Source organism: Nostoc sp., from assembly GCF_035638895.1.
Lineage (GTDB): Bacteria > Cyanobacteriota > Cyanobacteriia > Cyanobacteriales > Nostocaceae > Nostoc.
Genome location: NZ_DASQZC010000299.1, coordinates 1 through 44595, shown reverse-complemented (window position 1 = coordinate 44595; position 44595 = coordinate 1). Strand labels below are relative to the sequence as shown.

The window sequence follows — 44595 nt, the reverse complement described above, 5'->3', positions numbered from 1 at the left end:
ATATTAAATAAAAAAGATTATTAATTATCTTGTGTCTTGCATCACTTCATAATATGATTCAACTAGCTTAAACCTAAATGACAATTCTTTTCAAAGATTGTCATTGTGTCTTCGGGTACGACTAAGTAGTGTGATTGAGTGTAAGCGGATCAATGAAGCTAGATAAATTTTTTCAGACCCTCCTGCTAACAGGTGCGGTTGTTGTTGTGATTAACGCTCCCGCTAAAGGTGAGGAAGTACGAGAGGATATTCAAGGCAAATCTTCTACCCAGAGGGTAGGAAAATCTGCATTAGATCAGAAGCTTGCAGTTACAGATAAAGAATTTGCGAATCGGAAATCTTCAGTATTAGCTCCCAGTACCAGGAAATCCCGACTCTTTAAGTCTCAAATTGCCAGTTCACAGCAAAGAGCATCGGATAAAACAAGTAAAAATATTCGTCAACTCAGCGAAATTGAACTTCCCGTTACTAGCGCCCAAATGCTGGTACAGTCACCAACACCAACTAATCCCCCTAACCCAGAACAAAGAAGTGGGGATAAACAAGTAATACCAATCACGGGAGTCAAGGCAAATCCCACAAACACAGGTATAGAGGTAATTTTAGAGACATCTCTTGGGGAACAACTGCAAGTTACAAATCGCAGCCAGGATAATAACTTTATTGCTGATATTCCCAATGCCCAACTGCGTTTACCCAGCGGTGAGGCTTTCGTATTTCGTTCAGAAAAACCCCTTACGGGAGTTACTGAAATAACGGTTATAAATATTGATGCAAATACTGTTCGAGTGACAGTTGTAGGTGATGCAAAGTCGCCGACAGTTGAGTTATTTGATGATAATGCAGGGCTGGTTTTTGGGATAAATTCTGCTGTAACAGCGACGCAGCCATCACAGCAGCCCCAAACACCACAAGCACAACAGCCAGCAAGTGAGACACCACAAGAGGAATCAGCAGCGCAGCCGGATGAGCCGATTGAGTTGGTGGTGACAGGCGAGCAAGATGGGTATCGCGTAACGAATACTACGACTGGGACAAAGACCGATACACCTTTGCGTGACATTCCCCAATCGATTCAGGTAGTGCCTCAAGAAGTGTTGCGCGACCAACAGGTGACTCGCATAGAAGATGCGGTTAGAAACGTCCCTGGTGTTAATCAGAGCTTTAACTTTGGCCCACTTGCCGTTTTTACCATTCGCGGATTCACTGCAACACAAACAAATCTTCTTAGAGATGGGCTACTTGACCCTGTAGCTGGAGAATCGACTGAACTTTCCAGTATTGATCGAGTCGAAGTTCTCAAAGGGCCTGCATCAGTGCTATTTGGTTTAGGTAATCCAGGGGGAAGTATCAACCTAATATCTAAACGTCCCTTAAGCGAACCTTTTTATGGTATTGACGCAACCGTTGGAACTTATAGTTATTATCGAGGTGCGATTGATTTATCAGGGCCATTAGATGACTCGAAGACGGCTTTATATCGTCTCAACGTAGCCTACAGAAATTCAGATAGTTTTGTTGATTTCTTTAATGGTGAAAGCATAAACATATCGCCTGTTATTAGTGTGGCTATTAGCGAGAAAACTAACCTCACGTTAGAGGGAGAATACATCAAGACAAAAGATTCCTACGCATCTGGCGTACCTGTCATTGGTAGTATATTATCTAACCCCAACGGGGAAGTGTCTCGTAACCGCAACTTTAGTGAACCTTCTGATGAAATTGAACAGACAATTACAAGGCTTGGATACCAACTAGAACACAAGTTTAATGATAACTGGTCATTACGCAATGCGTTTCGGTTGGTGTCTCGTGATTACACTGACAAACTCACGCTTCCCGGTAGATTGGATGCAGACAATCGAACTTTTAATCGTATAGATCGAGAATACGAACTTGAAAATACAATTTATGCTCTGACCACAAATGTGGTTGGCAAGTTTTCTACTGGTTCAATTCAGCATCAGCTACTATTTGGAGTTGATTTTAATAGTTTAGAAAACTCGTCACCAATATATGCTGAACGGGAAGCAAACCCGATTGATATCTTTGATCCTGTTTATGGTCAAGCAAAAATACCGGGAGCAGCCGTCATTTCTGAAAGTAGCGATCGCGCGCTCACCAACTCATGGGGAATTTATCTTCAAGACCAAGTTACACTCTCAGAAGGCTTAAAGTTATTGTTAGGTGTGCGCTTTGATACTTTTGATCGTAAATATACAGATTTCATCAATAACACAGAAAGCAGTACATCAGATAGTGCATTCAGTCCTCGTTTTGGGATTGTCTATCAACCCATACCTGCGATCTCACTCTATGCAAGTTACACAAGTTCATTTACCCCACCAGACGGCACATTCTTTTTTGGTGTTGACTCTTCCTTGCAGCCAGAACGTGGCAATCAGTATGAGGTTGGGGTAAAGGCAGATTTGAGCGATCGCCTTTCAGCAACACTCGCATTCTATGATTTAACCCGTACTAATGTTTCAGTAGATAATCCCGATCCTGATGTAAACTCTCAAATCCAATTAGGTGAACAGAATAGCCAAGGTATTGAACTGAATATTGCAGGTGAAATTTTGCCGGGCTGGAATATTTATGCAGGCTATGCTTATATCGATGCACGTACTACGGAAGATACTAATCTTGAATTGGTTGGAAATCGCTTACCAGATACCGCGAACCATTCTTTCAACTTATGGACAAGGTACGAAATTCAACAAGGGGAATTACAAGGTTTAGGGGCGGGACTAGGCTTGTTTTTTGTAGGCGATCGCGCTGGAGATTTGACCAATACTTATGATGTGCCTAGTTATGTTCGCACTGATGCAGCAATTTTCTATAACCGAGATAAATTCCGAGTTGCACTCAACTTCAAAAATCTATTTGACGTAAACTATTTTGAAAGTGCGCTTAATTCTAATCGTGTTTATTACGGACAACCATTTACGGTACAAGGAACAGTTTCCTGGCAATTTTAATAATTGAGACAATGCGTAATTTTTTCTGTTGGCTAATATTGGGGATCTTAGGATTGACTCTAGTTACAGCTTGCCATGATCAGGCATCTCAAAATATATCCTATTCACCTAAACTAGCAACCGCAGAATGTCGCATAATTAAACACACAATGGGGGAAACCTGTGTTCCCGTTAACCCCCAGCGTGTTGTTACCTTATCTTTATCTACTTTAGGGAATGTGCTTGCACTTGGTGTTAAACCTATCGGAACAACCAACGAAATGTACCAAGAGGAAAGCTCTCTAATATCTTTTAAAGTTAAAACAGAGGGGATAAAACTAGTCGGATTTATGTCATGGGCTGCAACAAATATGCTTGGAACTGATGTAGTAATTGATGATCTTTTTAAATACCTCGTCAAAACTCCCTAACTCCATATCCAGAGACACGCTATTCGTCTGCAAATCCTGCCACTATTCCTCTGATGAAGAAAATAAGTCGTGCAATAATCATATTTATACTTGCTAGCCTAACAAGTTTTATGTTTTCTGCTTGCAACCAAAAATTAACTAAAAATGTAGGTAATCTAAGTGAATTATCTCGCCCCGTGAAATGTCGGATAATTCAGCATCTAGCGGGAGAAACTTGTGTACCTCAAAATCCTCAACGTATTATCAGCTTACATATAGCTACCTTGGGTAACTTACTTGCTCTCGATGTTAAACCAGTTGGAAGTGCAACTGGTTATCAGAAAAATGAGTTTCCTAAATATTTTGAAGACAAGATAGATGGGATCGAATCGGTGGGAGATGTAATGCAACCAAATCTAGAAAAAATATTGCAACTAAAACCCGATTTGATTATAAATTTGAGCGACGACAAAAGTATTTATCCTTTACTATCAGAAATTGCCCCAACTGTACAAACTGGTTGGGAAGGCCCCCGTCAATGGAAGGAACATTTTAATTTTGTCATCAAAGTTTTAGGAAGGGAAAATGCTTCTCAACAGGCTTGGAATCATTATTATCAGCGAATTCAAGAACTGAAAGCGGCACTAGGCGATCGCTATCAAAATAAAAAATTTTCTTATGTTTATGTAGAAGATAGCAGCCGCCCTATATTTATTAGCGAACTAAAAAATGTATTCGCTGGTTCAATCCTGAATGATGTCGGTCTACAACGCACAGAATTACAAGATGTGGTTACTCCATACGGATACATTTTTATTCCTGAAGAAGAATTATCGAAAATTGATGGTGATGTTATATTTCTAGGCTTTGATGGGGACGACGAAGGAAAAACCTTTAATAAACTCAAAGAAAAACCACTATGGAAGACCCTTAAAGCTGTTCAACAAAATCATGTATACATTGTAAATCTGTCAAATTGGAGGGAGTCAAATTTACTTGCAGCTGATGCAGTAATCGATGACCTCTATAAATACCTCGTAAAAACTCCCTAAGTCCATGCCCAAACACACGCTATTCGTCTGCAAATCCTGCCACTGTTCATCTGAAGAACGACCAGAAACTTCGCCTCTTGATGGCACTATTTTATCCGACAAACTAAATAGTTTATGCGTCGAAGAATTTCCTGCTGATAAATTTGAAATTCAGCCAGTTAAATGTTTATGGGCTTGTAGTCAAGGCTGTGTTGTAGCTGTATCCAGCCAAGACAAACCCACCTATCTGTTTGTGAATCTTCTCCCAGAAGAAAGCCCAACAGCATTACTAGAATTTATGCAACTGTATATTAAAAAGCGTAAAGGGGCTATAGCTTGGGAACAGCTTCCGAAAGTTTTGCAGTCTGCGATTTTCGCCCAAATTCCGCCTGTAATATTATAGTTTTGTGACTCGATTATTGGAGCAATCGCGATCGCCACTAATCTAATTTATTTAGCTACTAGTCAAGCTGGTAAAATCTAAACTTTTTATTTCACCCCTGATTGCACGTTCCATAAGTTAGCATAAATCCCATTCTTCTCCAACAATACTTCATGTGTTCCCGACTCAACTAATTCCCCATATTCCATCACATAAATACAATCAGCATTACGGATAGTGGAAAGACGATGAGCTATGGCTATGGTCGTTCGATCAACTGTAATTCGTTCTAAAGAACGTTGAATAGCAGCCTCAGTTTCATTATCTACTGCTGAGGTGGCTTCATCTAAAATCAAAATAGGTGGATTCTTCAAAACAGCCCTAGCGATCGCAATTCTTTGGCGTTGTCCACCAGATAATTTTTGACCCCGTTCTCCGACTATTGTCTCATAACCTTGGGGTAGCCGCATAATAAAATCATCAGCTTCGGCAATTTTTGCAGCTTCAATGATTTGTTTATCAGTAGCATTAAAAGTACCATAGGCGATATTTTCAGCAATAGTACCATGAAATAAGAATACATCTTGGCTGACCAAGCCAATACTACGACGCAAATCACCTAGATTTAATTTTTGGATATTAATATTATCAATAGTGATTGTGCCAGAAGAAATATCATATAATCGCAACAATAATTTAACTAAAGTGCTTTTACCAGAACCCGTAGAACCAACAATAGCGATAGTTTTACCGGCGGGTATATGTAAGGATAATTTTTTAATTACTGGCTCTCTATCATGATAAGCAAAAGTAACTTGTTTGAAGCCAATTTCACCACGTACTTGAGTAATAGGTAAACATTTGTCTCCCGTAACAATATTTATGGGAGTATCTAATAAATCCATGACCCTTTTTGTAGAAGCCATTGACCTTTGATATTTGTCAAATATTTCTCCTAATGTTACTAAAGGCCATAGTAATCTTTGTACTAAAACAAGTAAAACACTATAGCTACCAATAGATATTTGACCACCATACGCTGCCATACCTCCCCAAAATAATAAAGCTGTGAACCCTACTAAAACTAACATTCTGATTAAGGGCACAAATGCAGCCGAAAGTTTAATTGCTTTGGTGTTACTTTTTCTATATGCTTCGCTATCTCCTGCCAATCTAGCGCTTTCATAAGCTTCAGCAGTGAAACTTTTAATTGTGGTAATACCACTAATATTATTTGCTAGCCGTGAGTTCAGAAAGCTTACTCTTTCGCGCACCTCAGCGTAACGAGCTTCTAGACGTTTTTGATAACTAAATGAACCCCAAACAATAAATGGCATTGGTAACATTGCTGCAAAAGTAATGTAGGGAGGTAAAATGAATAATGCACCACCAATTAAAATGAGCAGTGAGGTGATAATATTAATAATTTCATTGGCTCCAAAATTTAAAAAATCTTCTAACTCGTTGATATCATCGTTCAAAATTGACATCAAACCGCCAGTACTGCTTTCTTCAAAGTAAGCTGAATCTAATTTTTGTACATGATTGTAAGCATCCAAGCGTAAATTATGCTGGATATTTTGGGCTAAATTACGCCAAATTCTATTATATGCGTACTCAGAACTTGATTCTAGTATCCAGACAATGATAGTGAGGAATGAAAGTAATAAAAATTGCCAAACTATTTCTTTTACACCCAACTTGCCAAATACAGAATTTTGCTGTTCTACAAGAATATCTACCGCAATACCAATTAACCACGGTGGTGCTAAATCTAAAATCGTATTGATGATAGAACATAATGTTGCCTGCCAAATTTGTTGGCGATATTGGCTGCCATAGTTGAGCAAGCGTTGTAAAGGGTGGGCTGAATTTCTAAGCTTATTGGATACTTTAAAAGATTTTGATATGATTGTCACGACTGTTTTTTATTTGTAGTTAGATGATTTATGAGAGCGATATTTATAATAAAAATAGAATCAGGAATTTAAATAAATTTGTTGGTTATTTATTACTTTTCCCTTGCGTCCTATCGGTACACACATCGGTGTCCCCATCACTGGGTCAGAAATAATCTGAGACTCTAACCCAAAAACCTCTTGAACCATTTCTTGAGTCATTACTAGTTTTGGTTCCCCAGCAGCAAAAATTCGACCATCTTTAACTGCAACTAAATAATCAGCATAACGACATGCCTGATTTAAATCATGCAGCACCATTACGATTGTCCGTCCCTGATTTTGATTCAACTCATACAACAAATCTAAAATCTCTATTTGGTGCGCCAAATCTAAAAAAGTAGTCGGTTCATCTAAAAGTAAAATATCTGTGTCTTGTGCCAACGCCATTGCAATCCAAGCTCTTTGTCGTTGTCCACCAGATAAAGTATCTAATGCTCTCTCTGCCAATTCCAACAAGTCTGTAATTAAGAGTGCCTGTTGCACGATTTTTTCATCTTTTGCCGACCACTGCTGCGACCAATTTTGATAAGGGTAACGTCCTTGTGCTACCAAATCTTGTACTGTTAACCCTTCCGGTGCTACTGGGCCTTGAGGCAAAATGCCTAACTGCTGTGCTACTTCTTTGGTGGAAAGATTAAAAATAGATGTTCCATCAAGATAGACTGTACCACTACGGGGTTTAAGTAATCTTGCTAAACCTCTTAATAACGTTGATTTACCACAACCATTAGCACCAACTAAAACACTAATTTGCCCGGTGGGGATTGCCAAATTTAGATCACGGATAATTAGCGTACCATCGTAAGCTAAAGACAGGCTTTTGGTTGAGAGTCCTTTCATAAGTGATATTTCCCAGCTTTATTTTTTGCGGTTACGAATTAATAAATAAAGAAAATAAGGAGCGCCAATTGCAGCAGTTACCACCCCACAAGGAAGTTCGATAGGTGCAAACAACGTTCTTCCTAACAAGTCTGCCATCACAACAATCACTCCCCCCAAGAGTGCGGAAGTAGGAATCAAGCCTTCATGGGTTGCACCTACCAACTGTCGTCCTAAATGGGGTGCGATTAAACCAATAAAACCAATATTTCCGGCAGTGGCGACTCCTGCACCTGCTAAGGCTACACCCACCAGCACGAGTAAACCACGTTCCCATTCCACCCGACTACCTAAACTTTTGGCGACATCATCTCCTAAATTTAGAGCGTTCAAATGTCTGGCCAATGTCAAAGCCATTGGGACAAAAACAATTAACCAGGGTAAGAACGAAAAGACTTGCTCCCAAGTCCGTCCGTAGACACTCCCAGCTAACCAAACCAAAGCATTACTAACGTCATAAATTTCCCCAAAAGTAATCATCAAGCTGGTTATGGCACTAGCGATCGCAGATAAGCCAATACCCATTAAAATTAATAGAATCGGGGAACTACCGTTATTCCAAGCCAGTGAGTAAATTAAAATCGCCATCAGCAAAGCACCAGCAAAGGCTGATACAGGTAAAGTATAAATTGGTGCTGATGGAAACAGTACAATTACTCCAACTGCCGCCAGATTTGCCCCAGCGTTGATGCCGATAATACCAGGATCAGCTAATGGATTGCGTGTCAGTCCTTGAAATATAGTACCTGAAATTGCCAGCGCCATTCCCACCATAAAAGCCACAAGGGTGCGGGGTAAACGCAGATTTTGAATCACGAATTGATGGTCTGGGTTTCCTGTATCTAAACCCAATATAGTTTTCACGATGTCCAAAGGCGATATTGGATATTCACCTTTGGCCACATTCATCACCATCGCCAGTGCGATCGCTACCCCCAAACATAATAATACGACTGGTACACGTCGGTCGATGCGAAAAGATATCGCCTGGGAACGAATAACTAGCCAATCAAAACTCATTTTTTCACCTTTGATTTAACTAGGTAGACAAAAAAAGGAGCGCCAACTATTGCTGTCATTACACCTACAGGTAACTCCTGTGGTTTGAGCAATACACGGGCGGCAATATCTGCAACTAAAAGTAAAATTGCTCCCAAAACTGCACAATAAGGTAATATCCAACGATAATCGGCTTTAATATAAAATCTCACTATATGGGGAACTACTAAACCAATGAAGCCGATTGGCCCGGCAAGAGCAACGGAACTTCCTGCTAGTAAAACTACGCTGATAGCGGTAAATATTTTGATCCAAGCTGTCTGTTGCCCCAAACCTTTAGCGATATCTTCACCTAAACTCATAGTGGTAATTTGTCTGCCGAGGGCAAAAGCTATAACTAATCCCATGCCGACAAAAGGCAGTAGTTGCAAAAATAAATTAAAATCTCGACCAGATAATGAACCAGCTAACCAAAATCTCACTTGTTCGAGTGTTTGTTGACTAACAATGAGGATACCGGTGGTGAAGGAAGAAATTAGAGCAGTTAAGGCGGCTCCCGCTACCGTCAAATTCAGTGGGGTGGCTCCTCCTCGTCCCAGCGAACCAAGGATGTAAACTAACACTGCTGTTACTCCCGCACCCAAAAAGGCCACAAAGGTGTAAATACTTAGGGATGAACTGCCAAAAACAAAAGTTGCCACAACCACAAAGAGGGCGGCTCCTGACTCAATACCTAAAATACCTGGATCTGCTAAGGGGTTTCGCGTCAAACCCTGCATCAATGCTCCCGATACAGCAAGGGCTGAACCTACAAAAATAGCAATTAGCGATCGCGGTAATCTCACTGTCTGAATGACTAAGTGATCGTAGGAACCATCGAAGGCTATAAAAGATGTAAAAATCTTGTCTAAAGGTATTTCTGCTGCACCTAGCGTCACACTATAAACCAAGCAAATAAGGAGCATACACACTGCCAAAGCCAGACCAAAGAAAGCCGATATTTGTGGCTTTTTCAATCGTTTCGGTGACACTATCGCCGCTTTGATCATTTGTGCTATCCTACCCAGAATTGTGGTTCAAATAAATAAAATAAATGAAAAAGATTGTACATTGCTACTCATAATATTTAACAGCTTTGTAATCATTAAAGTTGATAATCTTTCTTGATAAATATATAGATTATATCATCGTGTAGCCGTTTAACTATTTTTTACACGGAATAAAGGATACTCTTTAGACTTTGATATATTTTCTCAATAGAGTGATATCATGTCATGGCTCACTTACATCAGATACTCAATTTCACCTTTATGGTCAATCCTGAGCAAGTATTAAACCTGAGCAAAGAAAAGTTGCAAGCAGGATCTAATGGTTGTGCGATCGCACCAAGTCATTGTGTCAATAGGAATGCCATGTTGTTAGCAAACCCACACGTACCTTAGTCAGATTTATTTTTGTGGTACGAAGCTCAAATCACCGCACCAGGGATTGATGCTTATGGAGCAACGCTTGTAGGTATTCCCGTATTAGCGATCGCATTCAACAACAACTTAAGTTGGACTCACAACCTAGATCGCCCCACACCCACATTGGCGATCAGTTAAAAGCCCTCTGCCGAATGTCACGCTTGTAAACGTGAAGGTCTTGCTATGACTGGGTGTGAGGCTGTACGGGTGTGGGGTTGCATGGTGGAGTTAACTTATTAAGTCGTCTTATTTGCTTCTTAATTCTGACCGTGCAACGCCTACCCCCTCACACCCTCTCATCCAGCCATATTAAGGATTTGCGCTTAACAAGGGTGCCATTCGACTCTTGACCTTGAATAACCTTTACGAAAAATCAAATTCGTTATTATTTACCCTCAGCAGTTTCTTCCATTTTCTTGCGAAGACTAAGTGGTCTCATATCAGTCCAAACTTCTTTGATATAACCTAAACATTCTTGTTTCAAACCACTTTTGCCAGCATCCTTCCAGCCGAGTGCGTTTTCTCGGTCAGCAGGCCAAATGGAATACTGTTCTTCATGATTAATTACAACTTTGTAAATTGTTGTATCCTCTTTATCGTCTTGGTACATAATTTGTCTCCTGCTACTTAATTGGCTATGCTTTCTAAGATTTGATAATCCATGCGATCGCACAAAGCACCCACAATTTGCGATCGCTCTTGAGTCAATCCATAACAAGGTTAAGCCAAAAGGTAGATTATAAGCTGCTTTAGAGAATTGTATTCCCGATCTCAAGTAAAGGGCTGGTAAGACCTTTGGAAAACTTTTTGATCTACTGAATTTACTTAACAATAAAGATTATCATTAATTTGGTAACAGTTCAAGCTACCCACTTCACATTTTTTTCGTCCTTCTATGTCAGAACTTATACATTGACAAATTGAACAACAAGTGGGGTGCTGGAGACAGGAAAGTAATAAGCGATTGCTATAATCGACTACGGGGCGATCGCAGACGAAAATACAATGCTTCTCAATGTGTGAAGCAGTTGCAGGGATAAATCCCAGAGATTCCAACAGATTGAATAAAGGTAAATAACCGGATCTTTATTTCGGCTTGTGAGAAATCCGGGTTCAAGTCTCAATTTGTTGACTGTACCCAAAGATATGGAAATTGGAGAGCATTGCTCAATGTCAGGAATCTATTCGGGGTAGACTATTTTGAAAGTTCTTTCAATCGAAATCGGCTTTTTGTTGGAGAAGGCCTTACCATTCAAGGTACAATTTATTGGCAATTATAACAACCAAGGAAAGATACGAAGATACATAAGCCGCTTCGTCAGTTGGCTGTTTTTATGCATGATAGGACTTTTACTTGTCACAGCCTGTACTCCTAAAGATCGCCACAACATTCAAATACCTATTGAATCGGGCATTGCAGAATGCCAAAAGTTTCAGCACGTTATGGGTGAAACTTGTATTCCTACTGCCCCGAAACGTATCATTACATTATCTGCCTTAACTCTCAATAATGCCCTTCTTCTGGGAGTAAAGCCCCTTGGCAGCACTTATTTTCCAGACGATCATAAGTTACTTATCAGCAATGGCATAGAATTTCTGGGGCCTTCTCAACCTAATCTAGAGAAGATATCTTTGCTCAAGCCAGATTTGATTTTGGGCTGGGAAAACATTGACAAGAGTGTTTACCCGTTACTTTCAAAAATTGCTCCTACCGTGTTGGGAAAATGGGAAGAACCTCTGGATTGGTCAAAGCACTTTGATTTTGTTGCCCAGGTTTTAGGTAAGGAAAAAGAAGCTAAAGAAGCGTGGCAGAATTACTACAAAAAAATTGAAACCTTGAAAATAGCTTTGGGCATTGATGCAGCCTCTCCAAAGGAGAATCGCTACCAGAGACAAAAAATTTCATTTATCAACATACTTTCTGGTAATCGTGGTGTTGAGAGTGATGTGAAAAACTCCTTTGCTGGTTCTATTCTAGATGCGGTTGGCTTACAGCGTCCAACAGCACAGAATATTAATGCTTTCTATGGAAGCCTCAGTATTTCTGAAGAGGAACTAGAGAAGGCTGATGGAGACGTGCTATTTGTTTCTATCTTTAGCAATAACGCCAAAGAAACTTTTGAAAAAATTCAGAAAAGCCCCCTTTGGAAACAGCTTAATGCTGTTCAGAAAAATCATGTTTATTTGGTTGATTCCTCGACCTGGACTGGTTCAAGTTTAGCTGCTGCAAATGCTGTCCTTGATGATCTCTACAAATACCTCGTCAACGCACCTTAAACTAACGTGAGTTCGATGGTTGTAAAAAGGCAAAAAGCTTGCTAAATAGAAATTTGATAAACTGGGCAGGGATCAGAAGTTACTATCCAACCCATAAGTTTTTTACCTGCCTTAGTGACTACAACTTCATCTCCTGCAAGCAAATATACCTCATTTGCACGAAACAAATGCTTGCGAAAAAATAGCCAAAACAACGTAGCCCAAGGTATTACTGTATGAAATCCCCTTCTCTGTCACCCTTGCCTCAGTAAAATTACTCATATATCAAGCATTCAGGACTTTTCTGCACCACTAAGCGTTGATATCTATCAAAAGTCATAGAATATTTTGGAAATAGTCTAAAATGACACATATTCACTTATTGATAATTATTCCTTATTAATTACAGTATTGCTAAATGCCACAATCACTAGTAATGTAAGAAAGTCTAAATGAAAATTACTAGCAATATAAAACCTTAAATGACTTACTAATTTCGCCCTGTCTTCCCTAGTGCAACATTGAGGTCTGCTCTTTGGGTTTTACCAATTCAATTAAATAATCCTCTAAAGGCAGCACTTTGAGCCAGAAAGAGGTATGTCAGTTTAAGGTTAGCTGTATTTAAGTGGATTTTTAAATTAAGATACCCACAAAAACTGCTCAAAGCCTTGTTCAGCCAGGAGTAAGTGTGAGATTAATTTTGCCACTATTGTTTGTGTGCATCTGATTACCTGAAGCATAATAATGACTCAATTTAGCAATAACTTCCAAGAAATTCCCTCTCAGTGTGCGACTATGGTTGATATCCTGCGCGATCGCAGTTTCCAGATGCCGCACACACAAGCTTTTACTTTCCTTGAAGATGGAGAGACTCAGGAATTAACGCTGACTTACCATGAATTGGATCGGCGCAGTCGGGCTGTAGCAGCTCAACTCCAAGCTCTTGGTTTGAGTGGGAAACGTGCCATATTGCTCTATCCTCCTGGACTGGATTACCTAACAGCATTTTTCGGTTGTCTATATGCTGGGGTAGTAGCGATTCCAGCTTATCCGCCTTCCAATCAACGTAAAACGCCCAGAATACAGGCTATTAGCATAGATGCACAGGTAAGCGTTGCTCTCACCACAACAGCAATGCTCCCCACATTACAATCAATACTCACACTCCTAACAAAACAGGGAAATTTTCACTGGCTGACAACTGACAACATAGCACAGGGTATAGAAGATTCTTGGCAACAACCCGCAATCAATGAGGATACCCTAGCCTTTTTGCAATACACATCAGGTTCTACAGGTACACCAAAAGGAGTCATGCTCAGTCATGGCAATCTGCTGCACAACGCCGCCGTAACCTACCAAATGATGGGACATTCGCCTAGCAGTAAGTTTGTATCTTGGCTACCTATTTACCATGATATGGGTTTGATTGGTGGGATTTTGCAACCTCTGTATGGTGGTTTTCCTTGCGTCTTAATGTCCCCAGCATCTTTTCTGCAAAGACCTTATCGTTGGTTGCAAGCAATTTCTCGCTACAAAGGTACAACGAGTGGTGGCCCTAACTTTGCCTATGAACAATGTGTTCAAAGGATTACTCAAGAACAAAAAGAAACTCTCGACTTAAGTAGTTGGAGTGTTGCGTTTAACGGTGCTGAACCAGTCCGACAAGATACTCTTGAACTATTTGCGACTACCTTTGCAGAGTGTGGCTTTCGTCAGGAAGCATTCTACCCCTGTTACGGCATGGCCGAAGCAACTTTGATAGTTTCTGGTGGGATCAAAACAGCCTTAGCTCAAGTAAAAACTGTAGATAAATCTGCACTTTCACAGAACCAGATAGTCGAAGCAACTACCGACAATCAAGATATCCAAAGCTTTGTCAGTTGTGGTGAAATTATTCCTCAACAGCAGATTGTCATTGTTAATCCTGAAACATTAACTCGCTGTTCATCAGATGAAGTTGGCGAAATCTGGGTATCTGGACTGAGCGTAGGTCAGGGTTACTGGAATCGAACAGAAGAAACAGAGCAAACATTTCACGCCTATCTGAAAGACACAAAAGAAGGGCCGTTTTTACGGACTGGTGACTTAGGCTTTTTGGACAATGGTGAGCTTTTCATTACAGGTAGAGCAAAAGATTTAATTATTATTCGCGGTCGCAATCTTTACCCGCAAGATATCGAATTAACCGCAGAACGCAGCCATTCATCCTTACGTTCCGGTGCTAATGCAGCATTTACAGTAGAGGTTAACAACGAACAAAGGCTCTTCGTTGTACAAGAATTAGAGTTTCGCGCCAAGCCAAATTTAGCAGAAGTAGCTAGTGCAATTCGACAATCAATTACTGAAGAACATGAAGTACAAGTTTATGGTGTGGTTTTAATTAAACCAGGTAGTATACCTAAAACTTCTAGCGGTAAGATTCAACGTCGTGCAACTCGCGCTCAGTTTGAGAATGGTGAACTGAATGTAGTTGAAAGTGACATTCTCAAGATTAGTGATATTGCCAGAAAAGAAACTCAATTACAACGTTCTGAACTTTTGGCGCTTTCCCCAAGGGAGTGTCAACCGATTTTAGAGTCATATCTGATTGAACTTTTGGCGGGAGTACTTTCCATCGCACCGGATGATATTAATCCACAAGAACCATTAAGCACGCTTGGACTTGATTCTTTAAAAGTATTTGAGTTGAAAAACCGGATTGAGATTGATTTGGAGGTAGAAGTATCCGTAGCAGACTTTTTTGAAGGAATGAGTACGCGATCGCTTGTCACGAAGCTTCTGACTCAACTCACAGCAGACGCAATACCATCAATATCCCTCACCCAAGTCCAGAAAGCCGAAGTTTATCCCCTATCTTTTGCCCAACGACGACTATGGTTCCTCGATCGTTTAGAACCAGGCAACCCAGCTTACAATATTTCTTTAGCTGTTAATCTTAAAGGTCAGCTTGAAGTTACTCTACTAGAACAAAGTCTGAATGAAGTTATTCAGCGACATGAAACTCTAAGAACCACTTTTTCTACAGTCAACGGACAATCGGTTCAAATTATTGCTTCTTCTTTAAAATTATCTTTATCAGTAATAGATTATCAAAATGGCGCAGTCCAGCAATTGTTGACTCAACAAAGCCAACAACCTTTTGACCTAGTACAGGGGCCATTGTTACGTGCTAAACTTTTGCGCCTAGCACAGCAAGAGCATGTTCTTTTGCTTGAGATGCACCACATAATCTCTGATGGCTGGTCTGTTGAGGTATTTTTACAAGAGATAGCATTATTGTACAAAGCATTCTTAACTAGAAATTTTTCACCTCTACCCGAAGTCTCTGCCCAATACAAAGATTTTGCACACTGGCAGCGACAATGGTTACAAGGGGAAATTCTGCAAACGCAACTCTCTTACTGGAAGCAACAACTTGAAGGTATCCCAGCCGCATTACAACTACCGACTGATCGACCACGACCGATAGTGCAAACTTCACACGGCGCTCAAGAATCTATCGAATTGCCTGAAAAAGTCATTGAGCAATTAAAGGCGATCGCTCGTCAAGAAGGTGCAACTTTATTCATGTTGCTATTGGCAGCATTTCAGACTTTTCTTTATCGTTATACTGGTCAAGATGATATTGCTGTAGGAACAGCGATCGCTAACCGTAACCGTGATGAAATCAAACAGTTAATTGGCTTTTTTGTCAATACATTGGTGCTACGTACAGATATGGGCGGTAACCCGACTTTTGACGAGTTGCTGACGCGGGTAAAAAAAGTAGCTTTAGGAGCCTATACACACCAAGATTTGCCCTTCGACCAAATTGTAGAAGCAGTACAGCCAGAACGGCATACCAGTCAAACGCCGCTTTTCCAAGTTATGTTCAATGTCCAAGATTACTCGCAGTTACCAGAAATGCCTGGTTTGGCATTGAGCTTATTAAAAATAGAAACCAAAACAGCGCAGTTTGATTTGAGCCTGTCTATTGAGATTACTAAAGAACGAGTGATGGCATCATTTGAGTATAATACTGACCTATTTGATGCTGTTACCATCACTAAAATGCTGAGACACTTTCAGAATTTGCTTTCAGGCATTGCTGTTAATCCTCAAGCTCGGCTATCCAACTTACCACTTTTGAGCGCCGCAGATCATCATGAGTTACTAGAAATTAGTACAAATAAATCTCAAATTCCCAATTCTCAAGAATGCATTCATCAACAATTTGAAGCGCAGGTAGAACGGACACCAAATGCAGTTGCAGTGGTATTTCAAAATCAGCATTTAACCTACAGAGAATTAAATCAGCGAGCAAATCAACTAGCGCACTACCTCAAAAACTTCGGAGTCAAACCAGAAGTTTTAGTGGGAATATGCATAGAACGCTCTTTAGAGATGATTATCGGACTTTTGGCAATACTCAAAGCCGGAGGGGCATATCTGCCTCTAGATCCGGCCTATCCAAAAGAACGACTCACTTTGATGTTAAAGGATGCCCAAGTATCAGTTTTACTAACCTCTTCAGTAAAATTGAACACACTTGCTGAACAGCAATCACAGGTAATTTGCGTAGATACAGACTGGCAAGCCATTTCTCAGGAAAGCCAGGAAAACCCAATTCATCAGACACAACTTGACAACCTCGCCTATCTAATTTATACATCTGGTTCAACGGGAACACCCAAAGGGGTAATGATTCAGCATCGCTCTTTGGCTTGCTATATCAATACTGCATCTATAAAATTTGAGATCAAAACAAGCGATGCTGACGGCGGGCAAAGCCAACGCATACTGCAATTCGCTTCCATCAGCTTTGATACAGCTGCCGAAGAAATCTTTCCCTGTCTAATCTGTGGTGCTGCTCTCATATTGCGTACAGATGAGACATTAAGTTCGACACCTCAATTTTTACAGCAGTGTCATGATTGGGGGATAACCGTCCTTGATTTGCCTACCGCCTTTTGGCATCAAATCACTGCTGAATTAGCAACAGCAAATTTGGCACTTCCCGATTCCCTACGATTAGTGATTATTGGAGGCGAAAGAGCCGACAGAAAACACCTGATAATGTGGCAGCAACAGGTTAATCAACGGGTACGCCTTGTCAACAGCTACGGCCCAACAGAAACAACAATCGTAGCAACCCTCTGTGACTTATCAGTATCGACATCTGGCGAAGTAACGATTGGTAGAGCCATTCCCCAAGTCCAAACTTACGTCCTCGACCCCTATCTACAACTCCTGCCTGTAGGAACTCCTGGCGAATTGTACATTGGAGGTGTGGGTGTAGCAAGAGGTTACTGCAACCGACCGGAATTAACAGCAGAAAAGTTTATCCCTAATCCTTACACTACAGAACCAGGAGCGCGTCTTTATAAGACAGGCGACTTAGTTTGTTATCTACCTGATGGCAACTTGGAATTTATCGGACGCATCGACCATCAAGTTAAAATTCGGGGTTTTCGCATTGAATTAGGTGAAGTAGAAGTCTTACTCAATCAACACTTAGCTGTTCGAGAAACTGTAGTTGTCGTAAGTCAAGATTCCGTAAATTCTAAACGTTTAGTCGCTTATGTAGTTCCTCAAAAAGGACAAACACTGACAATTACTGAACTGCGCGGCTTCTTGGAGGCAAAGTTGCCAAGCTATATGATACCAGCAGCTTTTGTGATCTTGGAGGCACTACCGCTCACGCCGAATGGTAAAGTTGACCGTAAAGCACTACCTATTCCTAATACGGTACGTCCAGAACTTGAAGAAACCTTTGTTGCACCACAAACCACTATTGAAAAACAATTAGCTGCTATTTGGGCAGAGGTATTAGGCTTAGAAAAAATAGGTAGAAACGACAACTTTTTTAGATTAGGTGGCGATTCTATTCTTAGTCTTCAAGTAATATTTAAAGCCAACCAAATAGGGCTAAGTCTGACTCCTAAGCAATTGTTTCAACATCAAACCATCGCTCAATTAGCAGTTATAGCTGGAATAACTAAAAAAATTGAAGCCGAGCAGATGGCAGTGACTGGTTTTCTAGAGCTAACACCCATTCAGCACTGGTTTTTTGAGCAACATCAACCAGAACCACACCACTGGAATCAGTCGGTATTATTAGAAAGCAAGCAAAAAATTGACCTTGTAATCTTAGAGAAAATCATAGAGTCTCTACAAAATCATCATGATGTCCTACGTTTACGATTTCTACAGGAGAAATTTAGTACTCAAGCACTGTTTGCTAGTCCTGATGATGTGATGCCACTGGCATACTTCGATTTTTCCGGGCTGTCAAAAGATAAACAAGCAGCAGCAATCGAAGCAGCAGCCACTAAACTGCAAGCCAGCTTAAATCTGTCACAAGGGCCGTTATTCCAAGTTGCTCTTTTTAATTTAGGTGAAAATCAACCTAACCGCTTGCTTTGGATTATTCACCATTTAGTTGTTGATGGTGTCTCTTGGAGAATTTTAATTGAAGATTTTCAAACAGCTTACCAACAAATTAGTCAGGGCAAAACTATAAAGTTGCCACCCAAAACTACTTCTTATAAACAATGGTCTAGCTGTTTACAAAAATATGCTCAATCTTCAGCACTGCTTTCAGAGCTAGAATTCTGGCTGACAACACAGCATCAAACTGTTTCGTCGATACCAATAGATTTTCCGGGTGGAAACAATATAGAAGAAACGGCTTCTATTGTATCAGTATCATTATCCATAGAAGAAACTCAAAGTTTGCTGCAACAAGTGCCAGCAGCTTATCGAACACAAATTAATGATGTATTGTTAACAGCACTGATCCAAACATTTCACCAGTGGACGGGAGAAACTTCGCTACTAATTGACTTAGAAGGACATGGGCGAGAAGAAATATTCGAGAATGTGGATTTATCGAGGACTGTAGGTTGGTTTACAAGTATTTTTCCCGTACACCTCAATCTGGAAAATACTAACGATCTAGGAAAAGCTTTGAAGTCGATTAAAGAGCAGATTCGAGCAATTCCAAATCAAGGCATTGGCTATGGATTACTGCGGTATATTAATGAAAATAAGGAAATAAGTGAACAATTTTCTTTGTCAAAGCCTGAAGTAATTTTTAACTATTTAGGACAGTTTGATCAAGTTTTACCAGAATCATCTTTATTTAGCTTAGTACAGGGTTTAAGTGGTTCAAGTCACAGTTTGCGAAATAAACGAACTCACTTATTAGAAATTAACAGTGGTATTTATCAGGGACATCTGCAAATGAGTTGGACTTACAGCAAGGAGTTGCATCGGCAAAGCACGATTGAGGGACTTGCTCAAAGGTTTATTGAGGCATTGCGATCGCTGATTGCTCATTGTCAGTCTTATGATGCAGGTGGTGTTACCCCTTCCGATTTCGCTGAATTTAAGCAAAGCCAATGGGATCAAGCCGATCTCGATGCTATTACAGCAGCTATGGGAGATATTTAAGATGAGCGTGAAAAACAAAAACATTGAAGACTTTTATCCTCTCTCGCCCATGCAGCAGGGCATTCTCTTCCATAGTCTTGCAGCCCCTAAATCTGGCATCTATTTTGAACAATTTAGTTTGACTCTCCAAGGAAAGCTCAACATTTCAGAATTCCATCGCGCATGGGAGTACGTTGTAGAACGACATTCAATTCTACGAACCTGCTTTGTTTGGGAAGGTTTAAAAGAACCGGTACAAATTGTGCATCGAGAGGTGACACTACCTTGGCAGGAATATGATTGGCAGCATCTCTCCTCAGAAGAACAACAACAAAAGTTAGAACTTTTGTGGCAAAGCGATCGCTCCAGAGGCTTTGAACTGACGCAGCCACCATTGATGCGCCTAACACTAGTTCAACTTTCGGATATCTCCTATAACTTTACCTGGAGCCATCATCATCTGTTGTTAGATGGGTGGTCTGTTCCCTTGATTTTTAAGGAAGTCTTTGCTTGTTATAAAGCTTTTTGCAATACTCAAGATGTTTACCTAGAACCCATTCGCCCATATCGGGATTACATTGTTTGGCTACAGCAACAAAACCTATCTGAGGCTGAGGCTTTCTGGCGACAGACGCTTAAAGGTTTTACTACTCCAACACAGCTATTGGTAAATAAAGCAGCTATAAAATTAGTAGCTCAAACAGATGGCTCTAATGAGCAAGAAGTTAAGCTTTCTGTAGTCACAACAGCAGGATTACAATTTGTAGCAAAGCAATACCAGTTAACGTTAAACACTCTAGTACAGGGAGCTTGGGCTTTATTATTGAGCCGCTACAGTGGTCAGGAGGATGTAGTTTTTGGGGCAGTAACTTCTGGTCGTCCCCCTACTTTAGCTAAAGTTGAGTCTATGGTAGGGCTGTTGATTAACACACTGCCGATTAGAGTACAAGTATCACCTGAAGAATTTCTTTTGCCTTGGCTTCAGAAAATCAAAGAGCAACTAGTTGAAGCGCGTGAGTACGAGTATACTCCGTTAGTGAAAATCCAAGGATGCAGCGAAGTTCCCAAAGATTTATCTTTGTTCGAGAGTATTGTCGTTTTTGAGAACTATCCTATAGATGTTTCCTTACGGCAGAGCGATCTAAATTTTGAGATCAAGGATTTTCATAGCTTTGAAAAGACTAGCTATCCGATAACTCTAACTGTGATTCCAGGTGAAGAGTTGTTGCTCAAGATTACTTGTGATGATAGCGATCGCTTCGACACTGACACTATCACCCGGATGCTAGGACATTTGCAGACTTTGTTAGAGGGTATGGTAACAAAGACAGAGCAACGTCTTTGTGAGTTGTCGCTGTTGACGGAAACTGAGCGACATCAGTTGCTTGTGGAGTGGAATGATACTCAGATTGAATATCCTCAACAGCAATGCATCCATGAGTTATTTGAAGCGCAAGTAGAAAAAACACCCAATGCTGTGGCGGTGGTGTTTGAAGACCAACAATTGACCTATGGGGAACTGAACGCCAAAGCGAATCAACTGGCACATCATTTGCGATCGCTGGGAGTAAGACCAGAGATATTAGTTGGGATTTGCGTAGAGCGATCGCTTGAAATGGTCATCGGACTATTAGCCATCCTGAAAGCAGGTGGTGCATACATCCCACTAGACCCTAGTTATCCTCAAGAGCGATTGGCTTATATGTTAAAAGACTCTCAACCAAGCGTGTTATTAACTCAACAGCACCTAGTAGAAAGTCTATCAACTCACAAAGCTAAAGTAGTTTACATTGATGGCAATTGGGGACTAAGTGTCGGTCAAAACACAGGAAATCCTGCGTGTAACATTACTTGTGATAACCTTGCTTACGTCATCTACACCTCCGGTTCTACAGGTAAACCAAAAGGTGCAATGAATACCCATCGGGGAATCTGCAATCGCTTACTGTGGATGCAGGACGCGTACCAATTAACAGCAGCAGATAGTGTGTTGCAAAAAACTCCTTTCAGTTTTGACGTATCTGTATGGGAATTTTTCTGGTCGTTGATCGCAGGTGCACGTTTAATTGTTGCTCAACCAGAAGGGCATCGAGATCCTAACTATTTAGTCAACTTAATCACAGAGCAGCAAATTACAACCTTACATTTTGTACCATCAATGCTACAAGTGTTTTTGGAAGCAAAAGGTTTGGAAAAATGTCAGTCTTTGGTGCGGGTGATTGCAAGCGGTGAAGCATTGTCTGCTCAACTTCAAAAACGCTTCTTTAATCAATTTGATGCCCAACTCCATAATCTCTACGGCCCAACAGAAGCTGCTGTAGATGTCACTTTTTGGCAGTGCAAAGATAGTATTGCCAACCAAAAGACAGTTCCCATCGGACGTCCAATTGCAAATATCCAGATTTATTTGCTTAATAGGGAGCTAAATCCTGTTGCTGTAGGTGTAATGGGTGAAGTTTATATTAGTGGTGTGGGAGTAGGTAGAGGTTACTTAAACCGCCCGGACTTGACAGCAGAAAAATTTATCCCCAACCCCTTTAGCAATGAAGCAGCAGCGCGTCTCTATAAAACTGGGGATTTAGCTCGTTATTTAGCAAATGGAGAAATAGAGTACATCGGTCGCATTGACCATCAAGTAAAAGTCCGTGGTTTTCGGATTGAATTGGGAGAAATTGAAGCATTCATCAACCAACACCCAGCAGTCCAAGAAACTGTAGTTGTTGTAGGTGAAGATTCAGAAGATTCTAAGCGTTTAGTTGCTTATGTAGTTACTCAAAAAGAGCAAACATTGACGATTCTTGAACTAAGCGGCTTTTTGGAGTCAAAGTTGCCAAGCTACATGATACCAGGGGCTTTTGTCATATTAGAGGCACTCCCACTTACACCTAATGGTAAGGTTGACCGAAAAGCACTACCTATTCCTGAATTAACACAGATATCATCATCGAATATTATTCTTCCTTCCACACCAATTGAGAATTTATTAGCAGGTATTTGGGCAGAAGTACTTGGTATTGAAAAAGTAGGTATTGATAATAATTTCTTTGAACTAGGTGGTCATTCCTTAATCGCCACTCGCGTAATTTCCCGAATCCGGCAAGTGTTTCAAGTAGAGCTTCCTTTACGTTATTTGTTTGAAAAACCAACAATAGCTGGGTTAGCAAAAGAAATTGAAAAAGCAATTAAGGTAGACTCAGGAGTTGAGGTAACGAATATTGAGCGGATTGTGCGATCGCTAGAGTTACCGCTATCATTTGCTCAACAACGGTTATGGTTTCTGTCCCAATTAGAGCCAAATAGTTCCTTCTACAATATATCTGCTGCTGTTCGCCTAGAGGGACAATTGAATGTAGAGTTACTGCAACAAAGTTTTAACGAGATTATCAACCGTCATGAAGCCCTGCGAACCAATTTTCAAACAATAGAAGGGCAAGCGATCGCTGTCATCCATGAGGTAATGTCATTAATATTACCAGTATTGGATATTAGCGAGCTATCTTTAAACCAACAAGAAGCCGAAGTCAAAAAACAGGTTTCTCAAGAAGCACAAAAAGCTTTTGATCTCAAAAACGACTTGCTGTTGAGAGTGAAATTATTACGTCTTGGTCAAGAAGAACACATAATATTATTGACAATGCACCACATCGTCTCTGACGGTTGGTCAATAGATGTACTTGTGAGGGAGTTAGCAACACTTTATCAAGCTTTCTGTGATGGACAACCGTCACCGTTACCTGAACTACCAATACAGTATGTAGACTTTGCGGCTTGGCAACGACAATGGCTGCAAGGAGAAGTACTCAAAAATCAGACATCTTACTGGCTCAAGCAGTTAGCAAATGCGCCAAAAGTCTTAGAGTTACCCACTGATTATCCCAGACCAGCAATTCAGACCTTCCGGGGTTCGACCTACTCATTCAACCTATCTGATAAACTCTCTGTTGCTTTAAATAAATTCAGCCAGCAACAGGGAAGTACCTTATTTATGACTCTGTTGGCAGCTTTTCAAACATTGCTATGGCGTTACACAGGCAGCGAAGATATTGTGGTTGGTTCGCCTATCGCTAACCGCAACCGAGCAGAGATAGAAGGGCTAATTGGATTTTTTGTCAATACTTTAGTACTGCGGACTAACTTAGTAGGAAATCCCAGCTTTGAAGAATTACTAAAACGGGTGCGAGAAGTAGCTTTAGGAGCTTATGCACACCAGGATTTACCTTTTGAGTTGTTAGTTGAAGAACTGCAACCACAGCGAGATTTGAGTCATACACCACTATTTCAAGTGATGTTTGTACTTCAGAATACGCCGATATCTGCTTTAAAGTTGCCTGGTTTAACTTTAAGCCCTTTAGAAAGCAATAGTCATACTGCGAAGTTGGATTTGACCCTATATCTAACTGAAACAGTTGATGGTTTATTGGGTAATTTAGAATACAATACTGATTTATTCAAGGAAAGTTCTATACAAAGAATGGTAGCGCATTTGCAAACGTTGCTTGAAGGAATTGTTGCTAATTCAAAGCAGCGTTTATCGGAGCTACCAATATTGACAAAATTTGAGCGACATCAGTTGCTTATAGAGTGGAATGATACGGAAGAGGAATATCCTCAACATCAATGCATTCATCAGTTATTTGAAGCGCAAGTAGAAAAAACACCCGATGCTGTGGCGGTGGTATTTGAGAAAGAACAACTTACTTATCAAGAACTGAACAGCAGAGCAAATCAACTAGGGCATCATTTGCGATCGCTGGGAGTAAAATCAGAGGTATTAGTGGGGATTTGTGTAGAGCGATCACTCTCTATGGTCATCGGACTATTAGCTATCCTCAAAGCAGGTGGAGCATACATTCCACTAGACCCTAGTTATCCTCAAGAGCGATTGGCATTTGTATTAGAAGATGCCCAAGTGTCAGTGCTGCTAACTCAAGCCTCACTTGTAGAAACAATGCCGCAACATAAAGCTCAAGTTGTTTGTTTTGATACACATTGGCACAACATTGCACAACAGAGCAAAGAAAATTTATTATCTGAGCTAACTACTGACAATCTAGCTTATGTCATCTATACTTCTGGTTCAACAGGTAAACCAAAAGGCGTACAAATTCCCCACACTGCTTTGAGCAACTTTTTGTACTCCATGAGGCAAACACCAGGATTAACCCATGAAGATACTTTACTAGCGGTAACAACATATTCCTTTGATATTGCGGCGCTAGAACTTTTTCTACCAATCATAGTTGGTGGTTGTTTAGTAATCGTTAGTCGGGAAGTTGCCTCAGACGGAACACAGTTGTCAGCAAAACTGACAGACTCAAAAGCTACAGTTATGCAAGCCACACCAGCGACTTGGCAACTACTTCTAGCAGCAGGTTGGGATGCTAATAAGCAATTAAAAATCCTCTGTGGTGGAGAAGCTTTACCTGGACAATTAGCCAATCAATTATTGCATCGATGCGCCTCTTTGTGGAATATGTACGGCCCGACAGAAACCACGATTTGGTCAGCAGCATCTCAGGTAGAAAATGGTAGTACTATTGTACCGATTAGTGGTGCGATCGCTAATACGCAACTTTACATCCTAGACCAATACAGGCAGTTAGTTCCTGTAGGTGTTGCAGGAGAATTGCATATAGGTGGGGATGGACTCGCACGAGGCTATTTCAACCTTCCTGACCTGACAGCAGAGAAATTTATACCTAACCCATTTAGTACAAAAGCTACGCGTTTGTATAAAACTGGAGATTTAGCCCGCTATTTACCAAATGGAGAAATAGAGTACATCGGTCGTATTGACCAGCAAGTAAAAGTCCGTGGTTTTCGCATTGAACTAGGAGAAATTGAAGCAGTAATCAGCCAACATCCTAAAGTTCGAGAAACTATAGCTGTAGTACATAATGATTTGAGAGATTCTCAAATAATAGTCGCATATCTAGTTCCTCAAATTGAGCAAACATTGGCAATTTCTGAACTACGGAGCTTTTTGGAATCAAAGTTGCCAAGCTACATGATACCAGGGGCTTTTGTAATATTAGAGGTACTACCGCTCACGCCTAATGGTAAGGTTGATCGCAAAGCATTACCCGCACTTGATACAATACGCCCAGAATTTGAAGAAACCTTTGTTGCTCCTCGGACGCTTGTTGAAAAACAGTTAGCGATTATCTGGATGCAAGTACTTGGCTTAGAAAAAATCGGCATAAACGACAACTTTTTTGAATTGGGTGGACACTCACTCTTAGCTACTCAAATTACATCCCGCATTAATAAAATATTTGATGTAGATTTACCACTCCGCCAATTTTTTGAATTTCCATCGATTGTAAAAATAGCCAAAATCATTGATTCTAAAAAGCTATCAGCTAATTCTAATTTATCACTTGAACGTGTTGCAAGAGAGACAGAATTACCCTTATCTTTTGCACAAAATAGATTATGGTTTTTGCATCAATTAGATCCAACTTCATGTATTTATAATGGTTCTAGCGCAGTACTACTACAAGGTTCACTCAACTTAATAGCTTTAGAGCAAACTATTAATGAAATAGTGCAAAGACATGAAATATTACGAACTTGTTTCCAAATTTCAAATGGTCAACCAGTCCAAATTATTACTCCTATTCTAGATATACCCTTGCAAATAGTAGACTTGCAAAATTTACCTCACACTCAACAAAAAGCAGAAGTAGAAAGATTAAGATTAGCGGATTATCAACAAGTATTTGATTTAACCCAAGCTCCCTTGTTACGCTTAACTCTTTTACGATTGAACACTAAAGAGTATATATTGTTGGTAACGATGCATCATATTATCTCTGATGCGTGGTCAGAAGGAGTATTTATCCGGGAATTGTCAGCACTTTACGAAGCGTTTTCTAGTGGTCAACCTTCACCACTTACAGAGATGAATATCCAGTATGCAGACTTTGCTACTTGGCAAAAAAGCTGGTTACAGGGTGAAGTACTTGATACCTTACTTACATACTGGAAAAAGCAATTAGGAGACAATTTACCAGTTTTGCAATTACCTAGAATTCGTCAAATTTCAGAACTGAAAAGTTCTCAGGAGAAGCGGCAAACCTTGAAACTTTCTAAGACATTATCACAAGCGATTAAGAAGCTAAGTAATAGTCTTGGAATGACATTATTTATGACGCTACTTGGAGCATTTAATGTTTTACTGTATTGGTATACAGGCGGCAAAGATATTGTTGTTGGTACTGATATTGCCAATCGTAATATAATTGAAACAGAAAATTTAATTGGTTTTTTTGTTAATCAATTAGTATTGCGTAGTCACCTATCTGATAATCCCAGTTTTAGCGAATATTTACAACAAGTACGTAAAGTTTGCCTAGAAGCTTATGCTCACCAAGATTTACCATTTGAGAAGTTAGTTAGCACTCTTAATCCCAAAAGAGATTTAAACCAGACTCCTCTATTTCAAGTCAAGTTTCTCCTCCAAAATGCTCCCACACATCCTTTAGAGCTTTCAGATTTAACATTGACTCGTTTAGATGATTTAGAAAATGCGATCGCCAGATTTGATCTGCTGCTGGAATTAACAGATACAGAGCAAGGAATAGTTGGGTTATTAAAATATAACAAAGACTTATTTGATGCAAATAGCATAGCCAGATTACTAAATAGCTTTGAAACAATTTTGTCTCAAATTGTTGTAGACCCTGCTATGAAATTAAGTGAGATAGAAGAAATTATCAACAAATCAGACAAAGAACATCAGTTAAGTCAAGAAGAAAAGCGAAAAGATAAATATCAACAAAAATTAAGTGTGATTAAGCGAAAAGCAATTAATATTGTTGTCACTGAAAGTTGAGGAATAAAATGAAAGAACTAAAAATAGGCAACTTTAACTTACAGCATAAACTCCAGAACCGTGGAAGAAAATCTATCAGTTTAGAAACCGAACTAATTAAACTAGATAATTTTGGAAATCAGCAAATACCGTTAATTATAAAACCCTCAATATCAGATGTTGATATTGCAGATTGGGCAGAGGCGAATAGAGAATTTATAGATGCAAATTTAATTAAATATGGTGCTATACTTTTTAAAGGATTTAATATTACTACAGCAGACGCATTTGAAAGGTTTGGTTTAGCGGTTTGCTCAGAACTATTCAATGAAAATGGTGAACATACCCGTGAAACAGTAACTGGTAAAGTTTATACTCCAGTTTTTTATCCTGCGGATAGCAAGTTATTGTGGCATAACGAGAATTCTTTTAATCATCAATGGCCTGCAAAAATTTTGTTTGGCTGCCGTCAACCTGCACAGCAAGGAGGAGAAACGCCAATAGTTGATAGTCGTAAAGTGTTTCAACTCATAGAACCCCAAATTAGGGAACAATTTGTTGAAAAGCAAGTTATGTATGTTCGTAATTATGGAAACGGATTAGGGCTTGATTGGCAAAGGGTTTTTCAAACTCAAAGTAGAGCAGATGTAGAGAAATTTTGTCAAAATAATTTAATTGATTTTGAATGGAAAAAAGACGGTGGATTGAGAACTATTTCTATTCGCCCAGCCGTAATAAAGCATCCTCAAACAGGTGAATTTTCTTGGTTTAATCAAGCACAACATTGGCATTTAGCTTGTTTAAATGCACAAACCCGTGAGTCACTACTATCATCTTTTAAAAAAGAAGATTTACCACGAAATTGCTTTTACGGCGATGGCACTCCCATTGCAGACTCTACGATGGTTGATATCTGTGGAGTATATCAGAGGCTAGAAATATCTTTTCCTTGGCAACAAGGAGACATATTATTACTTGATAACATTTTAACTGCTCATGGGCGCAATCCTTATGTGGGAGAACGTAAGCTTTTTGTTGCGATGAGCGAACTGATAAGTTTTAGTGAAACTTAAGGTAGCTAATTTTCAACTAATGATTATCTATTATAATATGTGAAAAGTTTTGACTAAATTTGAAATTGTAATTGAGACATAAAATGCAACAGATAATTCAAGGTTTTCCACTATCTCCTCAACAAAAGCACCTTTGGTTACTACAGCAAGATAGTTATTTATATCGGAGTCAATGTGCTATCCTTATTGAAGGAGATATAGAAATAAAAATACTGAAAGAAGCGTTAGAGAAAGTTATTGCTAGAAATGAGATTCTTCGCACAAGTTTTCATCGTCCGCGTGGTTTAAAAATACCTATTCAAGTTATAGATACTAACAAAAACATATTTATAGCCGAGCATACCTTAGAAAATAACTTTTCTCAACCGGAAGAGATAGAAGCAGTTTTCAATAAACTAAAGCAAGAGTCTGTAAAATTAGCGTCAGGTCAATTATTAAAAGTAGAATTGGTAATTTGCTCATCCAAAAAACACTTTTTATTTATAAACTTACCATCTCTGTGTGCCGACTATAAAACATTAAAAAATATAGTTTATGAAATTAGTCAATATTATACTATCTGTTTGCAGAATGCAGAAATAACTGAAGAACCATTACAATATGCTGATGTTGCTACATGGCAAAATGAATTACTTGAAGCAGAAGAGACTGCAACAAGGAGAACATATTGGCAGCAAGTAGATTTTTCAGATATGGATACCTTAGAGCTTCCTTTTGAGAATCGGCTTTCTGAAGAATCAAAATTTGAACCTCAAGTTATTAAGTTAGCAATTCACAGCGACTTACTCATTAAGATTGAAGAAATTGTCCAAAAATCTCAAATTTCAATAGATATATTTTTCCTTACTTGCTGGCAAATTCTACTTTGGCGTATTACTGGGCAATCAAACTTAATTATAGGTCTAGGTTGTGATGGTCGCAATTATGAAGAATTAAAAGCAGCATTAGGTTTATTTGCCAAATATTTACCTCTCGCTTGTCATCTGCAAGAAAACGATACATTCAGTAATACTTTGATACAGGTTAATAACTTAGCAGAAGAAATACTTGAATGGCAGGATGGTTTTAGCTGGGACACATTTCCTAAGATAAATGGAGATGGTATACAACATTCGTATTTACCATTTTGTTTTGATTTTGAAGAAGCAGTAACTAATTATTATGCCCCTCAAGTATCATTTTCAGTTCATCAGCATTACGTATGCTTTGACCGATTTAAAGTAAGGCTATCTTGTGTTCGTACACAACATAATTTAGTCAAAGCAGAATTTCACTATGATGAAAAACTTTTCCGTAAAGAAGATATTCAACGTTTGGCAAATCAGTGGCAAACTTTGTTAATCAGTGTTATAAATAATCCCTCTACAGCGATATCACGATTAGATATCTTCAGCGAACAAGAGCGGGAAGAACTCTTAGTTGCATTCAATAATACTAAAACGCCAGAACTACAATACAAGTGCATCCACCATTGGTTTGAACAGCAGTGCGATCGCATGCCAGAAAACATTGCTATTATTTATCAAAATCAGCAGTTTACCTACCAAGAATTAAACAGTCGTGCTAACCAGCTAGCTCATTACTTACAAAAATTAGGCGTTAAGCCAGATGTAATGGTAGGGCTTTGTGTTGAGCGATCGCCTTTAATGTTGATTGCACTTTTAGGCATCTTAAAAGCAGGTGGTGCTTATGTACCAATTGACCCTAGCTATCCCTTAGAAAGAAAAGCTTTTATCCTCAACGATTCTCAAATGCCAGTGCTGCTGACTCAACAGCATATAATGGTAGACTTAGCTACAAATGGAATTAAAGTAATTTATTTAGATAGTGATTGGGATATAAACCAACAAAAAAATGAAAATCCAATTGCTACAACAAGCGAATTAAATTTAGCATATATTATTTACACTTCCGGTTCCACTGGTAAACCTAAAGGAACTCTAATCCCCCATCAAGGATTAGTTAACTACCTAAGTTGGGCTACTCAAAGATATGCAGTAGAACAGGGAGTAGGAACTTTAGTCCACTCACCTCTGGGTTTTGACTTAACAATCACCAGTCTTTTCTCACCTTTGTTAGTTGGTGGCACAGTAGAATTACTATCAGAAGAACAAGGGATTGAAACCCTTTCTCAAGCTTTAAAGAAAAGCTCAAATTTAAGTTTGGTGAAAATTACCCCTGCTCACTTAGATTTGCTAAAACAACAGTTATCCAAGGAAGAGATAGCAAATAAAACGAGAGCTTTTATTATTGGTGGTGAAAATTTATTAGCTGAAAGTATTACCTTTTGGCAAGATGTAGCTCCAGATACAATATTAGTAAACGAATATGGCCCCACAGAGACAGTAGTAGGCTGTTGTGTTTATCAGGTTCCAGTCGGGAAACATTTTACAGGTTCCATACCCATTGGGAAGGCGATCGCTAATACCCAGTTGTACATTTTAGACCAATATTTGCAACCAGTGCCAATGGGAGTACCGGGTGAATTGCATATTGGTGGACTTGGATTAGCCAGAGGTTATCTAAATCAACCTGAATTAACAGCCCTGAAGTTTATCCCTAATCCCTTTAGTAAACAAGAAGGCGATCGCCTTTACAAAACAGGTGATTTAGTTCGGTTTTTACCAAGTGGAGATATTGAGTATATCGGTCGCATCGATAACCAAGTTAAAATACGTGGTTTCCGTGTTGAACTAGGAGAAATTGAAGCGGTTATAAATCAACATCCATCAATATCGACAAGTGTAGTTATCCTTCGGGAGGATAAATCTGGAAATCAAACTTTAATAGCTTATACAACTCTCCAGCCAGACAAAACATTAACAACTCCTGAACTGCGCCGCTTCTTGCAGAATAAATTGCTTGACCACATGGTACCCACTGCCTTTATGATATTAGAGGCATTACCATTAACATCTAATGGCAAAGTAGACCGTCAAGCATTGCCAATGCCCGATGTTCTACGCCCAGAATTAGAAGTTACTTATGTGATACCGCAAACTGAGGTAGAAAAGACAATAGCCTCTGTTTGGCGAAAAGCTTTGAATCTTGAAAAAATAGGCATTCACGATAATTTTTTTGAAATTGGCGGTCATTCATTACTTTTAGTTACGGTTCACAGCCAATTGCAGGAAATTTTAAAAGCAGAACTATCAACCCTGGATTTATTTAGATATCCCACGATTAATTCTTTAGCCAACTATTTAAATTCATCTCCTAATTCCACAGCATTTTTACAGGAGAATGATACTCAAGCAGAGAAAATTTCATCTGGGAAGGCGCAACAAAGAAAACGTCTCCAAAAAATTAAATCAGTTGAAAATAATTAAGGAATTAACAAATAATGAATATTCCAACTGGTGCATATACTACTAACGGTTCAGAAATAGCAATTATTGGGTTATCAGGAAGATTCCCTGGAGCTAAAAATATTGATGAATTTTGGCATAATCTCCAAAATGGTATAGAGTCAATTTCTGTTTTTAGTGATGAAGAACTATTGCAAGCAGGAGTAGATGCAGCACTTCTTAGTAATCCCAACTATATTAAAAGAAATGCTGTTATAGAAGATGCAGAACTTTTTGATGCTGACTTTTTTGGTTTTAATCCCAGAGATGCAGAAATAACTGACCCCCAACACCGAATTTTTTTAGAGTGTGCTTGGGAAGCACTGGAAACAGCCGGGTATAATTCCGAAACCTACAATGGTTCTATAGGTGTTTTTGCTGGTTCTAGCTTAAGCGGTTATTTACTAAACATTTATTTTAATCAAAATATTAGAAACTTAGTAGATGAACAACAAATAGCGATCGCTGCTGATAAAGATTACCTTGCTACACGTACTTCTTACAAACTTAATTTAACAGGCCCTAGCTATACAGTTCAAACAGCTTGCTCAACCTCATTAGTAGCTGTACATTTAGCCTGCCAAAGTTTACTAAACGGTGAATGTGATATAGCTTTGGTTGGCGGTGTTTCCATCAGCGCATCAAGAAAAGCTGGCTATATTTATCAAGAGGGAAGTATTAATTCTCCTGATGGACACTGCCGCGCTTTTGATGCTAAAGCACAGGGAACAGTAGGTGGAGAAGGCGCAGGAATCGTTGTTTTGAAAAGATTAGAAGATACTTTAAATGATGGAGATTTTATCCATGCTGTAATTAAAGGTTCGGCGATAAATAATGATGGCTCAAACAAAGTTAGCTACACGGCACCCCGCATAGAAGGTCAAGCTAAAGTTATCAAAACGGCTCAACTGGTTGCAGAAGTAGAAGCAGAAACAATAACTTATATTGAAGCTCACGGAACGGGAACATCTTTAGGAGATCCCATTGAAATTGCAGCACTGACGCAAGCATTCCAAAACAGTACCAAAAATAAAAACTTCTGTGCAATTGGCTCCTTAAAAACAAATATTGGGCATTTGGATGCAGCTGCTGGTGTTGCAGGTTTAATTAAAACAGTCTTAGCTCTTAAACACAAACAAATTCCTCCCAGCCTGCACTTTGAAGAACCAAATCCTCAAATTGATTTCGCCAATAGTCCCTTTTATGTCAATAACAAACTTTCCGAATGGAAAGTAGACAAATATCCTAGACGTGCAGGAGTTAGTTCTTTTGGAATTGGTGGTAGTAATGCCCATGTAATTTTAGAAGAAGCTCCAGTTGTTACAACTGAAGAGAGTGTTTCTCGTCCCTGGCAATTATTGGTTATCTCTGCCAAAACTCAAACAGCTTTAGAATCAGCTACAGCTAACATTGCTAATTATTTAGCACAGCATCCTGAGACTAATCTGGCTGATATAGCTTATACTTTGCAAGTCGGTCGCCGAAATTTTAATCATCGTAGAATATTGCTATGTCAGGATATTCCTGATGCTATAAAAATCCTAACTGCGCCAAACCAAGAAAGAATTTTAAGTAATTTTTCAGAAACCCGTAACTATTCTATTGTGTTTATGTTTCCCGGACAGGGAGCGCAGTATGTAAACATGGGACGGGATTTATATGAAACAGAACCAGCTTTTCGACAAGAAGTTGATGATTGCTGTGAATTGCTGAAATCACATTTAAAGTTAGACCTCAAAGATATACTTTATCCCTCAACGATAGAAACTACAGAAGAACAACTGAAACAAACTTCCTTAACGCAAGTTGCGCTATTCGTAATTGAATATGCCCTTGCTAAACTTTGGATGGCGTGGGGTGTCCATCCGCAAGCGATGATTGGTCATAGCATCGGTGAGTATGTAGCCGCTTGTATTTCAGGTGTCTTTTCTTTAGAAGAAGCCTTGACTTTAGTCGTAACTCGCGGACGACTGATGCAACAAGTCGAACCAGGGTCGATGCTTTCCGTTTCTCTGTCTGCCAAAGAAATACAACCTATGTTGGGTTCAAAACTTTCTTTAGCAGCTAGCAATGCACCATCCCTTTGTGTGGTTTCTGGTGCTAGTGATGCGATCGCACTATTACAAAATCGTTTGACGAAGCAGGGTGTTGACTGTCGCCGCCTGCATACATCTCATGCTTTTCATTCCGAGATGATGGAGCCGATTTTAGAGCCATTTGTACGGCATCTTAAGGAAGTAAACCTGAAACCACCTCAAATTCCTTTTGTTTCTAACGTTACTGGAACTTGGATTACGGCAGATCAGGCGATCGATCCTGACTACTGGGCTAGACATCTACGACAACCTGTATTGTTTAATGAGGGAATCGCCGAATTGCTGCAACAACCAGAGCGAATACTCTTGGAAGTTGGCCCAGGACGAACATTAACTAACCTAGTCAAACGACAGTTGGTTTCACAGGCTGTAGCCCTAACTTCAGTGCGACATCCCCAAGAGCAAATTTCTGATGTAGCATTTTTGCTTAATACTCTCTCTCGGCTTTGGCTATCAGGATTGCAAATAAACTGGACAGGCTTTTATGCAAAAGAGCAACGCAGACATATTCCTTTGCCTACCTATCCTTTTGAACGTCAGCGTTACTGGATTGAAGCTGACCCCGAAACTACGTTATCAAAGGCGTGGCAACCATCAATAGGTAAAAAGCCAGATATTGCCGATTGGTTTTATATCCCAATCTGGAAACAATCTACACCACTTGAGTTTTTCCAAGAGAAGGAATTAGTAACTGAGCAAAACACCTGCTGGTTAGTTTTTATAGATGAATATGGAATTGGAGGCGAAGTTGCTAAACGGCTCAAGCAGCAATGTCATGTTGTTACAGTTAGGGTTGCAGATAAGTTTACTAAGCTGAACGAATGCACATATACCATTAATCCACAGCAAAGCGATGACTATGATGCCTTACTTCAAGAACTACGAAAAGATAGTTTGATTCCAAACGGAGTAGCTCACTTTTGGAGCATTACGCCAAATAATACTTTATCTAACAATAAGTTCAAAAAGCAACCTTTTGAAAATTGCTATAATCTCGGTTTTTGGAGTTTATTGTATTTTATACAGGCATTAGGAAAAGAAAACATTAGTGATTCTCTCAAGTTAAGCGTTGTAACAAACAATTTATATAATGTTATTGGTGATGAAAAGTTATGCCCAGAGAAAGCAACTATATTGGGGCCATGTAAGATAATTCCCAAAGAATATCCAAACATTAATTCTTGTATTATCGATGTAGTAATTACTGCTGATAGCATCCCGCTAACACAAAAGTTTATTGACTATTTGATTACGGAGTTAACAACACAGCAAACCGATAATCTAGTTGCTTATCGAGGATCTCATCGCTGGATTCAAACCTTTGAAGCTGTCCATCTGCATGAAAGCACTCTAGGTAAAACTAAGTTAAAAGAAGGAGGAGTTTACTTAATTACTGGTGGACTTGGCGGCATAGGTTTAGTGTTAGCGGAATATTTAGCAAAGACAGTACAAGCTAAGTTAGTTTTAATTGGAAGAAAAGGATTACCGGAGCGATCGCAGTGGAAGCAATGGCTAGAAACTCATGATAGTGAAGATAGTGTTAGCCGCAAAATCCAAAAAATGCTCGTGCTGGAAGAGTTGGGGTCAGAGGTCGAGGTTAAAAGTGCCGATGTAGCCAACTACGAACAAATGCAGGTAGCCGTTGCTGAAGCCTTAGAGAAATTTGGTCAAATCAATGGTGTCATCCATGCAGCAGGTATTGCTGGTGGTGGCATAATTCAACTAAAAACAGAAGATGCAGCAAACAGAGTATTAGCGCCAAAAGTTAAAGGCACATTAGTATTAGAGGATATTTTAAACTTACAAAATATTAAATTAGATTTCTTAGTGCTTTGCTCATCTCAAAGTTCTATATTAAATGAATTTGGGCAGGTCGATTATTGTGCAGCTAATGCATTTCTAGATGTTTATGCACATTATCGTACTTCTAAATCTGACCAATTTACGGTGGCAATCAACTGGGGTACTTGGCAAGAAGTAGGCATGGCAGTAGAGACAGCACTACCAGAGCAATTAAAACTCCAACGGGAAGAGAATCTAAAAAAAGGAATATTATCTCAAGAAGGTGCCGAAGCTTTTAATCGTATTTTGCTAAGTAGTTTGTCTCATGTTGTTGTCTCCCCGCAAGATTTTAAAGCAGTAATTGAACAAGATAATTCTTTTAGGTATCTGGAAGAGGGATTAGCATTGTTAGAAGATAAATCAGCTTCAACAAGCCTCTCTCAACTAAGGCATCCCCGCCCTAATCTACGTAATGATTATGTTGCTCCCCGAAATGAAGTTGAAGCAACTATTGCTGAAGTCTGGCAAAATCTGCTGGGAATTAAACAGATAGGTATTTATGATAATTTTTTTGAATTGGGAGGAGATTCATTATTAGCTACTCAAGTTTTCTCCCGATTGCGTCAAGAGTTTCAAGTACAACTCTCTCTACATGGTTTTTTTGAAGCACCCACTATCATGGAGCAAGGCTTAATAGTTGATGAAAAAAACCGGAATTTAGAAGAGAAGTTTAACTTCAAAATGATAGAAAGAATTGAGCGGAGTAATGAACAACAGACATTAGCAAATATAAATGAACTTTCAGATCGAGAAGTTGAGCTATTACTTAATAATATGTTGCAATCAGAAGGGGCTGTTCAATGACCAATACTCATGATATTAATGAAGTTTCATCACAAAATAAACGTGATCTTTTGGCAAAACTACTTCAAGAAAAGGTCGGCAAGCCTCAGATTTTTCCAATATCTTTTGCTCAACAAAGACTTTGGTTTATAGATCAATTGCAGCCTGGTAATTTTGCTAATCATATATGGACAGCTTTACGTCTTACTGGTGTACTTCGTAAATCTGCACTATTACAAACCCTTGATGCAATCGTCCGTCGCCACGAAGTTTTGCGAACTACTTTCGCAACTATGGAAGAAAAACCTGTTCAGGTAATTATTCCAGCTCTAAGTTTAAGTTTACCTACCATAAATCTAGAAGAGTTAACTGAGGTTAAGCAAGAAGCTGAAATTAAAAAATTAGTTATACAAGAAATACAGCGACCCTTCAATTTGAGCCAAGCTCCATTACTGCGAGCTACTTTGCTACGACTAAAAGAAACAGAACACATTCTGGTGTTCACCATGCATCACATTATTTCCGACGGTTGGTCAATGGGAGTACTAATTGAAGAAGTTACGGCACTTTATGAAGCTTTTTCTAAAGGGCAACCGTCTCCACTTGCTCAACTACCAATACAGTATGTAGACTTTGCAAGCTTCCAACGACAACAGCTACAAGGAGAAGCCTTAAAATTACAACTATCCTATTGGAAACAGCAGTTAGAGGGCGCACCAGAATTATTAGAGCTACCCACTGACAAACCACGACCTGCCGTTGGCAGTTTTCAGGGTTCCAGTTATTCATTTGAGTTATCCGATGAGTTACGTATAGCTTTAAATAAATTGAGCCAGCAGCATGGAACTACCTTATTTATGACTCTGCTGGCAGCCTTTAAAATATTGCTATGTCGTTATACTGGTAGTGAAGATATTGTTGTTGGTTCACCGATCGCTAACCGCGATCGCACAGAGTTAGAAGGATTAATTGGTCTTTTTGCCAATACAATTGCACTGCGAACTAATTTAGCGGGTAATCCTACCTTTGAGGAGTTACTAACTCGTGTGCGGAAAGTAGCATTAGGAGCTTATGCTCATCAGGATTTACCTTTTGAGCAATTAGTAGAAGAACTACAACCACAACGGAACTTGACTTACACACCAGTATTTCAGGTAATGTTTGTACTTCAGAACATACCAATGCCTATTTTAGAATTGCCTGGTTTGACTGTAAGTCCCTTGGCAATTGATAATGGTAGTGCTAAGTTTGATTTGACTTTAGAAATAATAGAAACACCAGGAAAGCTTTTTGCTAATCTAGAGTTTAATACAGATTTATTCGAGGAAACTACTATAAAACGGATGGCTGGACATTTCCAGACATTGCTTAAAAAGATTGTTGCAAAACCGGAGCTACGCCTTTTAGAATTATCATTACTAACAGAACCTGAGCAGCATCAATTGCTGCGAGAGTGGAATGACACAAAAGTTGAGTATACTCAACACCAATGTATCCATGAATTGTTTGAAGCACAGGTACAGAAAACACCTGATGCGATCGCAGTCGTCTTTGAAAACGATCAACTAACCTACCGCGAGTTAAACAACCGAGCGAATCAACTAGCTCACTATTTGCAAAAGCTAGGAGTAAAACCAGAGGTATTGGTAGGGATTTGTGTAGAGCGATCGCTCTCTATGGTCATCGGGTTACTAGCCATCCTCAAAGCAGGTGGTGCATACGTACCGTTAGATCCAGCATATCCACCAGAACGTTTAGCCTTCATATTGCGAGATGCTGCTGTATCAGTACTACTAACACAGCAGCAGCTGATAGAGAATTTGGCACAACATCAGACTAGGGTTGTTTATCTAGATACAGATTGTGAAATTGTAGCTCAACAAAGCTCACAAAACCCAATTAGTGAATGTACGACTGATAACCTAGCTTACATCATCTACACGTCTGGCTCAACAGGTCAACCCAAGGGCGTCTTAGTCAATCACAGCAACGTTGTTCGTTTGTTAGCAGCAACTGAACACTACTATAATTTTAACCAACATGATGTTTGGACACTATTCCACTCCATAGCCTTTGATTTTTCCGTTTGGGAAATTTGGGGAGCATTGCTATATGGTGGAAAATTAGTGGTAGTACCGTATTGGTTGAGTCGTTCACCTCAAAAGTTCTATCAATTATTGTTAACACAGCAAGTGACTGTACTTAATCAGACGCCTTCTGCTTTCCGACAACTGATACAGGTAGAGGAATCCCTGGAAAATAGTAACAACCTAAGCCTACGAAAAGTAATTTTTGGTGGAGAAGCATTGCAAATTGAGAGTTTAAGACCTTGGTTTGAACGTCATGGCGACCAGTCACCAGAGTTAATTAACATGTACGGGATTACGGAAACTACTGTGCATGTGACATATCGTCCATTAAAAATGGCAGACTTAGAAGTAGCATCAGCAAGTTTAATAGGTCGTCCAATTGGTGACTTACAAGTTTATTTACTAGATAGATATAGGCAGCCAGTACCCATAGGAGTACCAGGTGAAATGTATATTGGTGGTGCTGGTGTAGTCAGGGGTTATTTAAACCGACCAACATTAACTTCTGAAAGATTTATTCCTAATTGCTTTAGTAATAAACCCAATGCGCTTCTTTATAAATCCGGCGATTTAGCTCGATATTTACCAAATGGAGATATTGAGTATTTAGGTCGCATTGATAACCAAGTAAAAGTACGTGGTTTCAGGATTGAATTGGGAGAAATTGAGGCAATCATTAGCCAACACCCAGCAGTACGAGAAACTGTAGTTGTAGTCAGCGAAGCTCCAGCAGACTCTCAACGAATAGTCGCTTATGTAGTTCCTCAAAGAGAGCAAACACTGACAATTCCTGAACTACGTAACTTTTTAGAGTCAAAGTTACCAAATTATATGATGCCAACAGCTTTTATCACACTGGAGGCACTACCACTAACACCAAATGGAAAGGTTGATCGCAAAGCGCTACCTGCACCTGATACAGCACGCCCCGAATTGGAAACAGTTTACCAGCCACCCCAAACTGAGGTCGAAAAAACTATTGCCGATATTTGGCAAGAAGTACTTAATGTTGAAAACGTAGGAATCCATGATAACTTTTTTCAACTCGGTGGTCATTCGTTGCTTTTAGTTCAAGTTCATAGTAAATTGCAAAAAACATTTCAAAGAGATTTTCTCTTAGTCGAAATGTTTCAACATCCAACCGTAGGTCACTTAGCTAGATATTTTATTCAGGAAGCAAGAGAAGAAACATCTTTTATCAAACATTCTCATGTTCCTGAAGGTAGGACAGCTTCATTACAGCGTCGGAAACAAGCCAGAAAAGAACACCGGACAGCAATCAAGAAAGGTGGAGTTTCATCTCAATCAGATGAACAAAATTTATAAAATTAAAAAACCTAGCCACAAAGAACACAAAGAAATGATAAATTAAGAAGTTTTTTGTGTAACTCATAAATAGTATTAGCAATGCAGAATAAAAATTACCTTCCAAAGGAGACAAAATGACATTAAGTGAAAAAAAGTTTTTATCCACAAATAATTTTTCTCAAACTGAGCGAATATTACATTCTGAAATTGCTGAGTATATAAAACAAATGTTTGTACCTACTCTGGGAAAATCTATTGAAACCCAGATGGATGAGATAGTTAATGATTTTTCTGAAGAGTTTTTAATTACAAAAAATGCAAATACTAATATTGAGATTGATTTAATAATTAAGAATTTTGGGGAGAGCAAAATACCTTTAGAACCTACTGACTTTGAAAGCTATTTCCAATATTTAGGTGATAACGTTATTTCCCACTCTATACATACATCTTCGCCCCAATTTATCGGTCACATGACCTCGGCGCTTCCTTCTTTTGTACGGCCTCTAGCTAAACTAATGACAGCAATGAATCAAAACGCTGTCAAAATAGAGACTGCTAAAGCTTTGAGCTTTTATGAACGTGAAGCTTTAGCAATGATGCATCGACAAATTTATAGTTTTTCTGATAATTTTTACAACCAGCATATTCAAAATAATCACAGTACATTAGGAATTTTAACTTCTGGTGGTACAACAGCCAATATCACAGCACTGTGGTGTGCCCGAAATAAATCTTTGGGAGCAAAAAATGAGTTTTTAGGCGTAGAAAAAGAAGGTTTAACAGCAGCTCTAAATTTTTATGGCTACAAGGGAGCAGTTGTGATTGGCTCCGAATTGATGCATTTTTCTTTTGATAAAGCTGCGGATTTGATGGGCATTAGTACCCAAAATTTGATTAGAGTGACCGTTGACTCTAACAATCGAGTTAACATACAAGCATTACGCCAAGCTGTTGCAAAATGCCGCGAACAAAACTTACATATTATAGCTATTGTTGGCATTGCTGGAACTACAGATTCTGGTAGTGTTGATCCACTAGAAGATATTGTGAAGATAGCCCAAGAAAATAATATACATTTTCATGTAGATGCTGCTTGGGGTGGCCCAGTTATCTTTTCTCGAAAACATCAACAAAAGCTTGCTGGTATTGAAAAAGCTGATTCAGTGACCATTGATGGACATAAACAATTGTATTTACCAATGGGTATTGGTATGGTATTTTTCCGCGACCCTTATCTAGCTTCTTCAATCGAAAAACATGCTAGCTATACTATGCGTAAGGGATCGTTTGATTTAGGTAAACGTGCTTTAGAAGGTTCTCGACCGGGCATGGCTTTATTTTTACACGCTGCTCTAAAGCTGATTGGGCTTAAGGGATATGAGTTTTTGATTGATGAAGGAATTCGGAAAACTCAATACATGGCTACTCGGATTTTGGTGATGCCAGAATTTGAATTGTTGGCATATCCTGATACTAATCTATTAATTTATCGCTATATTCCAGAACAATTTAGAGGAGTAATTGCGAAAAAACAGTTAACAGAAATAGACAACCAAATTATTAATAATTTTAATGAATACTTACAAAAAATGCAGCGTCAGATTGGCCGCACTTTTATTTCACGAACAACAAAAACAACCATCAGCTTGGATAAAGAATTTCCTGTAATTGCCATGCGTGCAGTCATTGCCAATCCATTAACTACTGAAGAAGATATTGACGCAGTTTTAAATGATCAAATTCAGATTGCTTCTGGAATTTCAATTTCAGATTTATCAAAAATGAATAATTAACTACGTTTTCTTGATTGCTTTAAAGTTAGATAAAAAATATTGATCATTAGGGTTTGACTTATGGATATAGCAAATAATTTTATTCATAGTTTAAATGATAAAGACGAAATCGCTATTATTGGTATAGCAGGTCGTTTTCCTGGAGCAAATAAAGTTGATAGCTTTTGGCAAAACCTGCGGGATGGTGTAGAGTCCATTTCTTTTTTCACAGACGAGGAATTAATATCTGCTGGGATAGATTCAGCATCGCTGAATGATCCAAATTATGTGAAAGCAAGCGGTGTATTAGAAGATATAGAGTTATTTGATGCTTCCTTTTTTGGCTTTTCTCCCAGAGAAGCTGAAATTACAGACCCACAACACCGCCTTTTTATGGAATGTGTTTGGTCAGCTCTAGAAAATGCTGGTTACAACTCTGAAACTTATAGTGGTCAAATTGGTCTTTTCGCTGGTGTAGCAGCAAGTTACTATCTGCTTTCAAACTTATATCCCAACCGAGAGCTGATGGAATCAGTAGACAGCTTCCAAACTTTGATTGGAAATGATAAAGATTTCCTGCCTACGCAAGTTTCTTACAAGTTAAATCTAAAAGGCCCAAGTATCAATGTACAGACTGCTTGCTCTACATCATTAGTTACTGTCCATTTAGCCTGCCAAAGTTTAATGAATGGCGAAAGTGACATTGCTTTAGCTGGTGGTGTTTCTATTGCAGTGCCACAAAAAACTGGCTACCACTATCAACAAGGAGGAATTCAATCTCCTGACGGTCATTGCCGAGCTTTTGACGCTCAAGCTAAAGGAACTAATGGTGGCAATGGTTTAGGTGTAGTAGTCTTGAAAAGATTAGAAGATGCTATTGCCGATGGTGACTTTATTCATGCAGTAATCAAGGGTTCAGCTGTTAATAACGATGGTTCTTTAAAGGTTGGATATACAGCCCCTAGTGTTGATGGTCAAAGGGAAGTAATTTTAGAAGCGCTTGCCCTAGCTGGTGTCGAACCTGAGACTGTTACTTATGTAGAAACGCACGGTACAGGAACCGTCTTAGGAGACCCGATTGAAATTAAGGCTCTTACACAAGCTTTTCGTGCTAGCACAAATAAAAAAGGCTTTTGTGCTATCGGTTCAGTAAAAACTAATATTGGGCATCTGAATACAGCAGCGGGTATGGCAGGATTAATTAAAACCATACAAGCATTAAAACATAAACAAATACCTCCAAGTTTGCACTTTCAGGAGCCAAACCCACAGATAGATTTCGCTAATAGTCCCTTCTACGTCAACACCAATTTATCAGAGTGGAAAACCGACGGTACACCCCGTCGAGCAGGTGTAAGTTCTTTTGGGATCGGTGGGACTAATGCCCATGTTATTTTGGAAGAAGCGCCAGTGATTGAGGCTTCGAGTCCCTCGCGTCCTTGGCAATTGTTACTGTTATCAGCCAAAACCAGCACGGCTTTAGACACTGCAACAGCCCAACTGCGTGATTATTTAGAACAAAACCCCGATATTCCCCTAGCAGATGTCTCTTACACCTTACAAGTAGGTCGTCGAGCTTTTGACTATCGCCGCATCATGATTTCCCACGATCTAGATGATGCGGTGAAATCGCTTAACAGACAAGACCCACAACGCATTTTTAGTCACCACTATGAGCCGGGTCATTGTCCAGTCATCTTGATGTTTTCAGGGCAAGGGTCACAATATGCAAACATGGGTCGAGAACTATATGAAGTCGAACCGACGTTTAAAAAACATGTAGATAGTTGCGCTGTGATTTTGCAACGCCACCTCGGTCTTGATATCCGCTCCCTACTGTATCCCAAAGAACAAGACACAGAGACTGCTTCAAAGCAACTACAACAAACAGCCCTCACCCAAAGCGCGTTATTTGTTACAGAGTACGCCCTAGCGCAGTTATTAATGTCATGGGGAGTACAAGCAGAAGCGATGATTGGTCACAGCATCGGGGAATATGTCGCAGCAACCTTAGCAGGTGTATTTTCCCTAGAAGATGCCCTATTGATTGTGGCAAGAAGGGGAGAGTTAATGCAACAAGTACCCAGAGGAAGTATGCTGGCAATTAGGCTTCTAGAAAAAGATGTGCGATCGCTACTCTCTGCACAGACGTTGGATAAAAATTCTCTACAAATCGCAGCGATTAACAGCCCATCTTCATGTGTAGTATCTGGTAGCTGTGAGGCAGTTGCTACACTAAAAAATCAATTATCCTCTCAACAAGTTGAATGTCGGCTTTTGCATACATCTCATGCGTTCCATTCCCAAATGATGGAACCAATACTAGAAGCATTTATTGAGGCTGTAAAAAAAGTCAAACTGAATCCACCACGCATTCGGTTTATTTCTAATGTAACTGGTACTTGGATTACAGATGCACAAGCCACAAATCACGATTATTGGTGTCAACATTTGCGGCAAACTGTGAGGTTTTCAGATGGGATATCTCTACTGTTAAAGCAGTTTGAAGGTATTTTTCTAGAAGTAGGTCCAGGACGAACTTTAAGCACATTAACAACACAGCATTTAGATAAAAATAGCAAACAACAAGTATTAACTTCCTTACGCCATATTCAAGACCAACAATCTGATGTTAGCTTTTTATTACAGACATTAGGTCGGTTGTGGCTAGCTGGTGTACAGATTGACTGGTCAGGATTTTATAC

Annotated in this window: 18 protein-coding genes and 2 pseudogenes; 14 read left to right on the top strand and 6 right to left on the bottom strand. The window is 39.3% G+C overall.

The features are described from left to right. The first annotated feature begins 152 nt into the window (after positions 1 to 152). From VE944_RS14645 to VE944_RS14630, 4 genes are all read left to right on the top strand, one after another. Complete coding sequence (locus VE944_RS14645; RefSeq protein ID WP_324978175.1) at positions 153 to 2981, top strand: TonB-dependent siderophore receptor; 2829 nt, start codon at positions 153 to 155, stop codon at positions 2979 to 2981. Between the two features lie 53 nt (positions 2982 to 3034). Then, entirely contained in the window at positions 3035 to 3391 is a 357-nt protein-coding gene (locus VE944_RS14640; protein ID WP_324978174.1) for a hypothetical protein, read from the top strand. Positions 3392 to 3501: 110 nt separating this feature from the next. After that, positions 3502 to 4422, top strand: coding sequence for an iron-siderophore ABC transporter substrate-binding protein (locus VE944_RS14635; protein ID WP_324978172.1), 921 nt, complete (start codon positions 3502 to 3504; stop codon positions 4420 to 4422). A gap of 4 nt (positions 4423 to 4426) precedes the next feature. Beyond that, on the top strand, positions 4427 to 4804 hold the full coding sequence (locus VE944_RS14630; RefSeq protein ID WP_324978170.1) for a DUF1636 family protein: 378 nt from the start codon (positions 4427 to 4429) through the stop codon (positions 4802 to 4804). A gap of 86 nt (positions 4805 to 4890) precedes the next feature. Here the strand turns inward: VE944_RS14630 and VE944_RS14625 are convergent, their stop codons facing one another. From VE944_RS14625 to VE944_RS14610, 4 genes are read right to left on the bottom strand one after another with little or no spacing between them, the layout of a single operon-like run. Then, the gene (locus tag VE944_RS14625) at positions 4891 to 6702 is read right to left on the bottom strand and encodes an ABC transporter ATP-binding protein (RefSeq protein ID WP_324978168.1); all 1812 of its coding nucleotides are present in this window, start codon (positions 6700 to 6702) and stop codon (positions 4891 to 4893) included. A gap of 60 nt (positions 6703 to 6762) precedes the next feature. Next, the gene (locus VE944_RS14620; RefSeq protein ID WP_324978167.1) at positions 6763 to 7584 is read right to left on the bottom strand and encodes an ABC transporter ATP-binding protein; all 822 of its coding nucleotides are present in this window, start codon (positions 7582 to 7584) and stop codon (positions 6763 to 6765) included. An 18-nt stretch (positions 7585 to 7602) separates the two neighbouring features. Next, the gene (locus VE944_RS14615) at positions 7603 to 8643 is read right to left on the bottom strand and encodes a FecCD family ABC transporter permease (protein WP_324978165.1); all 1041 of its coding nucleotides are present in this window, start codon (positions 8641 to 8643) and stop codon (positions 7603 to 7605) included. Further along, entirely contained in the window at positions 8640 to 9671 is a 1032-nt protein-coding gene (locus VE944_RS14610; protein ID WP_324978163.1) for a FecCD family ABC transporter permease, read from the bottom strand. The genes VE944_RS14615 and VE944_RS14610 overlap by 4 nt, the downstream gene beginning before the upstream one ends. A gap of 222 nt (positions 9672 to 9893) precedes the next feature. Here VE944_RS14610 and VE944_RS14605 point away from each other — a divergent pair. Further along, a pseudogene (locus tag VE944_RS14605) lies at positions 9894 to 10196 on the top strand (penicillin acylase family protein); the annotation flags it as partial. Positions 10197 to 10473: 277 nt separating this feature from the next. On the opposite strand, the gene VE944_RS14600 reads toward VE944_RS14605, so the two are convergent. Beyond that, the gene (locus tag VE944_RS14600) at positions 10474 to 10698 is read right to left on the bottom strand and encodes an MbtH family protein (protein WP_324978161.1); all 225 of its coding nucleotides are present in this window, start codon (positions 10696 to 10698) and stop codon (positions 10474 to 10476) included. A 590-nt stretch (positions 10699 to 11288) separates the two neighbouring features. Between VE944_RS14600 and VE944_RS14595 the strand changes: the two genes are divergently transcribed. Beyond that, a complete protein-coding gene (locus tag VE944_RS14595) occupies positions 11289 to 12365 on the top strand; it encodes an iron-siderophore ABC transporter substrate-binding protein (RefSeq protein WP_324978159.1) in 1077 nt (358 codons plus the stop codon). Positions 12366 to 12454: 89 nt separating this feature from the next. Here VE944_RS14595 and VE944_RS14590 read toward each other — a convergent pair. Continuing rightward, positions 12455 to 12592, bottom strand: a pseudogene (locus VE944_RS14590) (IS4 family transposase); the annotation flags it as partial. A gap of 496 nt (positions 12593 to 13088) precedes the next feature. On the opposite strand from VE944_RS14590, the gene VE944_RS14585 reads away from it, so the two are divergent. From VE944_RS14585 to VE944_RS14550, 8 genes are all read left to right on the top strand, one after another. Next, positions 13089 to 19781: a non-ribosomal peptide synthetase gene (locus VE944_RS14585; protein WP_324978157.1), complete on the top strand. Its 6693-nt coding sequence runs from the start codon at positions 13089 to 13091 to the stop codon at positions 19779 to 19781. A 1-nt stretch (position 19782) separates the two neighbouring features. Then, positions 19783 to 27597: a non-ribosomal peptide synthetase gene (locus tag VE944_RS14580; RefSeq protein WP_324978156.1), complete on the top strand. Its 7815-nt coding sequence runs from the start codon at positions 19783 to 19785 to the stop codon at positions 27595 to 27597. A gap of 8 nt (positions 27598 to 27605) precedes the next feature. Beyond that, complete coding sequence (locus VE944_RS14575) at positions 27606 to 28649, top strand: TauD/TfdA family dioxygenase (RefSeq protein WP_324978154.1); 1044 nt, start codon at positions 27606 to 27608, stop codon at positions 28647 to 28649. 83 nt (positions 28650 to 28732) lie between these two features. After that, positions 28733 to 31978, top strand: coding sequence for a non-ribosomal peptide synthetase (locus tag VE944_RS14570; protein ID WP_324978152.1), 3246 nt, complete (start codon positions 28733 to 28735; stop codon positions 31976 to 31978). A 14-nt stretch (positions 31979 to 31992) separates the two neighbouring features. Further along, entirely contained in the window at positions 31993 to 36738 is a 4746-nt protein-coding gene (locus tag VE944_RS14565) for a type I polyketide synthase (RefSeq protein ID WP_324978150.1), read from the top strand. Continuing rightward, on the top strand, positions 36735 to 40133 hold the full coding sequence (locus VE944_RS14560; RefSeq protein WP_324978149.1) for a non-ribosomal peptide synthetase: 3399 nt from the start codon (positions 36735 to 36737) through the stop codon (positions 40131 to 40133). Before VE944_RS14565 ends, VE944_RS14560 begins: the two co-directional genes overlap by 4 nt. A gap of 116 nt (positions 40134 to 40249) precedes the next feature. After that, positions 40250 to 41911, top strand: a complete 1662-nt coding sequence (panP, locus tag VE944_RS14555; protein WP_324978147.1) for a pyridoxal-dependent aspartate 1-decarboxylase PanP — start codon at positions 40250 to 40252, stop codon at positions 41909 to 41911. Positions 41912 to 41971: 60 nt separating this feature from the next. Then, positions 41972 to 44595, top strand: a 2624-nt coding sequence (locus VE944_RS14550) for a type I polyketide synthase (protein WP_324978145.1), incomplete at its 3' end; no start/stop codon positions are given.

What these genes read in the sequence shown, in the direction of transcription:
- VE944_RS14620 (WP_324978167.1), bottom strand. Translation starts at nt 7,584, where the DNA reads ATGAAAGGACTCTCAACCAAAAGCCTGTCTTTAGCTTACGATGGTACG.
- VE944_RS14560 (WP_324978149.1), top strand. Translation starts at nt 36,735, where the DNA reads ATGACCAATACTCATGATATTAATGAAGTTTCATCACAAAATAAACGT.
- VE944_RS14610 (WP_324978163.1), bottom strand. Translation starts at nt 9,671, where the DNA reads ATGATCAAAGCGGCGATAGTGTCACCGAAACGATTGAAAAAGCCACAA.
- VE944_RS14580 (WP_324978156.1), top strand. Translation starts at nt 19,783, where the DNA reads ATGAGCGTGAAAAACAAAAACATTGAAGACTTTTATCCTCTCTCGCCC.
- VE944_RS14600 (WP_324978161.1), bottom strand. Translation starts at nt 10,698, where the DNA reads ATGTACCAAGACGATAAAGAGGATACAACAATTTACAAAGTTGTAATT.
- VE944_RS14635 (WP_324978172.1), top strand. Translation starts at nt 3,502, where the DNA reads ATGTTTTCTGCTTGCAACCAAAAATTAACTAAAAATGTAGGTAATCTA.
- VE944_RS14575 (WP_324978154.1), top strand. Translation starts at nt 27,606, where the DNA reads ATGAAAGAACTAAAAATAGGCAACTTTAACTTACAGCATAAACTCCAG.
- VE944_RS14630 (WP_324978170.1), top strand. Translation starts at nt 4,427, where the DNA reads ATGCCCAAACACACGCTATTCGTCTGCAAATCCTGCCACTGTTCATCT.
- VE944_RS14615 (WP_324978165.1), bottom strand. Translation starts at nt 8,643, where the DNA reads ATGAGTTTTGATTGGCTAGTTATTCGTTCCCAGGCGATATCTTTTCGC.
- VE944_RS14565 (WP_324978150.1), top strand. Translation starts at nt 31,993, where the DNA reads ATGAATATTCCAACTGGTGCATATACTACTAACGGTTCAGAAATAGCA.
- panP (WP_324978147.1), top strand. Translation starts at nt 40,250, where the DNA reads ATGACATTAAGTGAAAAAAAGTTTTTATCCACAAATAATTTTTCTCAA.
- VE944_RS14645 (WP_324978175.1), top strand. Translation starts at nt 153, where the DNA reads ATGAAGCTAGATAAATTTTTTCAGACCCTCCTGCTAACAGGTGCGGTT.
- VE944_RS14570 (WP_324978152.1), top strand. Translation starts at nt 28,733, where the DNA reads ATGCAACAGATAATTCAAGGTTTTCCACTATCTCCTCAACAAAAGCAC.
- VE944_RS14585 (WP_324978157.1), top strand. Translation starts at nt 13,089, where the DNA reads ATGACTCAATTTAGCAATAACTTCCAAGAAATTCCCTCTCAGTGTGCG.